This is a genomic window from Streptomyces sp. NPDC058469 (genome assembly GCF_042721125.1).
Lineage (GTDB): Bacteria > Actinomycetota > Actinomycetes > Streptomycetales > Streptomycetaceae > Streptomyces.
This window is the reverse complement of sequence record NZ_JBHXME010000004.1, coordinates 1-53537: the sequence shown is the minus strand read 5'-3', so window position 1 is coordinate 53537 and position 53537 is coordinate 1. Positions and strand designations below refer to the sequence as shown.

Below are 53537 nucleotides of genomic sequence, written 5' to 3'. Positions count from 1 at the left end.
CTGTGAGCGGGGTGAAGTCACGAATCTGCCGGGCGCTGGTGTCGTACAGACGAATGGTCACGGTACAAGGGTAGTGGGCGGCACGGGGTGCGCGGGACCGTATATCAGGTGCAGGCCGGTGGGGGCTGGTCGCGCAGTTCCCCGCGCCCCTTGAGTGGGACCACTTACCGGTGTTTGACCACCAGCGCAGTCGCCACAGCCATCAAGCCCTCACCCCTGCCCGGGAAACCCAGACCGTCCGTTGTCGCCCCCGACACCGAGACCGGAGCCCCCACCGCCTCCGACAACAGCTTCTGGGCTTCGTCCCTTCGTTTGCCGATCTTCGGACGCGGCCCTACGACCTGGACCGCCACGTTGCCGATCGTGAAGCCGGACTCGCGGACGATACGAGCCGCCTCCCTCAACAACGTGACCCCGGACGCGCCCGACCACTCGGGGCGGCCGGTGCCGAAGTGTTGGCCGAGGTCACCCAGCCCGGCTGCCGAGAAGAGGGCGTTGCAGGCCGCGTGGGCGACGACGTCCGCGTCGGAGTGGCCGGCGAGGCCCGGGCCCTCGTTCTCCCACTTCAGGCCGGCGCACCAGAGGTCGCGGCCCTCCTCGAAGGCGTGGATGTCGGTGCCGATGCCTACCTGGGGCAGGGGGTACGGCATCGGGTGGGTCTCAGAAGCCATCGTTCAGCCTCCTGCGGGCGAGGACCGCCTCCGCGAGGACCAGGTCCAGGGGGCGGGTCACCTTGAAGGCCTCCTCGTGGCCGGGGACGGCCACGACCGTGAGGCCGAGCTGCTCGACCATGCTCGCGTCGTCGGTGACGTTGTCGGTGACCGTTTCGTGGGCGTGGACGAGGGTGGCGCGGTCGAAGCCCTGCGGTGTCTGTACGGCGCGGAGGCGGGCCCGCTCGGGGGTGGCGACGACCGGCTCCGGCGCGCCCGGCGTCCCGGCCGGCTCGACCTCCTTGACGGTGTCGGCGAGGGGCAGGGCCGGTACGACGGCGGGCACTCCGTCCCGTACGGCCTCGATGACCGCGTCGACCGTGTCGACCGGGACGAGCGGGCGGGCCGCGTCGTGGACGAGGACGATGTCGTAGCCGGGCGGCAGCGCGTCCAGGCCGAGCTTCACGGACTCCTGACGGGAGTCGCCGCCGGGGACGACCAGGAAGTCGGTCCGCTCGGGCAGCGCGTGGGCGTCGAGGAGGGTCTTGACCTCGGCGGCGCCGTCGGGCGGGGCCACGACGACGACCAGGGAGACGGCGCGGGACGCGGCCAGGGCGCGGATCGCGTGGATGAGCATGGGGGTGCCGTTCAGCGTGCGGAGCGCTTTGGGGGCGCCCGGTCCGAGGCGTACGCCCCGTCCGGCGGCCGGAATCACGGCGGCGACGGAGGACTGCGCCTGGGAAGAGCGCGAATCGTCAGACATCGGTTCCTGTCAGGTTTGTGTGCTCGACCTACGTGGGTATGGCCTCAGGAGTGCCGGGCGCGACGCCTTGACCGGACCCTTCCGTGACACCGGTCGAGCCAGCTGCCCGGGCCCGGCACACCATTATCGGGGGATGTTTCTCCGGTATCGGGGGATCTTTATCCGGCCGTTCGACGAAGGCGGAGTCGGGGTCGGAAAATTCCTCCGAGACATGCCGAAGCGCCCGGCGACAAGGGAGCTGTCATCGGGCACCACGGCATTATCAGTGTGCTGAGCAGGGCGTACCAGTCGCCTGCGTCAGGACGCGAGAACCTCGTCGAGCAGGGCCTCGGCCTTGTCCTCGTTCGTGTTCTCCGCGAGCGCGAGCTCACTCACCAGGATCTGGCGAGCCTTGGCGAGCATGCGCTTCTCACCTGCGGAGAGTCCGCGCTCGCGCTCACGACGCCACAGGTCACGGACGACTTCCGCGACCTTGATGACATCGCCGGAGGCGAGCTTCTCCAGATTTGCCTTGTAACGACGCGACCAGTTCGTGGGCTCCTCGGCATACGGAGCGCGCAGCACCTCGAAGACCCGGTCCAGCCCGTCCTGACCGACCACATCACGTACGCCGACGAACTCCGCATTGTCCGCTGGCACACGCACCGTCAGGTCACCCTGAGCGACCTTCAGCACCAAATAGGTCTTGTCCACGCCTTTGATCTGGCGAGTTTCGATAGCCTCGATCAGCGCGGCCCCGTGATGGGGATAGACCACGGTGTCGCCAACCTTGAACGTCATGTGACAGGTACCCCTTCCGTGGCTATCCAGGGTAACACGGAAACTGCGGGTTCTGAATGGCGTTTTCGCAGGTCAGGGCACATCTCGGGGCTTGACAACAGCAACAGGAACGTGCTGCGGAGGCCGAGCGGAAGAGGGTATTCGCAGGTCGGAGCAGCTCTCCGGGTGAGGTGAAACGCGTACGTTACACACATCCGGAGGCACCTCCAACCGGATGAACGTCCCTAAATGTCTGGTTCCAAGTGCTCGACTTCCGCTACTCCGTTCGGATGGTGGAGCCCGGTGCGAGGCGAATCCGGAATTGATCACCGGGGCCCGTCGAGATGCCGGTGATCAATTCTCCGAGGTGCCGTGCATTCTTCACGGAAAATCCGCCGACAGACGTCTGAGCTGCTTATGTGAATGCCGGACGAGTGCCGGGCACAAGTGACCCGTGAGTCACTTGTGGGACGTGGGTGGCCCCGGTCCGAACGAAGACAGGTGAGGTTGGGGGAGGGTCGGGTGCGGTGGTGCGGGAACGGCTCGGTAACCTAAGGCCGCTGACAGACACTTAGGGCGGCTTTATTCGAGAGTCGCCCTGCTCCGCCCACGTTCAAGGAGTAGCCGCCGCCGTGAGCAGCAGCCTTCGACGCGGCGCCCTCGCCGCCGCCGCCATCGCGTTCTCGATCGCCTCGCTCGCCGCGTGCGGTGCCGGCAACGACGCCCAGACGCTGGAGGTCAAGCCGGACAACGCGGCCGTCTCCGTCGGCGTCATCAAGGTGCAGAACGCGCTCGTCATCACCCAGCCCCTCACCGAGTCCGGCACCGAGGCCGCGGGTCCGGCGGTCATCTCCGCGACCGTGTTCAACACCGGCACCACGAACCAGACCCTGGACTCCGTCAGCGTCGACGGCGCGGGCGCGGTCACGCTCACCCCGGCCAAGGGCAAGGGCAAGCTGGTCGTCCCGGCCGGCGGCTCGCTCGTCCTGGGCGGCAAGGGCAACGCCTCCGCCGCGCTGGCCAGCCCCGGCGGCAGCCTCCAGGACGGCAACGCCCAGAAGGTCACCTTCACCCTCAGCACGACCGGTGGCGTGAGCCTGAGCGCGTTCGTCGTCCCGGCCGACAGCTACTTCACCAAGTGGGGCCCGACCTCGATCCCCACGGCGGCCCCGGGCGCCTCCGCGACCACCTCCGGCTCTCCGAAGCCGGGCAAGAGCACGTCGGCCACGCCGACCGACTCGGCCTCCGCGAGCGCGACGGCCACGGAGTCGGCCACCACGACCGGCTGAGCGGCCGTAGTACGCGTACGACGAGGGGCGGGACCTCTGTGTGAGGTCCCGCCCTTCGTCGTACGCAGTGCCTAAGGCCTGGTAGTCGGTTTACGGCTCGAACTTGTAGCCCAGGCCGCGGACCGTCACCAGGTAGCGCGGCGCGCCCGGGTCCGGCTCGATCTTGGCGCGGAGGCGCTTGACGTGGACGTCGAGCGTCTTGGTGTCGCCCACGTAGTCGGCGCCCCAGACGCGGTCGATGAGCTGCATGCGGGTCAGTACGCGGCCCGCGTTGCGCAGGAGCATCTCCAGCAGGTCGAACTCCTTGAGGGGCAGGTCGACCTTGGAGCCGGAGACCGTGACCACGTGGCGATCCACGTCCATGCGGACCGGACCTGCCTCGAGGGCGGCGGGGGTGACTTCCTCGGGCTCGCCGCGGCGGCGCAGGACGGCCCGGATACGGGCGACGAGCTCGCGGGACGAGAAGGGCTTGGTGACGTAGTCATCGGCTCCTATTTCCAGGCCGACGACCTTGTCGATCTCACTGTCCTTGGCGGTGACCATGATCACCGGAACGTTGGAGCGGCCGCGCAGCTGGCGGCAGACCTCCGTGCCGGGAAGCCCCGGCAGCATCAGGTCGAGCAGGACGAGGTCGGCGCCGTTGCGCTCGAACTCGTCGAGTCCGTCGGGCCCGGTGGTCGCGATGGCGACCTCGAAGCCCTCCTTGCGGAGCATGTACGACAGGGCGTCGGAGAAGGACTCCTCGTCCTCGACGACAAGCACTCGGGTCACGGAAGGACCTCCGGGGCGGGAAGCGGTTCGTACGGGGATGGTTCAGGGGACGCCTCGACCTCGTCGTCGAGGTCGGGGTGCTGGTGGGCACGGTCGCGGGCCGCACCCGCCTCCGGCAGCCTCAGGGTGAACGTGGAGCCCTGTCCCTCGGAGCTCCACACCGTGACCTCCCCGCCGTGCGAGGCGGCCACGTGCTTGACGATCGCCAGTCCGAGACCCGTACCGCCGGTGGCCCGCGAGCGGGCCGGGTCGACACGGTAGAAGCGCTCGAACACGCGCTCCTTGTCCTTCTCGGAGATGCCGATGCCCTGGTCGGTCACGGCGACCTCGATGTGGTCGCCGCCGCCCGCGGCCACCCGGCGTGCGGCTATGCCGACGCGGGTGCGGGCGGGCGAGTAGTTGACGGCGTTCTCGACCAGGTTTCCGAGGGCCGCGGCCAGCTGGCCCCGGTTCCCGTAGACGTGCAGGTCGGCGGTGCCGCCGGCGGCCATGGTGATCTGCTTGGTGCCGGCCTGGTGCCGGCAGCGGTCGATGGCCTCGGCGACGAGTTCGTCGACGCGGACGGGTTCGGCGTCTTCGAGGGGGTCGTCGTTCTGGACCCGCGACAGGTCGATGAGCTCCTGCACGAGATTGGTCAGGCGCGTGGCCTCGATCTGCATCCGGCCGGCGAAACGCTCCACCGCCTCAGGATCGTCGGAGGCGTCCATGACCGCCTCCGAGAGGAGGGAGAGCGCGCCGACGGGGGTCTTCAGTTCGTGGCTGACATTCGCCACGAAGTCACGTCGTACGGCCTCGATACGGCGGGCCTCGGTGAGGTCCTCCACGAGGAGCAGGACGAGCCGGGAGCCGAGCGGCGCCACCCGGGCGGAGACCGCGAGGGCCTCCCCGCGGCCGGTGCCGCGCCGGGGCAGATCCAGCTCGACCTGGCGTATCTCGCCGTCGCGCCGGGTGTCCCGGGCCATCTGGAGCATCGGGTCGACAGAGAGTTTTCCGCCGCGGACCAGTCCGAGGGCGTACGCCGCCGAGCTGGCCTTGACCACGGCGTCCGCCTCGTCGAGGACGACGGCCGAGGAGCGGAGCACCGAGAGCACGGTGTCCACACCCGGCGGAAGCACCGGGTCCGTATGCAGGGAGGTCCTGGTCGGTCGCTTCTGGTCGCGTTCGCTCCAGCGGAACGCCAGCATGGCGATGACACCGGTGAGCACCCCGGCGATCGCTGCCGCTGCGGCGACCGCCGCGTTCACGTCCATGCCCCCAGGTTAGGCATGGGATACCTCCTGGCCACAGCCATCGGAGTGCGACCTCGAACACTCGTCGCCCAGAGTTCACCTTGGAGCCAGTATTGGTTCATTTGGGTTGGCGGAAACCGTCGCGTAGGAGAGGGAACGTGGGAGCGTGGGGTGGAAGGGCCGGTTTTTAGTCACGGGCCCAGGCCCCCTGAGCCCCTTGACCCCCGAAGCAAACGTAGGAGAGGGAACCCTGATGCGGGACGCGTACCACGAGGAACTTGACTCGATCGGTGACGGTCTGGTGGAGATGGCCCGGCTGACCGGGTCGGCGATCGGACGCGCCACGACGGCCATCCTGGACTCCGACCTGAAGCTGGCCGAGAGCGTCATCGAGGCCGACAAGAAGGTCGACGACCTCCAGCACGACCTCGAAGCCCGGGCCATAGCCCTGCTGGCCCGGCAGCAGCCGGTGGCGACGGACCTGCGCATCGTCGTCACGTCGCTGCGCATGTCGGCCGACCTGGAGCGCTCCGGCGACCTCGCCCAGCACGTGGCGAAGCTCGCCCGGCTCCGTTTCCCGGAGCGCGCGGTGCCGCACGACCTGCACGCGACCATCCTGGAGATGGGCCAGCTCGCCCAGCGCCTGATGGCCAAGGCGGCCGAGGTCATCATCACGAAGGACGTCGACCTCGCGCTCCAGCTGGAGCAGGACGACGACGCGATGGACCTTCTGCACCGCACGCTCTTCCAGCACCTGCTGGACGACAAGTGGAAGCACGGCATCGAGACCGCGGTCGACGTGACCCTGCTCGGCCGCTACTACGAGCGCTTCGCCGACCACGCGGTCTCGGTCGCGAAGCGTGTGGTGTTCCTGGTGACGGGTGAGCACGCGGACGAGCTGCAGCCGGACATCCAGCCGGTCACGGGGGCGGAGGGGGCGTAGGTCTCCACCCGCTCCACCCGCTCTGTCCGCTCCGCCCCGAAGGCCCGGGCTCGCCGTACCGAGCGGGGGGTCGCTGGAAGCCGGGGGCGAATCTAACCACTGTCCTGGTATCTGACTGGTTAGGAATGACCCCAGCCTGCAGAGAGGGCCGGGTGCGGGGCGAGGAGGCGTGGGCCTCCGGCCCGGGGGGCTTGCGGGGGAAGCCTCAATGCGCCGTTGATGCGCCCGGCGAAGCGGGCATCCAATGGGCACAGGCACCAGCCTCTAGGAGGACCCATGGCCGAATCCCCCGCCACGACGCCGGACCCGACGCAGGAGCGCGAGACGCAACAGCCCGCCGAGATCAAGAGCCTCCCGCTCTTCGGCGCCTGCGGCTGCGGCTCGGGCTGCGGCTGCGGCTGCCAGTCCGGCAATCCGTGCCAGTGCGGCTGACCGACGTACAGAACCTCTGATCCCGGCGAAGGGGCCCGGGTGCTTCACGGCACCGGGCCCCTTCGCCGTGGCCGGGACGGTGTCGTATCGATCGTTCCGCACGGTCGCCGGGGACGCCGTACGGGCGCAGCATGGAGGGGGGAAGTCGGAAGGGAAGGAGGTGCGCGACCATGGCTCAGTACATGGACGTACACCACGGAATGAAGGGCATCACGGCCGACCAGTTGATGGAGGCCCACAAGGCGGATCTCGCCGTGGAGAAGGACGAGGGCGTCCACTTCGAGCGGGCCTGGGCGGACCCGGAGAGCGGAACCGTCTACTGCTTGTCGGAGGCCCCGTCGCCCGACGCGGTCCAGCGTGTCCACGAACGCGCGGGGCACCGGGCGGACGAGGTGCACGCGGTGCCGTACTCGATCTGACGACCGGCGCCCCACCGGATCGGGGTACGGCCAGCCCCACCCTCCATCGGGTGGGGCGCTCCATGGTTCCTGCGGGTGGGCGAAGGCATCGTAGAAGTCAGCCGGTTCGCAGCCGGTCGCCAAGGTCCCCCGCCCCTCGGGTCCCTCGTCCGGAAGGAACGTCCCATGGAATCACCGCAGTTCACGAACGCAGGCTCCACCACGGTCCCCGGCGAGAACGCCCTCGCGCCGCTGCTGGCCGCGTGGGACCAGGCGCACCCCGCCGCGGGCGACCCCGAGTGGCGGCACCTGCTGGACGAGATCGCGCACCCCGGCACGACGGAGGCGTTCCGGCGGCTGGCCGGATCCGCGGCCTGAGCCGCCACATGTGAGCCGCCACATGTGAGTCGCTGCATCTGAGCCGGTTCAACCGAGTCAACAGGTCGGATCGGCAGGGGCGTTCGAGCCTTTGGTGCTGTTTGGGCAAAGGGTTCGGCATCGACAGTCCAACAGTCTTGTCCTGTGCATGTCTCACTCGATGAGATGCGCGGAGACTACTTCGTCCGGCTGACGGCCGGGCGAACTCCGCAGCACTCAGGGGGGATTCATGCACATAGCCCGCACCCGGCCCAGTCGGCGTGGCATCGCCGCTTCCACGGCCGCCACCGCCACCCTCGCCGTCGCCGCGCTGGCGACCGCGCCGCTGGCCGGCGTCACCAGCGCCGCGCCCGCCGCCGTACCGCAGACGAAGGCGATCCCGGCCATCGCCGGACACACCCTCGCGCGCGACGTGCCCACCCCGCTCTCCAGCGCGGAGTGCGAGGCCAAGTGGCAGATCGCCTGCTACAACCCGCTGCAGTACCGCACCGCGTACAACCTCAACTCCCTGTACCGGAAGGGCATTACGGGCAAGGGGCGCACGATCGTCATCGTCGACTCGTTCGGTTCGCCGACGATCCAGCACGATCTCGACACGTACAGCAAGCAGTTCGGCATGCACAGCGCCAAGGTGAATGTCGTCAAGTGGGGCAAGGTCCCGGTCTTCGACCCGACGAACGCGGACATGACCGGCTGGGCGGGCGAGACGACCCTGGACGTCGAGATGGCCCACGCGGTCGCGCCCGACGCGAAGATCGTGCTGGTGGAGACGGCGGTCGCCGAGACCGAGGGCGTCACCGGTCTGCCGGAGATGATGAACGCCGAGAAGTACCTGATCGACCACGGCGTCGGCGACGTCATCACGCAGAGCTTCGGCGCGACCGAGAACACCTTCCCCGGCTTCGACCAGGGCGACTTCTCCAGCATCAAGAAGCTGCGCTACGCCTTCGAGGACGCCAACCGCAAGCACGTGACCGTCCTCGCCTCCTCCGGCGACGGCGGCGCGACCGACTACAACGCGGACGGCTCGGCCTTCTACGACAAGCCCGTCAACTCCTGGCCTTCTTCGGACCCGTTGGTCACGTCGATCGGCGGCACGCAGCTCCACCTGAACGACAAGGGCGACCGCGTCACGCCGGACAGCGTCTACAACGACTACGGCGCGGGCGGCGGCGGCCAGTCCCACGTGTTCGCCCGCCCGTCGTTCCAGAACGGCGTGAAGAGCATCGTGGGCGCCCAACGCGCCACCCCCGACGTCTCGATGGCCGCCGCGGTCAACGGCGGCGCGTGGACGTACTCCAGCTTCGACCCGACGGCCGTCGGCTGGGACGTCTACGGCGGCACGAGCGAGGCCAGCCCGCTCTTCTCGGGCATCGTCGCCCTCGCGGACCAGGCGGCGGGGCACCGGGTCGGCAACATCAACTCGGCGCTGTACACGCTGGCGAAGCACGGCGCCAAGGGCAACGGCATCGTCGACGTGAACGACGGCACGAACAACACGTATGCGGGCGTGACCGGTTACACGGCGGTCAACGGCTACGACATGGCGACGGGCGTGGGCACGGTGGACGCGCTGCGGTTCGTACCGGCGCTGGCGCGGGCGAGCCGGCGCTGAGGCCACGCTGACGCATCCGGAGACGGCCCAGGTACACCACCTGGGCCGTCTTCCTGTTCACGCGGTTCACACGGTTCACACGCTGATGGACTGGGCGTACGTGACCTGGTTGAGCACGTGGACGACCTGGTCGCGGGACTGCACGGGGATCATCGTGGAGTGGTGCCGGCCGCCGCTGTTGACGCTGACCTGCACGAAGCCGGTGGTGACGCGTTCCTTCATCAGGAGGAACAGCAGCCCGATGAAACAGAGCAGGAAGAACAGGATCGCCAGCACGATCGCATGCGGCGGAATCCTCTCCTCCGTACGGGACATGTCGGTGGCCGTCCACACCGCGCCTCTGAGCGGCATCGGCCCGGCCGGGCTCACGATGGTGTCACCGTTGACCGCGATGTCACCGAGGGTCAACACCGGTGTCGCGAAGGGGGTTTGGGGCTGCTGTTGTGAGTACGGCTGCGGCTGCGGTACGGCTTGCGGGTAGCCGTAGGTGGGGGCTGTGGGATAGCCGTAGGCGCCCTCGGCGTAGGGACCACCGGGCGGGGCGGCGTAGGGGTTCTGACCGGGTTGTCCGGGCGGCTGCTCCGGCGGTGGTCCGGGGTACTGGTTCGCCATGGGTGCTCTTCCCCCCGAGAGTGCGTGTGGACGGCGACGGCAACAGGCTCACAGGGCGAGCGAGTTGCGCCGCGCGTTCATCCTCCCGCTCGGTCACATCCCGTATCTACGTAATGACAAGAAATAACCGGGCACCGTCATGCGAGTCACTCAAGGGTGCGAAGACCCCGCCCCCGAAAGAAGCGGCGCCCGGCCCGGAGAACGAGGACCAGCGTCGTGACCGCCATGACGAGGTTGAGGGTGTCCACGACCATGACGACGGCGTGGGACGCGTACAGCAGGCGCGGCAGGTCGGCGCCGATCATCTCCAGGCCGACGAGGAGGGGAAACCACGCCCAGGAGGGCCGCGCACCCTGATCACCGTCGGCACCGGCTCCCCTACGAACCCTGGCCCGCTCCCACCACCGGCCACCGAGCCACGCGAGGACCAGCGCACACCCCACCGCGACTACGGACCAGCCCATGAACCGCAGCGTCACAGTTCTCTCAATTCACGCAATTCATGCACGGTCAGCCGGAGTTGGGGTGGCCGCTGCGGCACTCCGCCGCTTCGCATGCCGGGCGAACCGGCGCCCGACCACGTAGAGGCTGATCAGGAGCAGTACCGATCCCGCGATGGGCCAGCCGATGGAGCCCCCGTCGCGGTAGATCTGGATCTCCATCACCAGCAGCAGGACGCTGACCGGCGGACCCACCAGGTCGGAGGAGACGTCCACCCACCGCGTGACTCTCGAAAGGTCGTCCACGGCTTGATCGTGACAGGGGGACGGGTTCTTTGCCAAGGACCTGTTGGACGTCGTGCGGGTTCAACACCGCCCTGCCCCCGCACAGTTGAGGACCCGGAGAGCGGACGCGGCTCAGCCCAACCGCTCCGCCTCGTCGTACTCCGCCGCCCTGAAAGTGGGCCAGTGAGTGATCTGGGGTCGGGAGCGTTCGATCATCGCCAGGAGAACCTCGCCGTGCAGGACGCGTACGCCGATCTCGATTCCATCCAGGCCTGCGAGGTTGTCCACCACGTAGAGGTGGAAGCGCTCGGGATTCGCCTTGGCGGCCACGACTTGCCGGTGTTCCAGCGGCAGCGTCTCGCTGCGCGCCGAGCGGCTGAACGCCTTCACCTCGATCATGCGGGGCACGCTGTCGACGTCGTATGGAAGGCCCGATGTACGCACGTCCCTCGGATCGCGCCCGGCGGCCCGTTCCAAGGCCAACACATGTGTGATCGCGGCCTGTTCGGTCTCTCTGTTCCCCACGGCACCCCCTGAGTTCCTGCGACGTCATCGTGCCGTGCGGGCCTGTGAGTTGGGAAGCTGAAGCCATGGATCCCGCGGAGAGAAGCGATGGTGACCGAGCACACCGAGTACGCCGAGTACGCCGAGTACGCCGAGTACCTCGAGTACTTCGAGTTGGTCTGCGACGGCGTACCGCAGGCAGACGCCGAGACAGCGGTCGTGGCGCTCCGCGAGGCGGGGGCGCGGGCCGAGACGGGGGAACGGCAGCCGCCGAGCTCCTGAAGCCTTGAGAACGCCCCGTCGTCCCTGAGAACGGCCCACTCGGCAACCCGCGCCCCCGACCGACACAGCAACGAACCCCCCATCCGCGAAGAACTCGCAGGCAGGGGGCCGAAGGCGTGCAATGGGCAGCGTGCTGCTTACTTCTTCTTGCCCTGGGTCTGGCGGGCCCGTTTTCCGGCCCTGGTCAGAGGGGGGTGCACCCCAACTGACCTGCGGTCGGGCGGTCGTTGGTCGTTGTTATCTGTCGTCGTTGGTCGTCCTTGGAGGGCCCAGAGAGGGCCCGGCGGTATCGCCCCGGACCCTCGCTCACGAAGAGGAGCAGCCCGCACCCGCCGTCCCGCCTCCGTACCCGTCATGGGGACCAACCGCCAGGAGGTCATGCGGCAAGGTGACCTCACCCGCCGGACGTTGGGCAAGCCATCCCGACCGCCTATGGGACGGCTCCTCGGTGCGTACGTGCTTGAATCCCAACCGTTCGTAGTAGGCGTGAAGTCCCGTATTGGTGCGCCACGTGTCGATACGCACCCATCTTCGACCTTCAAGCGCTGCAAGGCGGGACATCCAGTCGATGACCCGTGTGCCGAGGTGCCGGCCGGACGCTTCGCGCGCCACCATCAGCTTGTACAGATACAGCCCTGACTCGGGGCGGTCGACATCCGTCCAGAAGTCACGGTCAACGGGGCCGCGACTGACAGTCGCGAGCACGCTGCCCTGCTCGCCAACGACGACCCATGCACGCCCTTCATCTATGCTGGCGCGCCATTTGGCAATGGCCCGTTCACCTGTCTCTGGGTCGCTCCACTGGTCCGTGCCTTTGGTGCGCAACCACCCTTCTGCCTCCTCTCGAAGGGCCAAGAGGGCGGGTACATCCTCCGCCGCTGCAGGGCGGAGGTACTCAGTCCGTGCTGACTTCATAGAGGATCTTGTGCCTGTCTCCGGGAAGGATGGTGACCATGCAGCGGAGGGGGCGATCCTCCGCGTCATAGCCCGTTCGGGTGTGCTCAGCGATTGGTGTTGCCGCAGGTAGAGCAAGTAGTTCAGCCTCCGGTCGAGTCGGCATGCGCACTGAGATTTCGTCCACGTATTTGGCTTGGACGAGTCCCACGGAGGCCAGGATGCCGCCGGGTGCGGAGACGTCTCGGGGCTCCATCAAAGGCGTGCCGATCACGAGTTCCTGAGGGAAGTACGAGTCAGCGAGCGCGTAAGGCCGGTTGTCTATGTACCGGATGCGCTTGCGCGCCACGGCCAAGCCGTCGGCGGGTAGTTCGAGGCGCTCGCGTACATGAGACGGAGGCTCGACGATCGACACAGTGATGTCCTGACGAGGGGCGTTCCCGCCCTCCTCAATCACGCTCGCCCACTGGTCACCGGCGGTCCGCCCTTCGACCGCGTTAGCGTGGCGGCTCCGGCTCTCCAGCGTCGTCCAGTTCCACACCACGGGCGGGTAGTCCTCGCGGACATACTTCCCTTGCCCCTGTCCCGTGACGACCAGACCTTCCTCAATCAAGAGGCGTACGCCGGAGCGGATGGTTTCGCGGCTGTAGCCGTACTCGCTCATCATCTTGGATTCGCTGGGGAGCGTCTCACCCCCGCTCAGCGCCCCGGACAGGATCTGTTCCCGCAGGTCGTAGGCGATTTCCTGGGCCTTCGTCATACCGCGTCGCACTGACAAGACTTCCCCTCTGCTCCGACTCCTCCGTACAAGTTAGACCAGGGGGCTTGACTCTCCAAGTCCGAGTCGTGCAGTCTTCTGTCACGGCACTCCTCCAGACAAGCCAGACGGGGTGTCACGTACAGCCTTACCGTAGGACTGCCCAGAGGAAAGCCCCACAGGGGTGAGTACGAAGGAAGCGGCCGTTACTTGAGAACTCAACAGAGTGCCGATCCAGCCGCCTGCACACGGGCGGTCGATGGGTCGATGTGAGCCCAAGTGCTCACAGCCCCGGCATCCACGCCGCGAGGGCGCGGGACCGAATCCCGCCCGGGGCACTCCGACCGCCGCTCAGCGGTCACGCCGCGCGCCTCGCGCGGCTCTTCCCCCAACGGCGCGCACCCCCGGAGCTGGCACTCCGGGGGTGCTGTTCGGGCCGTTCACCCTTCGAGAGGAACCACGACCCAATGAGCAACATCGTCACTGTTCAAGAGGCTGTTACCGCGTTCGCCCCGTGGCTTGAGCCCACCAACGCGGAATTGGACGCGATCGACGCCGAGATGCCCGTCATCCTGGCGGACGTCGGCCTGATCGACGCGCAGATCATCACCCTGGACCGCACCCCGAGTGAGCTGGACTCGCAGCGTATCCGCCGTGCCTGGCGCCGGCTGCTCACCGCCCAGCGCGAGCAGGCCAACCGCAGCACTGGCGGGATGCTTCCGGAGGTGGGCGCATGACCACCACCGACCAGAATCTGACCGCCGCGCACGCTGAGGTGAAGGCGGAGATCGCGCGGACCGACAACAAGACCGGGCTACTGCTGGCGTTCGTCGGCGCGGTCCTCGCCGGCGCCTGGACCATCGCCAGTTCCCTCCCGCTCACCCCGCCCGCCGTGGTGGTCGGTGCGCTCGGCATGGGGCTGCTGGTCGGCGCGGCGGGGCTGCTGCTGCGGTCGACGCGTCCCAACCTGAGCGGCCGGCACGGCTTCCCGCTGTGGGCCACCCTCACCCCCGAGGAGATCGCCGACGCGGTGTCCGATGACCTTGCTGCCGACATCGCGGGCCTGTCCCGCCTGGCGGTCGCCAAGTTCACCTGCCTGCGCCGCGCGGTCGACCTGACCCTCACCGGCGGTGCCCTGCTCATCCTCGCCCTGCTGATCACGGCGGGAGGTGCGTGGTGAACCGCTTCGGGAAGGGACTGCTCATCACTGCGCTGGTCGTGGTGGTCGGGATGGCGTTCCGGGTGTCCTGGAACGCGCTGCGGGACATCGCCAACGCGATCGGCGCGGACCACACCGCCGCCACCCTGTACCCGTTCGTGGTCGACGGCCTGATGGCCCTCGCCCTCGTCGCCACCCTCGTACTCGCCGGCAACGACCGGAAGTTCGCGCTGCGGGTGCTGGGCACCTACACCGGCGCCTCCCTGGTCCTCAACTACGTCCACGGCCTCGTTCCCGCGCTGCACGGCGCCACGGTCGACTGGGGACGCCTCGCCGAATGGGACCCCGCCAACTGGGCTCTGGTCCTGCTGGCGACGTCGCTTCCGGTCGGGTCGATCTACTTCGGTTCCGATCTCGTCGCGAAGGTGCTGCACCACCAACCCGCCCCGATTCCCACCCCGATCGCAAATATGGAGAAATCTACCGAGACCGCAATCAAACGGTCTATGGCTGACCTGCCCGAATCGACCCCGGAACCGATCACCCCGCCCCTCGCGGTGAACCCGATCCGGCTGGCCGATCCGGTGCCGGTCGGGTTCCTGAAGTCGGCTCTCCCCCTGAAGCCCGTACCCGCGATCGAGTCAGGTCCGGTCAAGCCGATCGGGTCGACTCCGAAGCGCACGGTCGCGGCGGCATCGACTCCCGCCCGCCGGGCGACGGGTCGACTGCCGGAGGTTGCCCGGTCGGCCCAGCCCAAGCGCACACAGGCGCAGTTGCTCGATGAGGCCCGTGCCGCGATGGCTGGTCTGCCGGACGCGAAGGTGACCGCTGAGGGCATCCGCCGTGCGATCCGCACGTCGCCGGCCAACGCCCGGATGCTGCGGGACACGATCCTTGCCGAGCGCGCCACGACCGTCCCTGAGCTGGGAACGGGGGCCGTCTGATGGGCATGTGGCGGGACAAGACCCCGCGCAAGGACGACGAGATCACCCGCCCGGACCCCGGTCCGATCAACCCCGCCGGCAAGTCGCCGGGCATGTGGGGGCGCGCAGGGGTCCGGCCCGGCGACTCCCCCACGGGCCCGATGGCCACCCCCAACCGCCGCCGCAAGCCGAAAGCGAGCTGACGCCGTCATGTCCGCTGCCTACGGCAAGTGCTTCGACCCGAGCGGTGCCCGCTACGGCGTCCCCACCTTCCCCTGGAAGTACGCCCCCAGTGACGAGCAGTACGCCACCCGCCGCCAGTTGAGGGCGCGTGGCCTGCGTCCGGGGGGTCAGCCGATAGCGGCGCAGGTCATGCGCATCAACCGCCGTTCCGGCACGGTCCGCGTCGCTTACCTGTACCGCATCGATCTGGCGAAGCCCGTGCGGCCGATGACGTCGCGGAAGTGGGGCGCGCTCGCGCTGGCCATGCTCGCTCGCCGCACGTGTCCCGAGTGCCAGGTCATCTACAGCTACTGCATGCCGCGCTCGCTCGGCATGTGCGTGCTGTGCGCCTACCCCACCAACACCCCTGCTCCGGACGGGAGTTGACCGTGTCGAAGTCCGAGATCCGCCGCCTGGACCGCGAGATCCAGAAGACCGCGAACAAGCTGGAAGCGGTCCGTAAGGGCGAGTGGTGGCCGCTGAACGGCTCGGAGCGCCGGGCCATGGCGCGCGCCATCGCCGGCGGTTCCTACCAGGTCGTACGCGGCAAGAACCCCGGCCGCGCGGAACAGCAGATCGAGACCACCGGCTCCGCCGCCGAGATGCGGCTGAACGCCGAACTGACCGCCCTGCACGGCGAGAAGCTGCGCCTGATCACCGAAGCCGCCCGCGAGAAGGCCGCGAAGAAGGCATCGGGGTGGTGGTGACCATGGCCGCCACGGAAACGCCGCCCGGTGAGTGCCCGCAGTGCTGGCAGCACGCCAACGACAAGCGCATACACCGCCACCTGCGCCCCCGCCAGGACTGCCCGCAGTGCGTGAACCACATGAACAACGGCTGCCCGTACATCGTGCCCAAGAAGAAGTCGAGTTGGTGGTGAGCATGGACCGCCGTTGCCCCGCCGCCCACCCGGAAGACCCCACCCCCTGCGACGGGCCGCCCGCCGTGACCGTGCTGGACACGGCGGGCGCCGGCGCGGACGGATGCGAGCACCACGGCGCCCGCATCCTCGCCTCCCTGGAAGGGGGCCGCGTCTACGCCCTGCCCGACGCCCCGGAGGGTGCGGCGATCCGCGTGTTCAAGGCCGCCGACACGATCCGCCCGTTCTGCTGGTTCGACGGTCCGCGACTGGACCCGTCCCAGCTCAGCCGCGCCGAGAACCGCACCCGGCACCAGCGCTGACCCCTGCGCCTTTCCTCGAACTCCCGCCCCTCACAGGGCAGTCAGGAGCAGTTCCCGCATGTCCGAGAACGTCGTACGCCTCGTCAAAACCCCGCCCACCGGCCCCGAGCCGGACGGGACGCCCACGGTGCTGACCGTGGTTCCCGACGCCCCGCCGGCGCCCCTGGTCCCGTTGTGGGTGCGCTCCGGCCATGCCGTGAAGACAGCGGTCACCCACGAGAACACCCGCAGCGCCGCCCGCGCGGTCGCCCGGCACAGCCTCTACACGTTCAACGGCGGGCGGATCGTGGCCCGCCGCACCTGGGACGGCAAGACCGGGGCCCGCTACGAGCGCATGATCCGCGCGGCGGAAGCCGCGGGGAACCTGGAGCTGGCGGAGGAGTGGGAGGAGCGGTTGCAGCGCTTCCGCGCCGCCCGCCACCACCGCCGCATGGACCTGCTCCACTCGCCGGTAGAGGCCGCGAAGGGTCTCGCGGTCGGGACCGGGGTGAGCGTCGGGGTGCTGGTCGCGCTGGGGGTCGTGATGGCCATCAACACCCACGATGTCACCGATGTCATCACGCCGTTGAAGGCGACGATCGACTTCATCGCGACCCTGATCCGGATCGTGCAGATCATCTGGCCCACTGCCGTTGTCCTCGGTCCGCTGTTCGCGCTGCTCGCCCTGTGGAGCGTGGGCAGCAAGCAGCAGGCCGCACCCCAGTGGGCGCTCCCCGCCAACGTCCGCTCCGGCGAGGGTGAGCCGATCACTCCGTCCATCGTCGTCAAGGCCCTGCGCGACCTCGGGGTGCCCGCGCTGCGCAACGCCATCAAGGAGATGGGCGACGCCGGCGCGGCGATGCTCGGACCGATCCGGATCGCCGGATGCGGCGTGGAAGTCGACGTCACCCTGCCGTCAGGGGTGTCGACCAACGAGGTGCAGAACAAGCGGCGCAAGCTGGCGGAGAACCTCACCCGGCACGAGCACGAGGTGTTTATCACCATCCCGCAGGCCGCCCGCACGGTCCGCCTGTGGGTCGCGGACTCGGGGGCGCTGGACGAACCGATCGGGCCGTCTCCGCTGGTCACCGACGAGACGATGACCGCCGACTACACCAAGGGCAAGGCCCCGTGGGGGCAGGACCTGCGCGGGGACGCTGCCGCGCTGAGCGTGTATCAGCGCCACCTGCTCATCACCGGTCTGTCCAACCAGGGCAAGACCGTCGCCCTGCGCTCCCTGGCCCTGTGGCTCGCGCTCGACAAGTCGGTGCAGTTCCTCATGGGCGACCTCAAGGGCATCGGTGACTGGAAGATGTTCGACGGCGTGGCCACCACCTTGATCCAGGGGCCGACCGACGAGCACGTCATCCAAGTCACCGAGATGGTCGAAGGCGCCGTCGACGAGATGAACCGCCGTCTGATGGCCGCGCCCGGCACCGTGTTCCCCGCCCTGATCGTGCTGGTCGACGAGGCGCAGGTCGCGTTCATGTGCCCGCTCAAGGACGAAGAGGGCCGCTTCTACGGCGGCTCCAAGGCCACCTCCCGCTACTTCATGGCCGTCCGCAAGATCCACAACCAGGGCCGTGCCGTGAACGTGCTGATGTGGCAGGGCACCCAGGACCCCACCGACCAGAACCTCCCCAAGCTCGTCCGCGAAGGCGCGCACACCCGTGCCTCGCTCGCCCTGGGCACGGAGTCCCAGGCGCGGATGGCGCTGGGGGACAAGGCCGTCGACGGCGGGGCCGCACCGAACCTGCTGCGCCCCGGCCTGGATCAGGGAACCCTCGTCGTCGCCTCGTCGGGCATCGACATCCCGAAGGGTCAGTCGTCGATCACGGTGCGCACGCACTACGTCGACGACGACGCGGCCGAGGCCATCATCGAGCGCGCCAAGGCCCTGCGCGACGGAGTCACCACGCTCACCGTCATCGAGCGGGGCGAGGACCGCGACCCGCTCGCGGACATCGCCTCCGTGGTCGGCGACGCCTCCCGGGTGCTCACCCAAGACGTCCTCAAGCGGCTCGCCGCGCTGAACGCGGACGCCTACGGGAAGTGGTCGTTCATCGACCTCAAGCGCGTCCTGGACGGCACCGGAGCCGAGCCGTACAAGTCGGACGGCCGCATGGTCGTCGGCCGTGACCGCGTCCTGCGCGCCCTCGCCAACCGCGACGCCTACATCGCCACCGAGGGTTCCGCTTCCGCCGACGGATGACAGGGAGCCGACCCCGGGCGGGTCAGGGAGGCAGGGAGAAGTCCCTCAACGCCTCCCTGACCCGCCTCCCTTCCCCTGACCTGCACGAATGATCGTTCAGGGAGGCAGGGAGGACCCGCAGGCCAGCCCCCGAAAACCCCCTCCACGCGCCCCCAGTAAGGGGGTGTGTCTGCCTCCCTGACCCATGTTCGGAAGGGATTCCGCATGTACCCCGAACCCACCCGCCACGCGCCCGCCGAACGGGCCGTGGAAGTCCACTACCCGGCCCCCATCGCCCCCGCCGCCATGGCGTCGGCACCGCTCGTTCCCGTCCAGCCGGGCAGCATCCCGTCCGTGGCGAGCATCGTCCTGCCGGACGGCCGCGTCGTCACCGGCTACGCCATCAACCCCGTGCAGCCCGAACCGTTCGTCGCCAAGCCGCCCGTCTCCCGCGCGGCAGTGAACATCGCGCTCGGGGGCGTCGGGTTCCTCGCCGTGTGCGGCGGGCTGCTCATGCTGACCGCGTTCATCACGGCGTTGACCGCGCTGATCACTCAGCTCATCACCCTCGCGGCCGTGATCTTCGGTGGGTGGATCGCCGTGCAGGTTTTCAGCACACGCGGCCACCAGGGCGGGAGCACGGTCAACATCCGCAAAGCGATCTTCAAGCGCAACCACTTCCACAGCTAGCTACGCCAAGGGCGACCCCTCCATCTCGCCAAAGAAGCGGGGTCGCCCTTGCCCAACCCGTCCTCAACAGACCTGTTGGAGGTCACCCAGCATGACGCAACCGATCGACATTCGGCGAGAGCGCGCTCGCCGCCCTCACCCCCGCGTGGGAGATGGCTGCATGACCGCCGTCACGCCCCTGCTGGGCACCGCGCTCGATCTCGCGGCGGCTGACGTCCCGGTGCTGCCCCTGCGGGCGGGAAAGGTCCCGTTCGGCAACTGCCGCACCTGCGCGAAGAACACGTGCGGCGGCCGGCCGAACATGAAAGCCCCCGGCCCCTGCCAGTGCCCCGCTCCCTGCCACGCGTGGGCCGCCGCCACCACCGACCCGCACATCCTCAACTCCCCCCAGTGGGCGGCGGCATGGCGGCAGGCGGCAGCGGTCGCCTACCACCCCGGCGGCGCCGGCCTGACCGTCGTCGACCTCGACAACGCGGCGGCCATCGCATGGGCCCGCGAGGCGCTGCCCGCCACGAGGACCGTGCCGACGACCCGGGGTGAGCACTGGATCTACCGGGGCGTCATGCCCTCCCGCAACAACGCCCGGCCCGGGGTCGACGTCAAGTCCCTTATGGCGTACGCCCGTTGGCTCGGATGGGGCACCGGCGCCATGGCCGCTCTCCCGGGCTCTGTGCGCGCTCTGGCACTAACGGACCCCCCGGCGGCCCGCCGGGCGCCACAGACCCTCTCAGCACCCCTGGGAGGCCAAGGCGGAGAGTGCCGCCACCGCACGCCCGTCTTTCTGGACCGTGGGATCGCCATGGCGGAGCAGCGCATCACTGGCGCCCGTGAGGCGGTGCACGCCACCGTGTACCGGACGTTCCTCGCGGTGCTGTCCACTCACGGGCGGTGCGGCTGCCTCACCGACACGCACGTCGCCCGGCTGTTCACCGCCGCGCAGGCCAAGGGCGAATCGGTCCGGCACTGCACCGACGCGTGGACCAACGCCCTGACCACGTTGGGACTGTGACCATGTCCGAGGACGAGAAGAACCCCGCGCGCGAGATCATCGCGGACTACGCGCAATCCCACTTCCGCTACTTCCGCACCGCTGACGGGACCGTGTACGCGCAGCGCAACGGCCACCCCGTGGCCCGCCCGATGCGCTCCCAGGGCACCACCGGAAGCCACCGACAGGAACTCATCGTCGGCATGTACCGGGACGGGGTCGGCGTGTTCAACGGCACCGCGCTCAAAGAGGCATTGGACCTGATCGAAGCACTCGCGCTGTACGAGGACACGCACGCCGTGAACATCCGCGTCGCCCCCGGATACGACGGGGCGACCTGGTTGGACCTGGGACGTGATGACGGGCAGTCGGTGCGTATCCACCCCACCGGGTGGGAGATCACCGTGCCCGACCCGCAGGAAGTGTGCTGGCGGCGCACTCAGCTCACCGGCGAACTCCCCCTGCCCGTCAAGGACACCAACGGCAAGGGCATCGACCTGCTGATGCGGCTGTGCAACTTCGCCAACGCGGAGACCGAGTGCCTGGCCATCGCGTGGCTGATCGGCTGCCTCGGACCGTCCGTGCCCGTCCCCGCCCCGTTCCTCACCGGCCCCCAAGGCGCCGGGAAGTCCACGGGCGGGCGGATGCTGGTCCGGATCATCGAGGGCATGAGCGGGGACCTGCGCCGGGCCCCGAAGGATGAAGAGAACCTGATCGCGGCCGTGGCTGCGGGATGGGTCACCGCCCTGGACAACCTCTCCCACGTGACCCCGGATCTGTCGGACGCGATGTGCTGCATCGTGACCGGTGCCGAGAGCGTCAAGCGGGCCCTGTTCACCGACGGGGACGTCTTCCGCGTCGGCTACCGCCGCCCCCTGCTCCTGACCGGGATCGACGTCGGTGTCATCCGCCCCGACCTCGCGGACCGGCTCCTACCCCTGCGGTTGGAACGACCCAAGGTCCGGCGCACCGAAGCCGAACTGTGGAGGGACTACGCGGAGGTTCTCCCCGTCGTTCTCGGCTCGCTCCTGGACCTCACGGTCAAGGTGCGCGCCATGGAGGCGGAGACCCCTACCGACCTGCGCATGGCGGACTTTGCGCACCTGTGCGCGCAGTTCGACGCCGCGACCGGACTCGGAGCGCTCCCCGCCTACCGGGCGAGTCTGGACGACTTGAACGACGACGTGATCGAGGGTGATCTCCTCGCGCAGACCGTTCTCCTGCATGCCGAGACCATCGAGCCGGGCGAGGCGCAGCAGATGACGTCCACGGAGTGGCTTGCGTGCCTCAGCCTCCGCTATAGCGGCGACGACTGCCGTCCCCTGCCCAAGGGGTGGCCGACCACCGGCAAAGTCCTCTCCGACCGTCTCAAGCGCCTCCAACCCACCCTCGCCGCCCGGGGTGTGCTGGTCGACGCGGGCCGCACGAAGGCGGGCCGCTACCTCGAAATGACCCGCGCACTCCCTCCAGTACCGCACGAGCAGACGCGGGCGTTCTGACCGCGACCTGCACGTTCAGACGAACAGCAAGAGGAGCACCCGGGCGGCGTGCTCCTCTTGCTGTTCGGCGCAGCCGCCCCAAGGTCGTGCCGCGAAGCGGCTCCTTCTTCGCTCTGTAAGGGGCACCCAAGTACTACAGGCAGCCCCTTCTTTGTCCTAAGTAGGAAGACCCTGCGTCACCCGCGTCACCCGAGCCGGAAAACGGCCGCTGACCTGCACGAACAGCGATGACGCAGACGGCCAACTCTGCGTCATCCTGCGTCACCTGCGTCACCCGATGACGCAGACGATGACGCACGGGTGACGCAGAGTCGATCCGCCACGTCACCCAAAACCGCAGGTCAGACCCCCCAATGACGCTGATGGCGCGGGTGACGCAGCAATCCGTACCTCGGACAGGTACAGGGTCCGAGAACCCTCAAAGCCGGCGCGACACCCCCCGAGGAACCCATGAACCGAATCCCCTCCGCTCAACCCGACCCCCGCGCGATCCTCCGCAGCGGCCTCCCGGACCAGTACCTCACCCCTGACGACATCGCCACCCTGTTCAAGGTCCCCAAAGAGACCGTTTACCAGTGGCGCAGGAAGCACACCGGCCCGCCCAGCTTCCGCATCGGCAAGCACGTGCGCTACGACCCCACCATCGTCCACGCCTACATCGCCCAGCGCATGGCCGCCGACCAGACCGCCGCCTGACACAACCCCAACAACACAGCTCAACACCCCAGGGAGGGCCACACCGTGGCCCTCCCTTTCCACGCACAGATGGGAACGCCCCGCATGGCAGGCAGCATCCAAGACCGCTGGTACAGGACCGAGACCGACACCAACGGCAAGACCACCCGCGTCAAAACAGAGCGCTACGGGACCGGCATGCGCTACCGGGCCCGTTACTTCGCCCCCGACGGCAAGCGCAAGGGCAAGTCCTTCCCCGACGGACAGAAGCGGCTGGCTGAGCAGTGGCTGAGTAAAATCACTGCGGACGTGGCTCGCGGCGACTACATCGACCCGAACGCGTCCAAGACCTCGTTTCAGGAGTTCGCGGAAGGGTGGCTCGCGAGCCAGAGCGGAGACCCGAACACCCGCGCCTCAATGCAGTCCCAACTCAAGCTGCACGCCTTCCCGCGCATCGGGTCACGAGCGCTCGGGTCGTTCCAGCCCAGCCACATCCGCGAGTTCGTGACGCAGCTCGAAGCGTCCGGCATGTCCGGCGCGTACGCCCGCGTGATCTTCTCCAACGTCCGGGCCGTGCTCTCCGCAGCCGTAGAGGACGGCTACCTTCGCCGGAACCCCTGCAACTCGCGCACGGTGGCGCTCCCCGAGATGGGCACGCGCCGCGTCGTGCCGTGGCAGCCGGACCGTGTCATCGCCATGCGGGCCGCCATGGTCGAACGCTTCCGGCCCATGGTGGACATGGGCGCCGGCTGCGGACTACGCCAAGGCGAGATCCTCGGACTGTGCGTCGACGAGGTGGACTTCGACAATGGCACCCTGCACGTGGTGCAGCAGCTCAAACTGAGCCTGAGCAAGGCCGTGTTCGCGCCCCCGAAGGGCGGCAAGCTCCGTGACGTGCCTCTGCCCGATCCCGTGGCGGAAGCACTCAAGGAACACATCAAGCGCTTCCCGCCCGTGGAGATCACGTTGCCGTGGATGCGAGCGAACGGCCAGCCCGTGACGAAGCGTCTGATCTTCAGCGGGCCCAACGGTGGGCACGTCTGGCGTACATCGCTGAACGAAGACCACTGGAAGCCCGCTCTCGCCAAGGCGGGCGTCATCCCGAAGGCCAAGAGCCGCGAGCACGCTGCCGCGCGGGAGCACGGCATGCACGCCCTGAGGCACTTCTACGCGTCCGTTCTGCTGGACGCGGGAGAGAGCATCAAGGCCGTCAGTGAGTACCTCGGGCACTCCGACCCGGGTCTGACGCTGAAGGTGTACGCGCACCTCATGCCGAGCAGTCGGGACCGCGCCCGGAAGGCTCTCGCTCAGGCACTCCGACCGACGTAAGAGCCCCCGCGCTGAGGTCCCACAGAGGGCCCAGGCCGTGAAAATGCCCCCGATCCGCGCCGTATGCGCAGGTCGGGGGCATGATCACAAAACCTACTTCTTCTTGCCCTGGTTCTTGACCGCCTCGATCGCGGCCGCAGCCGCATCCGGGTCGAGATACGTCCCGCCCGGCTTGACCGGCTTGAAGGACGCGTCCAGTTCGTACGCCAGCGGGATGCCCGTCGGGATGTTCAGGCCCGCGATGTCGGCGTCGGAGATGCCGTCGAGGTGCTTGACCAGGGCGCGGAGCGAGTTCCCGTGGGCCGCGACCAGGACCGTGCGGCCCGCGAGGAGGTCGGGGACGATGCCGTCGTACCAGTACGGGAGCATGCGGACGACGACGTCCTTCAGGCACTCCGTGCGGGGGCGCAGCTCCGGGGGGATCGTCGCGTAGCGCGGGTCGTCCGACTGGGAGAACTCCGTGCCGTCCTCAAGGGGCGGGGGCGGGGTGTCGTAGGAACGGCGCCAGAGCATGAACTGCTCCTCGCCGAACTCCGCGAGGGTCTGGGCCTTGTCCTTGCCCTGGAGGGCGCCGTAGTGGCGCTCGTTCAGGCGCCAGCTGCGGTGGACCGGGATCCAGTGGCGGTCCGCGGACTCCAGCGACAGCTGGGCCGTGCGGATCGCGCGCTTCTGGAGGGACGTGTGGACCACGTCGGGGAGGAGGTCGGCGTCCTTCAGGAGTTCGCCACCGCGGACCGCCTCCTTCTCGCCCTTCTCGTTCAGGTTGACGTCCACCCAGCCGGTGAACAGGTTCTTCGCGTTCCACTCGCTCTCGCCGTGGCGGAGGAGGATCAGCTTGTACGGTGCGTCGGCCATGCCTCAGAGCGTAATCCACGCATTCGGGCCACCGCCTGGCGCCCGCCCCCCAGCCCCACAGTTGACGGCTTCTGTTAATTGAGTGGTCCCCCGGGCCGCCCCGTTCGTAAGTTGTGCTCAGCGCATGAGCCACTTACGCGCCACGTACACACCTGTCCGACCGTGGGGGATCGATCCATGTCACTCGCCGCCCTGAGACGTGCCGCCAGGGAAACCGTCTCCGGTCTGCCCCGCGAGTTCTGGTGGCTGTGGACCAGCACCCTCGTCAACCGGCTCGGGGCGTTCGTCTCGACCTTCATGGCCCTGTACCTGACCCTCGACCGCGGCTACTCCGCCACCTACGCCGGTCTCGTAGCCTCGCTCTACGGCCTCGGCGGGGTCGTCTCCTCCATCGGCTCGGGCGTGCTGACCGACCGGATCGGCCGCCGTCCCACCCTCCTCGTCGCGCAGTCGTCGACCGCCGCGTCCGTGGCGCTGCTCGGCTTCATGCACGACCCGGTCGCCATCGCCGCCGTAGCGTGCCTCGTCGGGGCGGCGAGCAACGCGTCCCGCCCGGCGGTGCAGGCGATGATGGCCGACATCGTGCGCCCCGAGGACCGGGTCCGCGCGTTCTCGCTCAACTACTGGGCCATCAACCTCGGCTTCGCCATATCCTCCATGGCCGCCGGGTTCATCGCCGAGGTCAGCTACCGCGCCGGGTTCCTGCTGGAGGCGGGGATGACGGCGGTCTGCGCGGTCGTCGTGTTCCTACGGCTGCCCGAGTCCCGGCCCACCGCCCCGACGACAGCCGACGGCAAGGAACCCACCGAAGCGGTCGGACTGCGGACCGTACTGCGCGACAGGCGGTTCATGAGCGTCGTAGGACTGTCCTTCCTCGTCGCGCTCGTCTTCCAGCAGGGCTCGGTCGGACTGCCGGTCGCGATGGGCGAGGCCGGGTTCACGCCCGCCGACTACGGCACCGCGATCGCCGTCAACGGCTTCCTCATCGTCGCCCTCCAGATCCCGGTCACCCGCCTCATCGAACACCGCGACGCCAAGCGCCTGTTGGTCGTCTCCTCGATCCTCGCGGGCTACGGCTTCGGGCTCACCGCGTTCGCCGGCTCGGTCGGCGTCTTCGCCCTCACGGTGTGCGTGTGGACCCTGGGCGAGATGATCAACGCCCCGACCCAGACGGGCCTCGTGGTCCGCCTCTCCCCGGTCCAGGGACGCGGCCGCTACCAGGGCATGTACATCCTGTCCTGGGCGGTCGCCGCGCTCGTCGCACCGCTGATGTCCGGTTTCGTCATCGACCACTTCGGCGCGGAGTGGCTGTGGGGGATGTGCGCGGTCGTGGGGACGGGGGCGGCGGTGGGGTACGGGGCGCTGATGCGGGGGCTTCCCGCGAGTGGGGCGATGGGCGTGGAAACACCGGCCGCGGCCGAGCCCGAGGTCAGCGCGGCCTGAGGCCACCGCCCACCCGCGGGCCTCTCACGGATGCATCCGTGCGCCCTTGATCACCTTGTCCACCCCGTTCTTCGGCCCGTACACAGCCAGCCCCACCACATCCAGCTCGGCGGTGGCGACGGCTCGTACCGCCGCCCGGTTGTCCCGGTCGTTGCCGGTGCCGAACAGGTCGGACGTGAAGACCGCACGGGGCAGGGCGCGGGACAGAACCCGCGCGTGGGCCGCCGTCAGCGTCTCCTTCGTGGCCTCGAAGACCAGCACCGGCTGCCGGAACATCGGCAGGTACCTGACCCCGTCCGCGTCCTCGTACGGCTCCCCGATCACCTCGGGAACCTGCGTCCCCAGCCCGCTGACCAGGAAGGACGTGACATTCAGCCGCTGCCAGGGCTCAAGGTCCTCCCGCAGCAGGACGGCGATCTTGGTGTCGAAGCGCATCGGTTCAGCGATCGTGTCAGTGCTCATGCACTGAGACTGCCGAGCACCCTACGACCCCGTCTTGTACGTTCTTTGCATGGCCCCGCAGCGCCCCCAGCAGGAAGTCTCCGCGTGGCGGCCCCGCATCCCCGGTGTCGTCGAGGTCTTCCACGCCCACTTCACCGAGTACGCGTACCCGATGCACGTGCACGACGCGTGGACGCTGCTGATCGTGGACGACGGAGCCGTACGGTACGACCTCGACCGGCACGAGCACGGCACCCCGCACGACACCGTGTCCCTGCTGCCCCCGCACGTCCCGCACAACGGCTCCCCCGCCACCCCGCACGGCTTCCGCAAGCGCGTCCTCTATCTCGACGGCACGCACCTCCCGGACACCCTCATCGGTTCCGCCGTCGACCAGCCGGACCTCCGTGATCCCGAACTCCGGCTGCGCGTGGGCCAGTTGCACACCGCACTCGACCACCCCGGCGACGAGCTGGAGGCCGAGAGCCGCCTGAGCCTCATCGCCGAACGACTGCACACCCACCTACGGCCGTCCGCCGCCACCCCCTCCCCTGCCCCCGGCCCCATCCTCGCCCGCACCCTCCGCGAACTCCTCGACGAACGCGTCACCGAAGGCATCACCCTCGACGAGGCCGCGCGGCTCGTGCACGCCCATCCCGCCCATCTGGTACGGGCGTTCAGCGGGGCGTACGGCATCGCGCCGCACCAGTACCTGATGTCCCGCCGCGTCGACCGCGCCCGCCGGCTCCTCCTCGACGGCCGCCCGCCGGGCGAGGTGGCGACGGTGACCGGGTTCTACGACCAGTCCCATCTCACCCGCCATTTCCGGAAGTTGGTGGGCGTGACACCGGGCCGATATCCACGCGACGAACATCAACTGCGCGGCTAGCCTCGCCCCATGGAATCGCGCATGGACTGGCACGAGTGGCACGACGCCTACGACTCCCCCGACTCCTACCTCAGCCGCCGACTGGCCGGCATCCAAGAACGCCTGCGCCTCGCCCTCGACACCGCCCCGCCGGGCCCGCTCACCGCGATCAGCCTCTGCGCCGGACAGGGCCGCGACCTGATCGGCGTACTGGCCGACCACCCCCGCGGCCCCGAAGTCCGCGCCCGGCTGGTCGAGTTGGACGAACGGAACGTGGACGCCGCGACCCGGGCGGCCCGCGCCGCCGGCCTCCCCGGTGTCGAAGTCGTCGCCGGAGACGCCTCGTCGACGGACCAGTACGCCGATCTCGCCCCCGCCGACCTCGTCCTCGCGTGCGGCCTCCTCGGCAACATCTCCGACGCCGACGTCGAACGCGTCCTCGACCACTGCACCGCCCTGTGCCGGACGGGCGGCACGCTCGTCTGGACGCGCAGCCGCGACATCGCCCCCGACCTCGTCCCCCAGGTCTGCGCCTGGCTGGAGGAACGCGGCTTCGAGCGCCTGTGGGTGTCGGACCCCTCGATCCCCCAGTCCGTCGGCGCCCACCGCTTCACCGGCGAGCCCCGCCAACTCCCCACCGGCACCCGCATGTTCGACTTCATCGGCTACGACGTCCTCCGGCGCGCGTGAGTCACAACTCCCGCCGCACCCCGCACAGTTACCTCCTCACCCCCTACAACTCCCGCTGCGCCTCGTACAGATTCCGCGGCCGTACGACATCCGTCGTGCCGTAGAGCTCCAGCCGTGCGTGCAGGTCGCCGGTGAAGTCGGGGACGTCGATCTGGTCGAACTCGGTGACCGTGTTGAGGCCCACCGTGGCGCTGTACGGCGCCAGTTGGTCGATCTTCATCAGGCCGGCGCGGCCGTTCGTGACGCGGATGTTCCAGTGCGTGAAGCGGGCGCCGAAGAGCGGGCCGGCGCTCGCGTCACCGCCGTGGCGGCCGTCGTTGTTCACGGTGATGTCGGTGCGGACGTTGGCGAAGGGCAGGCCGCGATGGCTGTCGAAGGTGCCCATGCGCATGTCGCCGCGCGACCAGACGTTGTACGACGACAGGCCCTCGACGTTGATGCCGTGGAGCTGGGTGTTGGCCGGGGCCGGGACCGTGCGTTCCTCGATGGTGAAGTCCTCGATGAGGTTGTCGTGCGAGCCCTCGCGGCAGAAGTAGGGGTGATGGGAGCCGCGGCCCGCCACCGTCGTACCGCGCAGCGTGCACGCCGACGCCGCCACCAGGCCGAAGCCGTTGTCCACATGACGGACCGTCACGTCGTCGAGCCAGCAGTCGTAGGCGCATTGGAGGACGACGCCGTTGTAGCCCTTGTCGAGGAGGTGCGGTTGCTGTGGGGTCTCCACCGCCTCCAGGGTGAGGCCTTCCACTCCCGAACCCGTCAACTCCGGTATGTGGGTGGTGAATTGGGGGTTCCACTCGGGGCGGATGTCGAGGGGCAGCGGGCGTTCGAGAGTCACCTTCCGGCCGCGGACGTGCGCGACGCGGACGGGCCATTCATAGGGGACGTACGACAGGAGCTTCGTCTTGTCGTCCCAGTAGTACGCCTCGGGGCCGGGGCCGCCGCCCGCCATGTGCTCCAGGAGGGTGTGCGCGGTGTCGTCGGCGAGGCGGAGCAACACCAGTTCGCCCGGCTTCAGTTGGGAGGCGTCCGCGACTGTCACCGTCCACGCGCCCTGCCGCGCGGGCTCGACCGCCGTCAACTGCCGCCATTCGTCACGCTTGTTGCCGGTCCAGCCCTCGAAGGGCCAGGCCTTCGCCCTGATCGCGGCGACCAGTGAGTCCCAACGGGCCGTCGGGGCAAGCCATATGAGGCCGCCGGCCCAGGACCAGGACGACTTGTCGCCGCCGTAGCGGGAGCCGTAGACACCGATCAGTTCGGTGAGGTTCCTGGTCGCGTAGAGCTTCGTACGGTCGCTGCCGGCACCCCTGACCACCACGTTCGAGTGGCCGACGCGGATCACGTCGTCGATGCGGAAGGTGCCGGGCGGGATGAGCACCGTGCCACCGCCGGCCCGGCCGGCAGCGGCGATGGCACGGTTGATCGCGGGGGCGGAGTCGGTCGTACCGTCCGCGACGGCGCCGTAGCGACGGACGTCGAGGACGAGCGGGCGCCGGGGGTGGCGCCGCGCGCCCGCCCTGCCGATGTACGGGATCTGCGGGTGGGTGAAGGGGGTGCGGGTGAACTCCCGCCAGAGGGACGGGACTTCGGCGCCGGACGCCGGGAGACCCTGTTTCGGGAGGGGGACCGCGAGGGCCAGCGAACTCCCGAGCAGGGCACGTCTGGTCAAGTGGGGGTTGCTCACGTCCGTACGTCCTTCCATGCGACTGCGGCTTTTCATGGATGTGAACGACGTTCATATCTGCGTCAGCCGCGAGCATGCCACGAGCCCAGGAAGCTACGGAAGGGGTCGAACGGAGGTCAGATCAAGGTCAGTCGGTCGGCCGCTGGGTCAGATGCGTGAACGCGTCCAGATTCCGCGTCGACTCCCCGCGCGACACCCGCCACGCGTACTCCTTGCGGATCGCGGAGGCGAAGCCCAGCTCCAGCAGGGTGTTGAAACTGCCGTCGGCGGCTTCCAGGACCTGGCCGAGGAGGCGGTCGATCTCGGCCTCGGTGACGGCGGACAGCGGCAGCCGGCCGGTGACGTAGACGTCACCGAGCTGGTCGACCGCGTAACTCACGCCGTACAGCTTGAGGTTGCGCTCCAGGAGCCAGCGGTGGACGCCGGTCTCGTTCCCGTCGGGGTGGCGGATGACGAAGGCGTTGAGCGAGAGGGAGTGGCGGCCGACGATGAGGGAGAGGGTCGTCGACAGCTTGCGGGTGCCGGGGAGTTTGACGACGAACGTGCCCGACTCCGGGCTCTCCCAGCCGAGTTCGGCGCCCTTGAGGAAACCCTCGATGACCTGCGCCGCCCGGTCCTGGTCCGCTGTCTCACCCATGATGCGAGCGTACGTGACGGCGGTGGGCCTGCGCCGCGGCCGTGTAGACGTCCGCCGTGGCGGCGGCCGCGGTGTCCCAGCCGAAGCACTGGGCGTGCCGGGCGGCGGCCTCACCCATGCGGGGCGCGAGGTGCGGGTCGTCGGCGAGAACGCGCAGCACGCGCGCGTAGGCGGCGGGATCGTGGCCCTGGACGAGGAAGCCGGTCTCCCCGTCGCGCACGGCGACCGGGAGGCCGCCGACCGAGGCCGCGAGCACCGGCGTACCGGCCGCCTGCGCCTCTATGGCGACCAGCCCGAAGGACTCGCTGTACGACGGCATCACCAGCACGGACGCGGCCCGGAACCAGTCCGCGAGCTGCTCCTGTCCGACCGGCGGCCTGAACCGCACGACGTCCGCGATGCCCAGCCGCGCGGCCAGTTTCTGCAGGCCCTCCGGCTTGGCGAGGCCGCTGCCGCTGGGGCCGCCGACGACGGGCACGACGATGTTCGAGCGCAGCTCGGGCCGCTCGTCGAGCAGCACCGCCACGGCCCGAAGCAGTACGTCCGGGGCCTTCAGGGGCTGGATGCGGCCCGCGAAGAGCGGGATCAGGGCGTCCTGGGGCAGGCCGAGGCGGGCGCGGGCGGCGGCGCGGCCGTCGGCGGGGCGGAAGCGTTCGAGGTTCACGCCCGGGTGGACCACGGCGACCTTGGCGGGGTCGGCGGAGTAGTGCCGTACGAGTTCGTCGGCCTCCTCCGCCGTGTTGGCGATGAGGCGGTCGGCGGCGGCGACGATCTGGGTCTCGCCGATGACGCGGGCGGCGGGTTCGGGGGTGTCGCCGTCGGCCAGGTTGGCGTTCTTGACCTTGGCCATGGTGTGCATGGCGTGCACGAGGGGCACGCCCCAGCGCTGGGCGGCGAGCCAGCCGACGTGGCCGGATAGCCAGTAGTGCGAGTGGACGAGGTCGTAGTACCCGGGGCGGTGACCGGCCCACGCCTGCATCACGCCGTGCGTGAACGCGCAGAGCTGGGCGGGGAGTTCCTCCTTGGCGAGACCTTCGTACGGCCCCGCGTCCACGTGCCGGACGAGCACGCCGGGCGCCAGCTCCACCGTCGGGGGGAGGGCGGCGGTGGTCGCGCGCGTGAAGATCTCCACCTCGATGTTGATCGCGGCGAGGCGCTGCGCGAGCTCCACGATGTAGACGTTCATGCCGCCGGCGTCGCCCGTGCCGGGCTGGTGCAGCGGTGACGTGTGCACGGAGAGCATGGCGACCCGGCGGGGTTTGCGGTGCAGTCGCAGCCGGGCCGACGAGGCCGGGGAGCGCCGCCCGAGCCTGCTGCCGTACTGGCTCACGTGGCGTTCCTCCTCGCTGCGGGCATGCCTGAGGGAGGGTGTGGGGTTCCCTCCAAGGGGGCCAACAGCGGGAGGCCGGATTCTCATTCCGGCGCATGAGGATTTTACCCAGCCATTGCCGGGAGTCGCTCAACCGTTCGAGGTGGAGGTGCGTTGCGAGTGACGGGTACCGGGTGCTCGCTCGCATCGGTCGGCCGTGTCCGTGTCCGTCCAGGCGGTCAGCCCACAGGCGACGTGGCGAAGGCGTGCCAGTACGCGGCCGCGCCGCCGGTCCGCTTGAGCAGCCGGGCCGGTTCGGGCGCGGCGGGCCAGATCTGCAGGAGATACCGGTCCTCGCTCGGCGGTTCGTCGTCCTCCCGGACGCTCTTGCTCCGGCCCGCGTCCATGCCGATGGCGGAGTACCGCACGCGGTAGTCGCACTCCTCCAGCCCCAGCTCCCACCGGTTCTTCCCGTTCCACTGCCGCAGCACCGTCTCCTCCGACACCGGCCGGAACGGGACCTCGACGATCTCCTCCCACGTCTCGTCCGGCGCGGGCCTGCTCTCATGCAGCTCGGCGGTGAACTCGACGCCGCCGATACGCAGACCGGTCAGGAGCAACAGCGCCCCGCCCGTCCCGCCCCCGCAGAGCCCGACACCCTCCTGCCCGGCGAAGGCATCGTGCAGGTCGCAGTCGTCCCCGCCGCTCTCCACGAATATCTGACCGTAGTCAACATGCACCTCGCCGCTGACAAGCACCTTCATTGGTCCCGCCCCCACCTCGGCCGACTTGATCTCCGATCCTGCCAGGCGGCACTGACAACAGGCCGGACGGAGACGACGGACCGGGCTGAGACAAGCGGAGACAAAGGGACGGGCAGCGACAACGTCGGCCGGTGCCCGTGCGGCGCCCCTCGTCCCGCGCCGCCTACCCTCGTACGTATGGCAGCCCGCGCGACGACCCCCCGCCCCGTGGGAACGGTGACGCGCGGCACGACCAACCCCAACCGGCTGCGCCGTATGGACCGCTGGATCGCGGCGACGCACGGCGCCGAGCTGCGGCGGGCCGTCGATCCCGTCGCCGTCGACCTCGGGTACGGCGCCGCGCCCTGGACGGCCGTAGAACTGCTGGAGCGCCTCCGTACCGTCGCCCCGCACGCGCGCGTGGTCGGTGTCGAGATCGAACCGGCGCGGGTGGCGGCGGCGAAACCGTACGAGCGGGAGGGGCTCGCCTTCCGGCACGGCGGGTTCGAGATCCCCGTCCCGCAACGGCCGTTGCTCATCCGCGCGGCGAACGTCCTGCGGCAGTACGACGAGGCGCAGGTCGCCGACGTCTGGGCGCGGCTGTGCGGACGGCTCGCGCCGGCGACCGGGGGCTCCCGGGGAGGACTGCTCGTCGAGGGAACCTGTGACGAGATCGGGCGGCGGCACGTGTGGGTCGCGCTCGGACCGGAGGGGCCGCGCACGGTCACCTTCGCGACGCGGCTCGGTTCCCTGGAGCGGCCGTCCGACCTCGCCGAGCGCCTCCCGAAGGCCCTCATCCACCGCAATGTGCCCGGCGAACCGGTACACGCCTTCCTCCGCGACTTCGACCGCGCGTGGGCCGCCGCCGCGCCCTACGCCTCCTACGGCGCCCGCCAGCGCTGGATGCGCGCGGTGCGGGACCTCACGGCCGACTGGCCGGTGACGGACGGCCCGGTGCGGTGGCGGCAGGGCGAAGTGACCGTGGCCTGGGGGGCGTTGGCGCCACGCGGGTGAATCCGGGTGCGGGTGTGGTGCGTGGGGAACGATCCCCGGCGACCGTTCGTCACACGGACGGGGAGATCGTCATGCCAGGTCGTGACAGCCCATGACCTGGAAGGAAAGGAGAGAAGTACGGGAAGTACTACCTCTGTCGTTTTCTGTAGGGACATGGCACGATCCCCCAGGCATCCGTAAGTTACTGACGGGCAATCAGATACCGATACGGCACATGTTGGGGGCAGGGGTATGGGAACGGGCAGGCGAGCCCTGATTACGGCGGCCATCACGGTCGTCTGCGCGGTCACCGTACTCGCGGCACCCGGCACCGCGTTCGCGAGCCCGGCACCGACGCCGACATCGACCCCTTCGGCGACCCCGTCCACGACCGCGTCCCCAACTCCCGTGACCAACAAGGACCTTGAGGCCGTACGCGAGAAGCTCGACGCGCTGTACCACGACGCCTCCGTCGCCACGGACGCCTACAACGCGGCCGAGGAACAGACCCAGAAGCAGTCCGCGGAGATCGTCGAGCTGGCCAAGAAGATCGTCAAGGGCCGGGAGAAGCTGGACGAGTTGAAGGACCGCGCCGGTGCCGCGGCCCGCTCCCAGTACCGCACGGGCGGACTCCCGGACGAGGCGCAGCTGCTGCTGAGCGACAACCCGCAGGCGTTCCTGGACGGCACCGGCCGAATCCTTCAGGGCCAGCGCGCCACCAAGGGCCTGATCGCCGAACTGACCCGCACCCAGCAGGACTTGAAGCAGTACACCGCCGACGCCTCCGCCCAGTGGCAGCAGTTGGAGAAGAACCGCCAGGCCAAGGCCGCCGCCAAGAAGAAGGTCACGACCCAGATCGCGGCGGCCGAGAAGCTGGAGTCCCAGCTGGAGAAGCAGGAGAAGGAGCGCCTGGCCAAGCTGGAGCAGCAGGCCGCGCTGAAGGCGCAGACCGCCTGGCTCGACTCCGGCGCCCTCAAGGACGCCGGCGGCAAGACGTCCGCCGAGGGCAAGGCGGCGGTGGCCTACGCGACGGCCCAGCTCGGCAAGCCGTACGAATGGGGCGCCGAGGGCCCGTCGACGTACGACTGCTCGGGGCTGACCTCACAGGCCTGGGCGAGCGCCGGCGACCCGATCCCGCGCACCTCGCAGGAGCAGTGGAAGCAGCTCCCGCACGTCGCCGTGAAGGACATGCGCCCCGGCGACCTCATCATCTACTTCGACGACGCCAGCCATGTCGCCATGTACATCGGCGACGGCGCGATCATCCACGCCCCGCGGCCGGGGCGGACGGTGACGGTCGCGGGGGCGGGTTCGATGCCGATATTGGGTGTTGTGCGACCGGATGCGTGATACGTCCGGCTGGTGAGCGGGGTTCGGCCGGTGACCCGGGCCACGTGACCTGGCGCACGCACCCTCCGCGCCAAACAGCCGCCCGGCGTGACCTTCGTCATCTCCGGGTAAGAGCCACCCTGCCCAACTGCCGTACAGATCACGGCATATGACAGTGGCTGCCTGCCAGGCGACCTGACTCACACCATTCCTTTACGGCGCCCACTACCGCTATGGTCCCCGTCGGTGGGTCGAGGTCCCTCGCCCCGCCGTGCCCTCGGGGGGAGGGAAGGAACCAGGACGATGCCCGCACCCATACCGCGGCAGAGAGCGATCCCGGCCGCGGAAAGTGGTCAGGCGCAGGCCGAGCCCGCGATCGGCGGCCCCTCCGGAGACAGTTCCGGAGGCATCACCGGCGACAGCTCCGCAGCCGTCTCCACAGCCGTCTCCGGAGCCACGGAGGCCCCGCACACGCAGGACACGGCCGACGACGACACGGCCGCCTCCACCGACAGGGCCGGCGCCAAGGCCGACGACGGCAAAGCCGACGACCGTCCGGCCGAGGCCACGCCCCGCGCTGCCCACACCCACGGCACCCCGACCGGTCACCTCACCCTGCTGATGATCGAGGACGACCCCGGCGGCTCGCCGGTCGTGCCCGAGCTGCTCGACCCGGCCGGCAAGCCGATCCGGGTCCGCACCGCCCGCAACCTCACCGAGGCCGAGCGGCTGCTCACCGACGACGTCCACTGCATCCTGCTCGACCTCGCGCTGCCCGCCCCCGCCCGGACCGCGGACGGCACCGACGACGAGCTGGCCGTGCTCAAGCACGTGCTGAGGATCGCGCCGCACCACGCCGTCCTCGCCCTCACCGCGTCCGGCGACACCGAGCGCGGCGCCGAGGCGGTCCGTGTGGGCGCCCAGGACTATCTCTTCCGCGACGAGCTGGACGGCCGGCTGCTGAGCCGCGCGATCCGCTACGCGGTGGAGCGGAAACGTTCCGACCGGGCGGAGCGCAAGCTCACCGAGTCCAAGCTGCGCGCCCAGGAGAACGCCCGCCTCGAACGCGGCCTCCTGCCGACCCCCCTCCTGGAGGGTTCCCCGCTGCGCTTCGCCGCCCGCTACCGCCCCGGCCGCTCCCGCGCGCTGCTCGGCGGCGACTTCTACGACACCGTGCGCACCCCCGACGGCACCGTGCACGCGATGATCGGCGACGTCTGCGGCCACGGCCCCGACGAGGCCGCGCTCGGCGTGGAGCTGCGCATCGCCTGGCGCGCGCTCACCCTGGCGGGCCTCTGCGGCGACCAGCTGCTCGGCACGCTGCAACAGGTCCTGGAGCACGAGCGCTCCGACGACGAGATCTTCGCGACGCTCTGCACGGTCGACATCGCCCCCGACGGCCGCCGCGCCGGCCTCTGCCTGGCCGGCCATCCGTCCCCACTGCTCGCCTGCCCCGGCCGCCCGGCCGAACTCCTCCCCTACGACAACAACGGCCCCGCCCTCGGCCTGCTCCCAGGCGCCCGCTGGCCGCGGATGCAGGTGGAACTGGGCGCCGAGTGGAGCCTGATGCTCTACACCGACGGCCTGATCGAGGGCCGGATCGGCGAGGGCCGCCGCGAACGACTCGGCCAGGACGGCATGGTGGCCATGGTCCGCCGGCAACTGGCCGAGGGCCTGCAGGGCGAGGAACTGCTCCAGGCGGCGGTGAACGAGGTCCGCGACCTCAACGGTGGCGAGCTCACGGACGACGTGGCGGTACTGCTGCTGGACCGGGCGCCGTAGCGGAAGTCGGGAACGCGGGGCGCGGCAGTCGTCGTAGGACCGGGACGCCGCAGTCGTCGTAGGACAGGGGCGCCGCAGTCGTCGTACAACGGGGGCGCCCCGCCTGTCGTACGAGGTCAGCGGCCGCCGTTGTACGGGCCGTACGGGCCGTCGCTGCTGGAGCCGCCTCTGCGGCGGCGGCCGCCGCCGGGGAGGCCGCGGAGGGCCGGGCGTACGTCGACCATGTACACGATGGTCGCGACGAGGCCGATGATCGGCAGGAACGACAGGATGTTGAAGATCAGGTTCACCACGAAGGCGATCCCGAGGACGATCAGCCAGAACGGCTTGGTCTTCTTGTCCGCCGCGCGATAGGCGTCCTCGCGGCGCGTGGCGGCGTCGACCAGCGCGAAGCCACTGAAAATGATCAGGGCGGTACTCAACAGCCACATGAACCCTGTGAAGCCCTGCATCAGCACTACGTCCACCACCCGACTCGACTCGTCCGTACGCGGTCACCGTACCCGCAACCGGATTCCCGCTACCCGAAGAACGGGCCGGGCACTCGTGGAGTGCCCGACCCGTTACCGATCACCCGTCCGTGTTACTTCGCGGGCGGGGTGGTCTTCTTCGCGGTGGTGGTCTTGCGGGCCGGAGCCTTCTTCGCGGCCGGCTTCTTCGCCGGGGCGGGCGCGGCGGCGGCCGGGGCCTCGGTCTTCACCACGACGGGCTCGGACACGGGCGCGGGGTCGGGCTCGACGGCGACGGCGAGCTCCTCGATCTCGTCGGCGGCCTCGCCGCGCCAGGTCTTCACGGCCTGCTCGCCGTGCTCGGCGACCTTCTCGTACGTCTCGCGGGCCTTGACGGCGTACTCGGCGGCGACGCCGACACCGCGCAGCGCGAAGTCCTGGGCGGACTCGCCGAACTTCTTCAGGTCGGCGTCGAACGTGCTGCCGAGCTTCTTGAGGTCGCCGTCGAGGCTGGTGATGAAGTCGTTGACCTTGGTCTGGAAGGTCTCCTGCGCCTCCTTGGCCTTGGCACTTGCCTCCTTGGCACGGGCGGCGGCCTTCTCCTGCACGGCCTTCGGGTCGGTGCCGCGCACGGCGTCGATCCGGGCCGGCGCCTCGGCACGCAGCTGCTCGACCAGGCCGGGAACCTTCTTGGCCTGCTGGAGCGCGAGGTCGGCGGTGCCGGCGGCGAAGTAGAGGGGGGTGGGGTCGCTCAGGGTCTTACGCAGGTCATCGGTGATGGCCATGGTGATGGTCCTCCCGGTTGCTATCAGCTGAGGGTTTGTGTTGTACGTCCGCGGGTCAGCCGGCCGTCTTGTGCGGCTCGGTGTGGTCTCCACCGTCGCCGCCGTCGCCCTGACCGTCCGTCCGCTCCTGCGGTTCGGCACCGCTGCCGTCGGCCATACCGAGGCCACCGCCCTCGCCCCCGTCGGCGATCTCGAACCCGTTCTCCTTGCGGAAGGACTCGTAGATCTGAAGCAGCACCTGCTTCTGCCGTTCGGTGAGCGTGGGATCGGCGAGGATGACGGCACGCGTCTCGACCTCGTCCCGGTCCCGCTCGGCGTCGAGGATGCCGGCTCGCACGTACAGCGTCTCGGCGGAGATCCGCAGCGCCTTGGCGACCTGCTGCAACACCTCCGCGCTCGGCTTGCGCAGCCCGCGCTCGATCTGGCTCAGATACGGATTCGACACCCCGGCGGCATCGGCGAGCTGCCGCAGAGACAGCTGCGCGTTGCGCCGCTGCTCACGCAGATACTCCCCGAGATTGCCGACGTTGAGCGTTGCCATGCCTCCACCTTGCACCACCCCCGCTAACTATTGCAAGCACCTGCTTGCAAAAGTGCGCCATGCCACTCGTAGGGGTGGTGTGACTGAGCAAGATAGTTGTCACTTGAGCAGGACAACTGTCACCCCTCGGCTTGGCGGACTCCCGTGCAGGCGAGGACTGCGCCGGCGTCGTCGGCGAGGAAGAGCATGAAGGCCCACGTCCGGTCCGGTGAGAAGATGCAGCCGATCCTGACCTGAGTGGCTTCGAGCCGGGTGAGGATGTCGACGGTGGACGGCAGGGCGAGCGTCTCAGTACCTCGCTTCCTCGCCCGGCGGAGGCGAGCCGCGTAGATGCCGGCAAGCTGCTGACTGGGAACACTGCCATCCCATACGACGAAGTCGCCTCCGTCGAGAAGCGCCGCTCTGGCGGGTTCGCAGGCCGTCGTCTGGTCGCCCAGCATCTCGGCGAGTTCCGCCCGGTCCATCTGTCGCCCTTTCGCGTGCGGTCCCGTTGTCCGCTCAGTCGTCAAACTGGAGCTCAGGTCGGGTCCAGAGGGTGAGGTCACTACTGGTGGCGACCGCCAGGGTCAGGCCGGAGGGAGAGAACCCGGCTGCGCGGAGTTCCGAGTACTCGGAGTGGAAGATGTGCCACCACGTCCCTCCCGCCGGGCCTTTGTGGGACCCGCCGTCGGCGGAGAGGATGACGCGGTCGTGGGGCCACTCAGGGCTGACGACATCCAGGGTCCAATCGTCCGGTGTGGTGCTGTGAAGTTCGCCGCCGAAGAGCCCGGCGATGCGCACCGGGGCGCCTGCGATCGGGCCGAGCCCCGGGCAGGCGAGGTCCGGGTGGGCGTCGGGGGTGCTCGTGTCGGGGTCAGGATCCTTGTCGCGGGCGATCTTCTCGCCGGTGACCGCATCGAAGAGTCCATGGCCGTCGCTGGACACGACCATGACGAGGTCGTGACCGTTGTCAGGATGGACGGCGAATCCGATACCGAGGAGGCCCCCGATGGGCGTCCTGCGGTCCAACACCGGCTGCCACGGCTCCGGGGCCGGCAGGACGGGGGCGGCGAGGTAGCGCTCGCGCAACTTCTGCTGGTACTCCGTGATCAACTCGTCTCCTCGGTGCGATTCGCGTCGAGGGTCTCTCGCGCAGCGGCCCACGTCGACTCGAATTCTGGGCGGGTGATCTCGGCAACGCCGTCCGCTTCTCGCCAGCCGCGCAGGGTGCCTTCCGCGAGGACGCCGTACTGCCGCTCGTAGGCGGCCATGGCTGCGAGGTCACCGCGGTCACGGATCTCGATGACCTCCGCCTGCGAGGATGCGGTCACGGGCTGGCGCTGAGGTCCTTGCAGTTCGACGTGCCGCAGCGCCCATTCCTCGTCGTCGAGCTCGAAGTACGACCAGACGTCGCTCTCGCCGTCGTAGGCGCGGATCCACAGCGTCACAGCCCTGTACTCCCGAAGCTGCGGCGAAGTGACAAGTAGCTGAGAGTGAGGCTCTAGGTACCGCTCCCCTTGTCGTCCGGATCGGACCGCTCGCAGCTACGGTAGACGCCCATGAACGCCTACGACCGAGCCGTGCAACGCGCCCTCGCCACCACCGGCCACACCCACCTCACCACCCGTCAGCTCGCCGCGCTCCTCGACCGCACCGAAGAAGCCATCCCGCACGCACAACACCTCCAACGCCTTCACCCCGGGCACGCCACCACCCGCGACCGCCTGCACGCCGCCGGCATGACCTGCGCACGGATTGGTCTCCACGAGGACGGCGACCCGGAGTTCCTTGACGCGCTGCTGCAGGAACTCGCCCACACATAAGCCTGGCAACAGCCCACCGTGGCCCGGTACTCCCGACAGGAAGGAGACGTGTCCGGTAGGTGTTGGGTCGGCCGCATCCCGTCTGCTCTCTTGGATCACGGCATGCGACTCGGTCCAAGATGACTACGAGACGCCCGGTGGTAGCCCTTCGGGGTCGGCGTCGAAGGAGGGCGTCCTCGAACCCGTGCATCACGAAGTCCCGCCGTCGCCGTGCCCGTAGCCGTCGCCATACCCATTCCACGCCCGCAACTTGTCCGGATTGACCACCAACCACAGATCGGTGATCAGCCCACCCCCCACCCCCACCGCAAGCACAGCGAACGTGGTCCCGCCGATCCGTACCGCCACCCCGGGCGTCCCGTTCACGTCGTCCTCGACAAGCTCCACCTCGGGTTCCCGCCGCATGAGCCCCAGAAAGAGGCGAGCCACCTTGTCCCGGCCGACGACCGGACGCAGAGCCGCCCGCACCTTGCCACCCCCGTCGCTGCGCGACTCGACCGCCGGGTCGAGCAGCGCGACCAGCGCATCGAGGTCCCCGGTCTCGCACGCCTCGCGGAACGCGGAGACGACGCGCCCGTGTTCCTCCGCCGTAGCGCTGCCGGGCGGCCGGTGGGCCAGGCGGCGGCGGGCGGAGGAGGCGAGTTGGCGGCAGGCGGCCGGCGTACGGCCGACCGTCTCGGCGATCTCGGTGAACGGCAGGCCGAAGACGTCGTGGAGGACGAAGGCGACGCGCTCCGCGGGAGTTATCGAGTCGAGCACCACTAGCATCCCCATGCTGACCGACTCGTCGAGGGTGATCCGGTCGGCGGGATCGTCCGCGCCCGCACCCCCCGTACTGGCCCACCCGGCCCCGTGCCGCACCGGTTCCGGCAGCCACTCACCGGTGTACCGCTCACGCCGGGCCCGCGCCGACCCCAACTGGTCCAGGCAGATCCGCGACGCGACCCGGGTCAGCCACGCCATCGGCACGTCGATCGTCCGCTGCCCCTCCTCGGACAGCGCGTACCAACGGGCGTACGTCTCCTGTACGACGTCCTCGGCATCCTGCACCGAACCGAGCATGCGGTAACCGAGGTTGAGCAGTCGGCGACGCTCGGCCATGAGGGACCCGAGGGTCGGGTCCGGGGACGATCCGGGTGAAGTGGACACAGCGGCGATCATCCTCCCCGTACGGACTGCACACCCCGCACCACGTGTTGCGCGAGCCATTCGTCGAAGGCCTGCCGCCCCCGCGGCCCGGCGTCGCCGGCCGGCAACTGCCCGTCCCCCGTCATAGCCGCCCCCACCGCACCCGGCATCCGCACCGGCACCACCAACCGCCGCTCCCCCCGAGCCCGCAGCAACCGCCGCACCATGTCGACGAGTTGCTCGACGCGCGGCCCGGCGAGATCCGGGGCCATACCTTGCGCAGGCCCCGTCGCGAGCTTCACCAGGTGCTGCGCGACCTCCCGCGCGGCGATCGGCTGGGTCCGCATCCGCGGTACCACCGCGAGCGGCTTCGGCACCCGTTCGAGGGTCTGCTCCGCGAACTCGTGGAACTGCGTCGCGCGCAGCACCGACCACGGCACCGGGCCGCCCTGCACCACGTCCTCCTGGCGGAGCTTGCCCTGGTAGTAGCCGAGCCCGACCCGGTCGATGCCGACGATCGACAGCACCACGTGGTGCCGTACGCCGGCCCGCTCCCCCGCGTCCAGCAGATTGCGCCCGACGGCCTCGAAGAACGCGACCGACTTCCGCGCGCTCGTGGTCGTCACGTTGCTCACGTCGACGACGGCGTCCACACCGTCAAGGGCCGCATCGAGCCCCGCGCCACCCGAGACGAGGTCCACGCCCCGCGACCGGCTCAGCACCACCGGTTCCTGCCCGGCCGCGGTCAACTCCTCGACCACGTACCGCCCGACCAGCCCCGTACCGCCCGCCACCGCCACCCGCATGCCGATCCTCGCCTTCATCGGTTGTCACCCTGCCGCTCGGAACGCGCCGGCACCGGCACCAGCAGCACCACCGCCAGCAGCACAAGCACGCCCAGGAACACCACGTTCAGCACCTGGTCACGCGTCCCGTACATGTCGAGGTGCTGTACGTGATAGCTGAAGTGCAGCACGTTGAAAACCAGCCAGACCGCACCCGTCGTCTGCACCAGCCGGGTGTTCCGCACCTGGCGCAGCGCGATGACCGTCAGGCAGGCCAGCGCGAGGAACATCGCCCCCGCGTCCTTGACGAGGTGTTCGTTGTAGGGGCCCAGCTGGGGCAGCCAACTCAGTCCGAGCCCGGGGAAGTTCGCGTACCATCCCGTCGGCGAGAAGTAGGCCCACACACCTGTGTACAGGCTGACCACGGCCAGCAGGCCGAGGCTGACGTACCGGATTCTTGTGTTCATACCCGTACGACGACACAGCCCCCGCGAATGTCAGGTCAGGACACGCCGGACGCCAAAGGCGCAGGTCAGGCGGCCGCTTCTCGCTCTCCGCGCACCATGAACACATCCACCGGGTCCTCCGCCTCGACGACGAACCCGTACCGCTCGTACAACCGCCGAGCCGGACTCCCTTGCAGCACATTCAGCCGTACGACGCCGACCCCGCCCCGATCACACCGCTCCAGCAGCTCCCCCAGCACCCCGGAACCGATCCCGCGCCCCTGGTGTTGCACGCCCACATAGAAATGCTCCAGCCAGTGGCAACGGGCGCCCGCGTCCGGCCGTAGCGCCACGCACCCGGCGAACGCCCCGCCCACCTCGATCACCCAGGTGCACCCCGGCTCGAACCCGTCTCGCAACCGCTGCCGCACGCGCCGCGCGTCGTACCGCCCCAGCCGTTCGAGATCACCGCGCAGTACGACGGCACGCAGTTCGGCGATCGCCTCGACGTCGGCCGCCGACGCGGGCCGTAGCTCCCAATCCGCCATGATCGGCACGCTACCGCGCGGAAATCGATGGAACCTGGGCGGCCCCGCTGCTGGAATGACGCGATGCACGGCGACTACGACGACAACGGCGACGACACATCGACGGTCATGGACCGAGGTCAGCACGAGGACGCCAAGACGCCCTGGGATCAGGGGACTTGGCGGAACGAAGCCCTCGGCTGGGCCGGCCGGGAACTCGCGGCGAGGGGACTGCGCGAGAGCGGGACAGCCCGACGGGGCGTACGCCTCCGCCCCTGGTCCGTCCTGGTCCGCATCCCCGTCGAAGGCGCCGGCCCCACCACCGCCGTCGCCACAACTGCCGTATGGCTGAAGGCCAATCCCCCCGCCAGTGCCTTCGAGGCTCCCCTCACCGCCGCACTCGCCCGCTGGGTCCCGGAGTACGTCCTGGAACCCCTCGCCGTCGACGCCGACCGCGGCTGGTCCCTGCTCCCCGACGGCGGCGAACTCTTCTGGCAGGTCCTCGACCGCACCCCCACCGACCCCCGCGCCTGGGAAGAACCGCTGCGCCAGTACGCGACGATGCAGGGCGCCCTCGTCCCGCACACCAAGGACCTGGAACAACTCGGCGTCCCCAGCGCCCGAACAACGGCGCTCCCCCAAGTCTTCGACGAGACAGTGGAGTTCATCCGGTCGGTCACGCAGAAAACAGCGGCGCCGCTACGACAACTACGGCCGCGCCTGCTCAACTGGTGTGCAGAACTGGCCGACTTGGGCATCCCCGACTCCCTCGACCACTCCGACCTGCACGACGGCCAGTTGTTCAACCCGGAGCCCGGCCGCTTCACCTTCTTCGACTGGGGCGACGCGGCCGTATCGCACCCGTTCTGCAGTTTCCTGGTCCCCGCAGGGCGCGTCACCGAACGCTACGGCCCCGAGGCGCTGCCCCGCCTGCGCGACGCCTACCTGGAACCCTGGACGCGAACTGGCCGTACCAGCAAGGAACTTCGCCGCGCTCTCACCCTGGCGGGACGGCTGGGCGTCATCGGCCGCGCGGTCTCCTGGGGCCGGCACTTCCCCGGCGCGTCCGACGAGACGCGGGTGGCGGGCGCGGCGGAAAGCGCGAGGTGGCTTCGACAACTGGCGTCCTACGAGCCCCCGTTCTGACGGTTCGCCCTCCTCTGGTCGTCAACCACCCACCCCCCGCTACAGGTTGACCGCCAACCACGCCTCCATGGCATCGAAGTCCGCGCCCGTGATCCCGTACCGATGGTCGACGCGTTGCAACAGCGCCCGTCCGGGATGGTGGGCGGTGACCCAGTCGCGGTCGGCGTCCCGGATCTCGTCGTCCACCCAGACAAAAGACCGCCCGGCGGCCCAGGCGACAAGCGACCGGGTCTTCCAGTGCAGGCCGCCGACCGCACTCTCACCCTCACTCCCCTCGGCCGGGTCGAGCCAGTCCACCAGGGGGAGTTGGGGCAACCCGAGCCAGGGCGCGACGCACACGTTCGCGTCGTCCATCCAGGTCGTAGCCCACACCAGTTCGCACCGCAGCGCGGCGAGCCGCGGCCCGAGCGAGGGGTCGATCCGGGTCAGCAGCGGAGGAGCGGTGGCCGCCGGCGGCGCGAAGCCCGGCTCGTACACCGGGTAGGGCCGCGACGCACCGAAGGGGAGCAGCGTCCCGTCGACATCGAGGAAAAGGAGCATCGCCAACAGGATCGGACACATTCCTCTCCGACGCCACGCACGTCAGCCATTACTCCCCTACGCCACGCACGTCACCCCTCGAACCCACCGACGCGCAGCAGCTCGTCGACCCGGGCCCGATGCGCCGCCTCCCACTCATCCAGGCTCTCGGCGCCCTCCTGAGCCAACCGCGCCAACGCCCCCGCGAGCACCTCGTCCCGCCGCGCACCCGGCACGACCACGACCCCGTCCTCATCCGCCACCACAACATCCCCGGCGTCGACGGCGACGCCCCCGCACCGCACCCGCTCGTTCAACGGCAGTACGGCCTTCTTGACCCCCGGGATCGGCACGGCCCCCCGCCCGAACACGGGGAACCCGGCCTCCCGCACCTCCCCCACGTCACGGATCACCCCGTCGACGACGAACCCGGCGACACCGCGCCGCTGCGCGATGGCGCACACATTCCCGCCGGCGAGCGCGTACTCCACGTCCCCGGACTCCACAACGATGACCGAACCGGGCTCGGCACGGTAGATGGCCGCGTGCAGCATGAGGTTGTCACCGGGCGGACACCGCACGGTGAAGGCCGGCCCGGCGAGACGCGGCATCGGCCCCCACAACGCCCGGACACCGAGGTCCACCACCTGCTCGTGGCCGAGCAGATCGGCGAGGGTGGTCGTGGGGACGTCCTGGAATTCGGTGGCATCAGTCATACGCCGGACGCTACCGTCCCCCTCATGACTGCCGGGTCGGCCTTGTGCCGTGAGCGAGTCGGGTACCCGGCCTCCGAGTGAGGCCGAGGCGGGCGAGAGGCCCGCCGTCTGTCACTGCGTCCAAGTCGAAGTCAATTCGAGTCACCACATCAGCGCGCAGCGACAGAGAGAAGAGATCACCACCGCATGCCCAACGACTTCAACCAGCCGGTCATCGACGAGTTCCGCGCCAACCGGGGCCGCATGAGCGGCTACTTCGAAGGCGCCCGCCTGCTCCTCCTCACCACCACCGGCGCCCGCACCGGCACCCCGCACACCACCCCCGTCGGTTACCTCCCCGACGGCGACCGAGTCCTCGTCATCGCCTCGGCGGCCGGCTCCGCCCGGCACCCGGACTGGTTCCACAACCTCGTCGCCCACCCCCAAGTCACCGTCGAGAGCGGCGTGTTCACCTACGAGGCGCGAGCCGACGTCCTCACCGGCGAGGAACGCGACCAGCTCTTCGCCCGAGCCGTGGAGGCGGAGCCGGGCTGGGCGACGTACCAGGAGAAGACCACCCGGGTGATCCCGGTCGTAGCCCTCCACAGCCTGGCGCAGGGCGGCCCTGGAACCATCAACGCGACATCCTTCGGCGAGGCCATCAGGGTCGTCCACGACGCGTTCCGCCGCGAACTCTCCCTGATCCGCGAGGAGTTGGCCCCGGGTGCAAGCACGACAACCCTCGGCGCCCAACTCCGCATCAACTGCCTGACGTTCTGCCAGGGCCTCCACAACCACCACACCGGCGAGGACACCGTCCTCTTCCCTCTCGTCGCCGAACGCCACCCCGCCACCACCCCGGCCCTGACCCGCCTGCGCGAGGAACACGAACGGATCGCGGCGCTGGTGGAGGAGTTGCGCGAGACACTCACGACGACCAGGGACCCGGCGACGGTCCGCGCGGAGGTGGACCGGCTGACGACGGCGCTGGAGGCGCATCTGACGTACGAGGAACAGGAGTTGATCCCGCTCTTCGACGCCTAACCGAGCGCGCGCGTCAGATGCGGGGTGGCCATCCGGCTGGCCGGCAGACCGAGGCAGCCGGTGGCCATCGCCAGGGTCACGTCGTAGGAGTCGACCGCTCTGCGCACGTTGGGGGCGTCCAGGCTCACGCCGGTGACCAGGCGGTCGAGGTCGATGTAGGCCGAGCGGATGATCTCCAGTGAGCGGTAGACGTGCCAGTCCTTCTGCCAGTCCTTGGTATAGACGGCCCCGAGGGCGCCTGCCCAGCGGCGGAACATGCGCTTGCGGATCTCCGGCTGGGTCGGGGTGAGGTGCATGTGCCGGACGAGGTCGTAGAGCGGGTCGCCGACCACGGCCATCTCCCAGTCGATGAGAGTGAGCGCGTGGGCGTCACCGCGGCGCACCAGGTTCCAGGGGTTGAGGTCGCCGTGCAGGAGGGCGGGGCTGCGCTCGGTCACCTCGTGGCGGGCCAGCATCTCGTGGAGCCGCTCTGCGTCCGGGAGCCCCAGCAGCCGGGCCGCCCGCTTGGATTCATGTGGCAAGTCACCGACCAGTTCGGCGAGTTGCTCGCTCAGCCAGGCGTAGAAGCGTCCTTCTCCGATCGCCGGGGCGATCGGCCCGTAGTCGACCTCGGTCAGGGCGCAGAGCTGGTCGACGAGCCCGTCCGCCTCGTTCGGCCGCAGGCCGTGCACGGGGTGGTCGGGCCGTCGGCCGGTGTCCTTCGGTCCTTCGTACGTGTGGATGGCGAACCGTTCGCCCTGATAGCTGGTGCCCAGGGCGAGGATCCGCGGCGCCGCCACCTCGACGGGCGCCTGCTCGATGGCCCGGAGCACCTTGTGTTCGGCGAGGAAGCTCTGCTCCCGCCGGCAGAGCTGCGCCGCCATACGCCGTACCACCACGAGACGGTCGCGGTCCTCCACCCGCACCCGTACCACCGAGTTGAGGTGGGCCGTGCCCTTGAAGACCAGGCCACCCGGTGCCGCCCCCTCGGCGACGAGGGCGTCACTGACCGCCCAGAAAGGGAACTCACCACGCTCCGGAACGCTCTCGGCAGGCGTCCATCCCGTGCCGACGACGAGTCGGCCACCGCTCGCCGTGTGGCGCCGGGAGTCCTGCCAGCGGTACAGCACCCGCTCGATCTCGGTGTCACCCGGCACATTGCGCAACCGCAACGGCCGGGCCGCCGACTCCAGGGCCCTGAGCACCGACACGGTCGCCGCCCGCAGGCTGCCCTCGTCGAACGTCTCCTCCAGCGACTTCGCCGCCCGCATCACGTCCGGATAGACGGACTGCGCCTGCTCGAATTCGACGTAGTGCCGCAGGTCCTTGGCCAGCCCGTTGACGGCGGTCGGCCGGACGCGGCGCATGGCGTCCGCCCACGCGTCGATCACGTCGCCCGTTTGGTGGACCGGGTAGCGCATGCGGACCAGATGGGTCGCCAGGTCGTGCAGGGGGTCGCCGTAGGTCGCCAGTTCCCAGTCGACACAGATGAGGGGCGGCGCCCCGCCGTGCGTCACGATCAGGTTGTCGCGGTGCAGATCCGTGTGGAGCAGGCTGTACGGACGTCTCGCCATGGCCGGCACCCGGTCCGCCAGCCGGTCCAGCGCGTCGTCCGGAATTCCCAGGGCGGTGAACAGGCCGCCGAAGTCGGACCAGTTGGGCCGCCGGATCTGCTCGTCGGTAAGGCGCACCAGCGTGCGCAGGAAGCCCTGACTGTCTTTGTCGTTGCTGGGCCAGGCAACCGGCAACCGGGGCAGCGAATCCCGGCGCACGTGGGCCATCCCTGCAAGCAGCCCCGCCAGTTGCCGGATCCTCGATGGGGCGACGACTTCGCCGTAGCCGCACGTGGCGGAGAGCGGCTCTCCTTCCACATAGCTGTGGATGGCGAAGCCGTCCCCTTCGAAGAGGCACTCAGGGGTGTTCGGCAGCACGGCACCGAGGGCGCCGAGGATGTCCGCCTCTTTCTCCCAGGTCCTGAGCACCACGGGCAGCGCCTCGCGGCGCCGCATCCGCACGGTGACGGCCGTCCCGGGCTCGCGCCCGACCCGTTCGGCCATGGGCTCCGTCAGCAGCAGTACGAAGTTCTCGTTGTGGTAGCCATGAATCGCGCGGCCCTGCCGGGTGGCGTGCTGCAGAAACGCCGCGGAGACGGCGTCCGGCAGGTCTCTCGTGGCGCGTTCCCCGCCGAGAAGAGGAGGACGGGGAACGGGTGGTGCGCCCACTGGCCGCTCCCGGTTGTTCGCACAGGACGTGGAAGGTACGCAAAACGTTAATCGCGAGTTGTACTCCGCACGACCAGAGTGCCGCTCCAGTGGCCACAACGGGTGGTTTGCCACTCTTCTGCGTGAGGTCGTTCGGATGCGCATGTCGGTTGGCGTGTTCGCCCATCCATACGCACGATCGGGAGCGGTTGCTCACCGGGTGGCCGCATGTTATCCAACCCTCCGGACAACCTGGTTGCGCTGGCGTTACGACATCACGCCCGCCCTCGGAGCTGTCGCAGGATCGGTTCCAGGGAGCCGACGACGGCCTCGGCCCCCGCCGCACGCAGCAACATTTCCTTCTTGGCGTTACGCGCGTAGCCGAGGAACGGAATGCCGGCCCGTCCCGCCGCCTCGCAGTCCGCCGGGGCGTCGCCGATCATCAGGGAGTCGGCGGGTGCGCCGCCCATGGCGCGCAGGGCCCGGTTCAGGCAGTCGGGGTTCGGCTTCATCAGATCGAGGTCTCTCGTGCGGCCGTAGACGTGCGAGTCGAAGCAGTCGAGCAGGTCCCGGCCGCCGAGATAGTCCTTCACCGTGCGCGGCGAGTTGTTGGTGGCCACGGCGAGCCGGCAGCCCACGGCTCGCCAGGTGCGGATCAACGGGTCGGCGTACGCGGTGGGTTGCGCGGAGCCGACCGCTTTGAGCTCCTGCTGGGTGAGTCTCTCTTCCAGTTCGACCACCAGATCGCTGCGCGGATGCCGTTCGTTGACCGCTTTCAGGACGACATGCGGATCCGAATCGTCCCGCTCGCTGTCCGTCAGCAGGGCCCGAAGCCCATGGCACTCCAGCCAGGTCACCAGATCCTTCGCCACGTCGTCGGCCGAGTGTCCCGCGAACAGTTGGCAGATCGGCCCGTCGAAGTCGAAGAGCACGAAACGGGCGTTCGTGATCAGTTCACGCACCTTGTCCGCCCCTGCTTCCGCCATTCCGGTCTGCGTCGCATCAGAAGTCACTAGGAGAGTGTCAGGTCCGTCGTGATGGTTTCCCAGAGGGCGTCGAACCACAGCTGCGATTGATCCACGAAGGCCGCGTCCCGCTCGCCGGTCTGACGGAGGAAGGAGAAGAGGAGGGACTGGGATCCGAGGACGTCATACATGTCCAGGGTCTGGCTGCCGTACTCCTCCTCCCGTCTGGTGAGCATGTAGTAACCGAGCAGCGCTTCCTGCCCGTTGAGGAGGTACAGCTTCACCGGCGGAGTGAAGGGGAGTGCCCGGAACGTGACCTTGACGTCCATGCCGTGGGTGGCTCTCAGGGACAGCAGGTTGTGCTGGAGTACCTGGCCCTGGGCGTTGCGCATCGACAGCCAGCGCTGGTGGACCGGGCTGTCCTCGCCGCTGCCGTCGACCGGGACCGGGAACGCGAGGGCGATCTCCCGGGAGGGCACCAGGATGCGGACCGCGATCGACTCGGGGCGCAGACGGCCCTCGTGGATCTGGCGGAGGGGTTCGCCGATGGCCACCATCAGGGTCTCGGCGGTGTGGCACACGACATCTATATGGACGTTCGGCGCCGAGAAGGCTTCCGTCAGGCGCGGTGCCAACCCGACCATCGTCGGCTGGGGTTCGCCCCGCAGCGGCGTCGGCGGCTCCGCGATCCGCGGCGGGCTCCCCTTGCTCACGTTCGTCAGGAGGCCCGCCTCCTGGAGGAGGCGCAGCGCCTGGCGTACGGCGCCCCGTTCGACCCCGAATTCTTCCGCCAGGTCGGCCTGGGTGGGCAGGCGGTCTCCTGCCTTGAGGTCGCCGGTGCGGATGCGGTCGCGTAGGGCGTCGGCGATCTCCTGGGGCGAGAAGCTTCTGCTGCCGTTCACTGCCACGTTCTCCTGGGTCACGACCAAACGGTATAACTCTGCCCCATCTAAGGGGAGTTGTTTGGAACCTGATTGTAAGTAGGTGTGAGTAGGTGCCAATCGGGAACAACTTAAGCAGAGTTGGCTGCCAACTTCTCCAAGTTGGTGGAAGTTTTGCTTCCACAGCCCGAAGGGGGAACCACCGTGCCTGCCATCGCCCTCCTCTCCGCCGTCTTCGTCGTCGGCTTCGAGCAGATCGTCCAGTGGAAGTACGGCGCCACCGGGATCATCGGCCTGCTGTTGCTCTCCATCGGCATCAAGGCCAAGAGCCCGGCCATCAGCTCCATCGGGGCCGTCGTCCTGGCTCTGCTGCTCACCGGACCGGCTCTGTGATCGGCCCGTCCTCCAGGTCAGCCACTGCGGGAGGCGATCAGCTCGTGGGTGTCAGCGTGAGCTCCGAACTGATCGTCTCCCACAGTGCGTTGAACCACAGGTGCGACTGTTCCACGAACGTCGTGTCCCGCAGCCCCGCGCTCTGGTCGAAGGCGAACAGCATCGACTGGGTGCCCTCCGCGTCGTACATCTCCACCTGCTCGTGGCCGATCTCCGCCTCGCGCTGGGTCAGCGTGTAGTAGGCGAAGAGCGCCTCCGACCCGTTGAGCAGGTACAGCTTCACGGGCGGGGTGAAGGGCAGCGCGCGGAACGTGATGTGCACGTCGATACCGTGCGTCGCGCGTAACGCGAGCAGGTTGTGCTTCAGCACCTGGCCCTGGGCGTTGCGTTGGGCGAGCCAGCGGCGTTGCAGCCGGCCGTCGGCCGGGGCGTTCACGCGGGAGGGGAAGGCGAGTTCGATGTCGCTGCTCGGCAGCAGCACCCGGACGTCGACCTTGGCCGGTTTCAGACGTCCGGCGTGGATCTGGCGCAGCGATTCGCCGATGGCCAGCGTGAGCGAGACCGCCGTGAGACACAACGCCTCTACCTCCACGTGCGGCTGAGCGAAGGCCTCCGCTATGCGCGGTCCCAGGCCCACCATCGTGGGCTGCGGCGGGGCTCCCGGCCCGGTCAGGGCCAGGCCGAGGTCGGGGGCCACGGTCGCCGGGCTGCCCTTGGACATGTTGGTGAGCAGACGCTCGGACTGCAGGATGCGCAGTGCCTGTCGTACGGCTCCGCGCTCGACGCCGAACTCGTCCGCCAGCTTGGCCTGGGTGGGCATGCGCTGGCCGGGCCGCAGTACACCGGACCTGATCCGGGTGCGCAGCTCGTCGGCCAGCTCGCGGTGTGACCACTGTGGCCGTGGTGACCTCGTCCGTCCATTGACGGTGGCGTGTTCAGGGTCCACAACCAAACACTACAACTTCCCGCCATCTTTGGGCAGTTCAAGGAAAGGTGGTTATGAGACGTACCCAAGAGGAGATAACTAGAAGAGAGTTGGTCGCCAACTTGGCCGACTTGGCCGCCTGGGTCTCTCTCCTGGAGGGGAGCCGAGAGCCCGGCGGCCGGCACCACCCCACAACTGAACAGCTACGGATGAGTCCAGTCCATCAACCGGCACCAGTGGAAAGGTCGTTCAGGATCAGAAGATGTCCGGGCACCATGGACGCCTGGACGTACGCAGCAGGGCGTCGGCCACACGGGCGGCGCCCGCTCGTTCTTCCCGCACCCGCCCGAGCGCGGCAAGCCGTACCGCCGACTCGTCACCCAGCCACAACGTCCCCAACTCCCGTACATCCAGCGTGAGTTCGGCACTCTCTGCGGTCGGCGTGCAGGACGCACCCTGCCCAGACGCCTCCAACCGGTAACGCCCGCCTGCCAGTCCGGCCCGGTCGACCACCTCGAACACCACCGCACCCTCCCCCTCGTACGACCGCGCCTCCATGGCCCGTACGACGTCCAGGACCCGCACCCACAACCAGTCCGCCTGTGTCGTGATCGTCGCCGCGCGCGGGTCCGGCAGGAGGAGGGGCAGCAGGTCGTCGGGGGCACGCCAGCCCGACTTCACCTTCGCCACCCAGTCGATCGAGCAGAGGTGGTGCCACAGGGCGCGTTCGGCGGCCGGCGTGGTCGCGATCAGCCCCTGCACCGTGGCCGTGTCGAGCGGCTGCTTGGCGTCGGTCCACGTGTCGTCGCAGACGTACGCCACCAAGCCCTGCACCTCGCCGTCCGCCGCGCGGTGGACGGCGTAGAACGGCTCGGTCCACGGCGCGCGTGTCAGACGTACGACGCCCGTGCCGACCTGCCACCAGCGGTCGTCGCGGGTGACCGCGCCGGGCTGGGTGCGGCGCAGTCGCTCGTGCAGTTCGGGACCGAGTTTGCGTACGTCCTCGCCGTCCACCAGGTCGATACGGCCGCCGTCCTCCGGGGCCGACCAGCGGGGGTCCAGGCCTGCCCTCGTGACGTCGATCTCCCACTGGGTCGCCGAGGTCGCGGGGCCGAAGCCGTAGCGGCCGTAGATCTGGTACTCGGCGGCGATGAGCGTGGCTACGACGTCGCCGCGTTCCTTCGCTGCGGCGAGGTCCTGGGTCATCATGCGGGTCAGGAGGCCTCGGCGGCGGTGGGTGACCGTGACGGTGACGTTGGAGATGGCGTCGGCTTGGACGGGTCTGCCGCCTACCGCCGTGAGCTCCTGGGGGAAGGAGCGGAAGGTCGCCACGCAGCGGGGGCCGTCGAAGGCGCCGAGGGTGCGGGACGGGTCGATGTAACTGCTGCGGTCGGCGATCTCTTCGTCCGAGACGTACGGGGTGCGCAGGAAACCGGTGTTCAGGGCGCGGATCCAGTCGGGGATCTCGGGGGGTGTGATGGGGCGTACGGCGAGGTCGTCCTGGCGGCGGCTGGTCATGGGATCACGGTAGGTCGGTGGGGGTGGGTGACGCCGGGATTTTTTTCGCCCCCGCCGCCCCTACCCGTCCCATCACTGGGGGCTGCGCCCCCAGACCCCCCTTCGGCCTGAACGGCCTCGTCCTCAAACGCCGGACAGGCTGATTGGTGCCGGCGCAGCTCAAACGCTGGACGGGCTGATGGGCTGGATGATGCCGGGG

66 protein-coding genes (1 of these 66 running past the window's edge) are annotated in these 53537 nt (G+C 69.4%); 31 read left to right on the top strand and 35 right to left on the bottom strand.

The features are described from left to right. From cysS to ACFWP5_RS03855, 4 genes are all read right to left on the bottom strand, one after another. Positions 1–61, bottom strand: the 5' portion of a protein-coding gene (gene cysS / locus ACFWP5_RS03870; RefSeq protein WP_384149709.1) for a cysteine--tRNA ligase. It extends 1343 nt beyond the left edge of the window; only the first 61 of its 1404 coding nucleotides appear in the window; it begins with the start codon at positions 59–61; its stop codon lies beyond the left edge, outside the window. A 103-nt stretch (positions 62–164) separates the two neighbouring features. Continuing rightward, complete coding sequence (gene ispF, locus ACFWP5_RS03865; RefSeq protein WP_384149706.1) at positions 165–671, bottom strand: 2-C-methyl-D-erythritol 2,4-cyclodiphosphate synthase; 507 nt, start codon at positions 669–671, stop codon at positions 165–167. Then, positions 661–1413, bottom strand: a complete 753-nt coding sequence (ispD, locus tag ACFWP5_RS03860; protein ID WP_384149703.1) for a 2-C-methyl-D-erythritol 4-phosphate cytidylyltransferase — start codon at positions 1411–1413, stop codon at positions 661–663. Before ispD ends, ispF begins: the two co-directional genes overlap by 11 nt. Before the next feature lie 297 nt (positions 1414–1710). Next, complete coding sequence (locus tag ACFWP5_RS03855) at positions 1711–2193, bottom strand: CarD family transcriptional regulator (protein WP_003953493.1); 483 nt, start codon at positions 2191–2193, stop codon at positions 1711–1713. A 611-nt stretch (positions 2194–2804) separates the two neighbouring features. Here ACFWP5_RS03855 and ACFWP5_RS03850 point away from each other — a divergent pair. Next, a complete protein-coding gene (locus tag ACFWP5_RS03850; RefSeq protein WP_384149700.1) occupies positions 2805–3461 on the top strand; it encodes a DUF461 domain-containing protein in 657 nt (218 codons plus the stop codon). Between the two features lie 90 nt (positions 3462–3551). On the opposite strand, the gene ACFWP5_RS03845 is transcribed toward ACFWP5_RS03850, so the two are convergent. Both ACFWP5_RS03845 and ACFWP5_RS03840 read right to left on the bottom strand, forming a co-directional pair. Further along, positions 3552–4232, bottom strand: a complete 681-nt coding sequence (locus ACFWP5_RS03845; protein ID WP_009340348.1) for a response regulator transcription factor — start codon at positions 4230–4232, stop codon at positions 3552–3554. After that, positions 4229–5482 (bottom strand): sensor histidine kinase, encoded by a 1254-nt coding sequence (locus ACFWP5_RS03840; protein ID WP_384149697.1) that lies wholly within the window; start codon positions 5480–5482, stop codon positions 4229–4231. Before ACFWP5_RS03840 ends, ACFWP5_RS03845 begins: the two co-directional genes overlap by 4 nt. Before the next feature lie 232 nt (positions 5483–5714). On the opposite strand from ACFWP5_RS03840, the gene phoU reads away from it, so the two are divergent. The 5 genes from phoU to ACFWP5_RS03815 all read left to right on the top strand — a co-directional run bounded on the left by phoU (position 5715) and on the right by ACFWP5_RS03815 (position 9227). Continuing rightward, positions 5715–6404 carry a phosphate signaling complex protein PhoU gene (phoU, locus tag ACFWP5_RS03835; RefSeq protein WP_266858549.1) on the top strand — a complete coding sequence of 230 codons (690 nt, stop codon included), beginning with the start codon at positions 5715–5717 and terminating at the stop codon, positions 6402–6404. A 276-nt stretch (positions 6405–6680) separates the two neighbouring features. Continuing rightward, a complete protein-coding gene (locus tag ACFWP5_RS03830; RefSeq protein WP_019062518.1) occupies positions 6681–6836 on the top strand; it encodes a hypothetical protein in 156 nt (51 codons plus the stop codon). A 170-nt stretch (positions 6837–7006) separates the two neighbouring features. Then, positions 7007–7255: an SCO4226 family nickel-binding protein gene (locus ACFWP5_RS03825; RefSeq protein ID WP_384149692.1), complete on the top strand. Its 249-nt coding sequence runs from the start codon at positions 7007–7009 to the stop codon at positions 7253–7255. Positions 7256–7420: 165 nt separating this feature from the next. After that, positions 7421–7612: a hypothetical protein gene (locus ACFWP5_RS03820; protein ID WP_384149689.1), complete on the top strand. Its 192-nt coding sequence runs from the start codon at positions 7421–7423 to the stop codon at positions 7610–7612. A 229-nt stretch (positions 7613–7841) separates the two neighbouring features. Beyond that, the gene (locus ACFWP5_RS03815) at positions 7842–9227 is read left to right on the top strand and encodes a S8 family serine peptidase (protein WP_384149686.1); all 1386 of its coding nucleotides are present in this window, start codon (positions 7842–7844) and stop codon (positions 9225–9227) included. Between the two features lie 75 nt (positions 9228–9302). Here the strand turns inward: ACFWP5_RS03815 and ACFWP5_RS03810 are convergent, their stop codons facing one another. The 4 genes from ACFWP5_RS03810 to ACFWP5_RS03795 all read right to left on the bottom strand — a co-directional run bounded on the left by ACFWP5_RS03810 (position 9303) and on the right by ACFWP5_RS03795 (position 11089). After that, positions 9303–9839 carry a hypothetical protein gene (locus tag ACFWP5_RS03810; protein WP_384149683.1) on the bottom strand — a complete coding sequence of 179 codons (537 nt, stop codon included), beginning with the start codon at positions 9837–9839 and terminating at the stop codon, positions 9303–9305. A gap of 146 nt (positions 9840–9985) precedes the next feature. Further along, positions 9986–10303 carry a hypothetical protein gene (locus tag ACFWP5_RS03805; protein ID WP_384149680.1) on the bottom strand — a complete coding sequence of 106 codons (318 nt, stop codon included), beginning with the start codon at positions 10301–10303 and terminating at the stop codon, positions 9986–9988. A 36-nt stretch (positions 10304–10339) separates the two neighbouring features. Next, on the bottom strand, positions 10340–10585 hold the full coding sequence (locus ACFWP5_RS03800) for a hypothetical protein (RefSeq protein ID WP_384149677.1): 246 nt from the start codon (positions 10583–10585) through the stop codon (positions 10340–10342). A 111-nt stretch (positions 10586–10696) separates the two neighbouring features. Then, complete coding sequence (locus tag ACFWP5_RS03795; RefSeq protein WP_384149675.1) at positions 10697–11089, bottom strand: DUF3883 domain-containing protein; 393 nt, start codon at positions 11087–11089, stop codon at positions 10697–10699. 87 nt (positions 11090–11176) lie between these two features. Here ACFWP5_RS03795 and ACFWP5_RS03790 point away from each other — a divergent pair, with 87 nt between their 5' ends. Further along, positions 11177–11350 (top strand): hypothetical protein, encoded by a 174-nt coding sequence (locus tag ACFWP5_RS03790; RefSeq protein WP_384149672.1) that lies wholly within the window; start codon positions 11177–11179, stop codon positions 11348–11350. 306 nt (positions 11351–11656) lie between these two features. Here the strand turns inward: ACFWP5_RS03790 and ACFWP5_RS03785 are convergent, their stop codons facing one another. Both ACFWP5_RS03785 and ACFWP5_RS03780 read right to left on the bottom strand, forming a co-directional pair. After that, positions 11657–12265, bottom strand: coding sequence for a GNAT family N-acetyltransferase (locus ACFWP5_RS03785; RefSeq protein WP_384149669.1), 609 nt, complete (start codon positions 12263–12265; stop codon positions 11657–11659). After that, positions 12246–13004, bottom strand: coding sequence for a GntR family transcriptional regulator (locus ACFWP5_RS03780; RefSeq protein ID WP_384149666.1), 759 nt, complete (start codon positions 13002–13004; stop codon positions 12246–12248). Before ACFWP5_RS03780 ends, ACFWP5_RS03785 begins: the two co-directional genes overlap by 20 nt. A 464-nt stretch (positions 13005–13468) precedes the next feature. Between ACFWP5_RS03780 and ACFWP5_RS03775 the strand changes: the two genes are divergently transcribed. From ACFWP5_RS03775 to ACFWP5_RS03710, 14 genes are all read left to right on the top strand, one after another. Continuing rightward, positions 13469–13738, top strand: a complete 270-nt coding sequence (locus tag ACFWP5_RS03775) for a DUF6284 family protein (protein ID WP_384149663.1) — start codon at positions 13469–13471, stop codon at positions 13736–13738. After that, complete coding sequence (locus ACFWP5_RS03770) at positions 13735–14181, top strand: Pycsar system effector family protein (RefSeq protein ID WP_384149660.1); 447 nt, start codon at positions 13735–13737, stop codon at positions 14179–14181. The genes ACFWP5_RS03775 and ACFWP5_RS03770 overlap by 4 nt, the downstream gene beginning before the upstream one ends. Further along, a complete protein-coding gene (locus ACFWP5_RS03765) occupies positions 14178–15104 on the top strand; it encodes a DUF2637 domain-containing protein (RefSeq protein WP_384149657.1) in 927 nt (308 codons plus the stop codon). Before ACFWP5_RS03770 ends, ACFWP5_RS03765 begins: the two co-directional genes overlap by 4 nt. Further along, on the top strand, positions 15104–15286 hold the full coding sequence (locus tag ACFWP5_RS03760) for a hypothetical protein (protein WP_384149654.1): 183 nt from the start codon (positions 15104–15106) through the stop codon (positions 15284–15286). Before ACFWP5_RS03765 ends, ACFWP5_RS03760 begins: the two co-directional genes overlap by 1 nt. Positions 15287–15293: 7 nt before the next feature. Then, positions 15294–15692 (top strand): RRQRL motif-containing zinc-binding protein, encoded by a 399-nt coding sequence (locus tag ACFWP5_RS03755; RefSeq protein WP_384149651.1) that lies wholly within the window; start codon positions 15294–15296, stop codon positions 15690–15692. 2 nt (positions 15693–15694) lie between these two features. Next, positions 15695–16012: a hypothetical protein gene (locus ACFWP5_RS03750; RefSeq protein WP_384149648.1), complete on the top strand. Its 318-nt coding sequence runs from the start codon at positions 15695–15697 to the stop codon at positions 16010–16012. A 2-nt stretch (positions 16013–16014) separates the two neighbouring features. Beyond that, complete coding sequence (locus ACFWP5_RS03745; protein WP_384149645.1) at positions 16015–16185, top strand: pRL2-8; 171 nt, start codon at positions 16015–16017, stop codon at positions 16183–16185. After that, positions 16182–16487: a hypothetical protein gene (locus ACFWP5_RS03740; protein ID WP_384149642.1), complete on the top strand. Its 306-nt coding sequence runs from the start codon at positions 16182–16184 to the stop codon at positions 16485–16487. The genes ACFWP5_RS03745 and ACFWP5_RS03740 overlap by 4 nt, the downstream gene beginning before the upstream one ends. A gap of 58 nt (positions 16488–16545) precedes the next feature. Continuing rightward, on the top strand, positions 16546–18678 hold the full coding sequence (locus ACFWP5_RS03735; protein ID WP_384149639.1) for an FtsK/SpoIIIE domain-containing protein: 2133 nt from the start codon (positions 16546–16548) through the stop codon (positions 18676–18678). Positions 18679–18882: 204 nt separating this feature from the next. Continuing rightward, positions 18883–19347, top strand: a complete 465-nt coding sequence (locus ACFWP5_RS03730) for a hypothetical protein (protein WP_384149636.1) — start codon at positions 18883–18885, stop codon at positions 19345–19347. 91 nt (positions 19348–19438) lie between these two features. Next, positions 19439–20356, top strand: coding sequence for a bifunctional DNA primase/polymerase (locus ACFWP5_RS03725; protein ID WP_384149633.1), 918 nt, complete (start codon positions 19439–19441; stop codon positions 20354–20356). 2 nt (positions 20357–20358) lie between these two features. After that, on the top strand, positions 20359–21834 hold the full coding sequence (locus ACFWP5_RS03720; protein WP_384150061.1) for an ATP-binding protein: 1476 nt from the start codon (positions 20359–20361) through the stop codon (positions 21832–21834). A 450-nt stretch (positions 21835–22284) separates the two neighbouring features. After that, complete coding sequence (locus ACFWP5_RS03715; protein WP_384149630.1) at positions 22285–22530, top strand: helix-turn-helix domain-containing protein; 246 nt, start codon at positions 22285–22287, stop codon at positions 22528–22530. An 84-nt stretch (positions 22531–22614) separates the two neighbouring features. Next, a complete protein-coding gene (locus ACFWP5_RS03710; protein WP_384149627.1) occupies positions 22615–23838 on the top strand; it encodes a tyrosine-type recombinase/integrase in 1224 nt (407 codons plus the stop codon). A 93-nt stretch (positions 23839–23931) separates the two neighbouring features. On the opposite strand, the gene ACFWP5_RS03705 is transcribed toward ACFWP5_RS03710, so the two are convergent. Further along, the gene (locus ACFWP5_RS03705; protein ID WP_327403101.1) at positions 23932–24693 is read right to left on the bottom strand and encodes a phosphoglyceromutase; all 762 of its coding nucleotides are present in this window, start codon (positions 24691–24693) and stop codon (positions 23932–23934) included. 177 nt (positions 24694–24870) lie between these two features. Here ACFWP5_RS03705 and ACFWP5_RS03700 point away from each other — a divergent pair, with 177 nt between their 5' ends. Further along, entirely contained in the window at positions 24871–26136 is a 1266-nt protein-coding gene (locus tag ACFWP5_RS03700; RefSeq protein WP_384149623.1) for an MDR family MFS transporter, read from the top strand. A gap of 24 nt (positions 26137–26160) precedes the next feature. On the opposite strand, the gene ACFWP5_RS03695 is transcribed toward ACFWP5_RS03700, so the two are convergent. Next, positions 26161–26598: a DUF2000 family protein gene (locus ACFWP5_RS03695; protein ID WP_384149620.1), complete on the bottom strand. Its 438-nt coding sequence runs from the start codon at positions 26596–26598 to the stop codon at positions 26161–26163. Between the two features lie 49 nt (positions 26599–26647). Between ACFWP5_RS03695 and ACFWP5_RS03690 the strand changes: the two genes are divergently transcribed. Both ACFWP5_RS03690 and ACFWP5_RS03685 read left to right on the top strand, forming a co-directional pair. Beyond that, positions 26648–27466 carry an AraC family transcriptional regulator gene (locus ACFWP5_RS03690; protein ID WP_384149617.1) on the top strand — a complete coding sequence of 273 codons (819 nt, stop codon included), beginning with the start codon at positions 26648–26650 and terminating at the stop codon, positions 27464–27466. A gap of 21 nt (positions 27467–27487) precedes the next feature. Beyond that, positions 27488–28135, top strand: a complete 648-nt coding sequence (locus ACFWP5_RS03685; protein WP_384150058.1) for a methyltransferase domain-containing protein — start codon at positions 27488–27490, stop codon at positions 28133–28135. A 43-nt stretch (positions 28136–28178) separates the two neighbouring features. Here ACFWP5_RS03685 and ACFWP5_RS03680 read toward each other — a convergent pair whose 3' ends face one another. From ACFWP5_RS03680 to ACFWP5_RS03665, 4 genes are all read right to left on the bottom strand, one after another. Beyond that, positions 28179–29834 (bottom strand): glycosyl hydrolase family 28-related protein, encoded by a 1656-nt coding sequence (locus ACFWP5_RS03680; RefSeq protein ID WP_384150055.1) that lies wholly within the window; start codon positions 29832–29834, stop codon positions 28179–28181. Between the two features lie 109 nt (positions 29835–29943). Beyond that, on the bottom strand, positions 29944–30453 hold the full coding sequence (locus ACFWP5_RS03675) for a YbjN domain-containing protein (protein WP_384149614.1): 510 nt from the start codon (positions 30451–30453) through the stop codon (positions 29944–29946). Next, positions 30446–31783 (bottom strand): D-inositol-3-phosphate glycosyltransferase, encoded by a 1338-nt coding sequence (gene mshA / locus ACFWP5_RS03670; protein WP_384149611.1) that lies wholly within the window; start codon positions 31781–31783, stop codon positions 30446–30448. Before mshA ends, ACFWP5_RS03675 begins: the two co-directional genes overlap by 8 nt. A gap of 218 nt (positions 31784–32001) precedes the next feature. Beyond that, entirely contained in the window at positions 32002–32526 is a 525-nt protein-coding gene (locus ACFWP5_RS03665; RefSeq protein WP_384149608.1) for a hypothetical protein, read from the bottom strand. 177 nt (positions 32527–32703) lie between these two features. Between ACFWP5_RS03665 and ACFWP5_RS03660 the strand changes: the two genes are divergently transcribed. From ACFWP5_RS03660 to ACFWP5_RS03650, 3 genes are all read left to right on the top strand, one after another. Continuing rightward, positions 32704–33519 (top strand): class I SAM-dependent methyltransferase, encoded by an 816-nt coding sequence (locus tag ACFWP5_RS03660; RefSeq protein ID WP_384149605.1) that lies wholly within the window; start codon positions 32704–32706, stop codon positions 33517–33519. A gap of 231 nt (positions 33520–33750) precedes the next feature. Next, positions 33751–34848, top strand: a complete 1098-nt coding sequence (locus tag ACFWP5_RS03655; RefSeq protein ID WP_384149602.1) for an NlpC/P60 family protein — start codon at positions 33751–33753, stop codon at positions 34846–34848. Between the two features lie 282 nt (positions 34849–35130). Then, a complete protein-coding gene (locus tag ACFWP5_RS03650) occupies positions 35131–36609 on the top strand; it encodes a PP2C family protein-serine/threonine phosphatase (protein ID WP_384149599.1) in 1479 nt (492 codons plus the stop codon). 116 nt (positions 36610–36725) lie between these two features. On the opposite strand, the gene ACFWP5_RS03645 is transcribed toward ACFWP5_RS03650, so the two are convergent. The 6 genes from ACFWP5_RS03645 to ACFWP5_RS03620 all read right to left on the bottom strand — a co-directional run bounded on the left by ACFWP5_RS03645 (position 36726) and on the right by ACFWP5_RS03620 (position 39811). Continuing rightward, positions 36726–37061 carry a DUF2516 family protein gene (locus tag ACFWP5_RS03645; RefSeq protein WP_384150052.1) on the bottom strand — a complete coding sequence of 112 codons (336 nt, stop codon included), beginning with the start codon at positions 37059–37061 and terminating at the stop codon, positions 36726–36728. A 131-nt stretch (positions 37062–37192) separates the two neighbouring features. Next, positions 37193–37843: a hypothetical protein gene (locus ACFWP5_RS03640; protein WP_384149596.1), complete on the bottom strand. Its 651-nt coding sequence runs from the start codon at positions 37841–37843 to the stop codon at positions 37193–37195. 55 nt (positions 37844–37898) lie between these two features. After that, positions 37899–38384 (bottom strand): helix-turn-helix domain-containing protein, encoded by a 486-nt coding sequence (locus ACFWP5_RS03635; protein WP_384149593.1) that lies wholly within the window; start codon positions 38382–38384, stop codon positions 37899–37901. A 119-nt stretch (positions 38385–38503) separates the two neighbouring features. Beyond that, on the bottom strand, positions 38504–38848 hold the full coding sequence (locus tag ACFWP5_RS03630) for a hypothetical protein (RefSeq protein ID WP_384149591.1): 345 nt from the start codon (positions 38846–38848) through the stop codon (positions 38504–38506). Positions 38849–38882: 34 nt separating this feature from the next. After that, entirely contained in the window at positions 38883–39476 is a 594-nt protein-coding gene (locus ACFWP5_RS03625) for a hypothetical protein (RefSeq protein WP_384149588.1), read from the bottom strand. Beyond that, positions 39473–39811 (bottom strand): hypothetical protein, encoded by a 339-nt coding sequence (locus ACFWP5_RS03620; RefSeq protein ID WP_384149585.1) that lies wholly within the window; start codon positions 39809–39811, stop codon positions 39473–39475. The genes ACFWP5_RS03625 and ACFWP5_RS03620 overlap by 4 nt, the downstream gene beginning before the upstream one ends. A gap of 111 nt (positions 39812–39922) precedes the next feature. On the opposite strand from ACFWP5_RS03620, the gene ACFWP5_RS03615 reads away from it, so the two are divergent. Then, positions 39923–40186, top strand: coding sequence for a hypothetical protein (locus ACFWP5_RS03615; RefSeq protein ID WP_319696500.1), 264 nt, complete (start codon positions 39923–39925; stop codon positions 40184–40186). 189 nt (positions 40187–40375) lie between these two features. Here ACFWP5_RS03615 and sigJ read toward each other — a convergent pair whose 3' ends face one another. The 4 genes from sigJ to ACFWP5_RS03595 all read right to left on the bottom strand — a co-directional run bounded on the left by sigJ (position 40376) and on the right by ACFWP5_RS03595 (position 43093). Beyond that, positions 40376–41347 carry an RNA polymerase sigma factor SigJ gene (gene sigJ / locus ACFWP5_RS03610; protein ID WP_384149582.1) on the bottom strand — a complete coding sequence of 324 codons (972 nt, stop codon included), beginning with the start codon at positions 41345–41347 and terminating at the stop codon, positions 40376–40378. Continuing rightward, on the bottom strand, positions 41344–42138 hold the full coding sequence (locus tag ACFWP5_RS03605) for an SDR family oxidoreductase (protein WP_384149579.1): 795 nt from the start codon (positions 42136–42138) through the stop codon (positions 41344–41346). Before ACFWP5_RS03605 ends, sigJ begins: the two co-directional genes overlap by 4 nt. Further along, on the bottom strand, positions 42135–42566 hold the full coding sequence (locus tag ACFWP5_RS03600; protein ID WP_384149576.1) for a hypothetical protein: 432 nt from the start codon (positions 42564–42566) through the stop codon (positions 42135–42137). Before ACFWP5_RS03600 ends, ACFWP5_RS03605 begins: the two co-directional genes overlap by 4 nt. Before the next feature lie 65 nt (positions 42567–42631). Next, on the bottom strand, positions 42632–43093 hold the full coding sequence (locus ACFWP5_RS03595) for a GNAT family N-acetyltransferase (protein ID WP_384149573.1): 462 nt from the start codon (positions 43091–43093) through the stop codon (positions 42632–42634). Between the two features lie 63 nt (positions 43094–43156). On the opposite strand from ACFWP5_RS03595, the gene ACFWP5_RS03590 reads away from it, so the two are divergent. Continuing rightward, positions 43157–44218, top strand: a complete 1062-nt coding sequence (locus ACFWP5_RS03590; protein ID WP_384149569.1) for a phosphotransferase — start codon at positions 43157–43159, stop codon at positions 44216–44218. A 39-nt stretch (positions 44219–44257) separates the two neighbouring features. Here the strand turns inward: ACFWP5_RS03590 and ACFWP5_RS03585 are convergent, their stop codons facing one another. Together ACFWP5_RS03585 and ACFWP5_RS03580 are read right to left on the bottom strand one after the other, a co-directional pair. After that, a complete protein-coding gene (locus ACFWP5_RS03585; RefSeq protein ID WP_384149565.1) occupies positions 44258–44758 on the bottom strand; it encodes an HAD domain-containing protein in 501 nt (166 codons plus the stop codon). Between the two features lie 71 nt (positions 44759–44829). Next, a complete protein-coding gene (locus ACFWP5_RS03580) occupies positions 44830–45453 on the bottom strand; it encodes an RraA family protein (protein WP_384149563.1) in 624 nt (207 codons plus the stop codon). A 186-nt stretch (positions 45454–45639) separates the two neighbouring features. Here ACFWP5_RS03580 and ACFWP5_RS03575 point away from each other — a divergent pair, with 186 nt between their 5' ends. Continuing rightward, on the top strand, positions 45640–46476 hold the full coding sequence (locus ACFWP5_RS03575; RefSeq protein WP_384149560.1) for a nitroreductase/quinone reductase family protein: 837 nt from the start codon (positions 45640–45642) through the stop codon (positions 46474–46476). Here ACFWP5_RS03575 and ACFWP5_RS03570 read toward each other — a convergent pair. From ACFWP5_RS03570 to ACFWP5_RS03560, 3 genes are all read right to left on the bottom strand, one after another. Further along, complete coding sequence (locus ACFWP5_RS03570) at positions 46473–48677, bottom strand: phosphotransferase (RefSeq protein WP_384149557.1); 2205 nt, start codon at positions 48675–48677, stop codon at positions 46473–46475. The two genes, ACFWP5_RS03575 and ACFWP5_RS03570, sit on opposite strands and share 4 nt — an antisense overlap. Before the next feature lie 254 nt (positions 48678–48931). Then, positions 48932–49720 carry an HAD family hydrolase gene (locus ACFWP5_RS03565; RefSeq protein ID WP_384149554.1) on the bottom strand — a complete coding sequence of 263 codons (789 nt, stop codon included), beginning with the start codon at positions 49718–49720 and terminating at the stop codon, positions 48932–48934. Then, entirely contained in the window at positions 49669–50550 is an 882-nt protein-coding gene (locus ACFWP5_RS03560) for a GntR family transcriptional regulator (RefSeq protein WP_384149551.1), read from the bottom strand. Before ACFWP5_RS03560 ends, ACFWP5_RS03565 begins: the two co-directional genes overlap by 52 nt. A gap of 156 nt (positions 50551–50706) precedes the next feature. Here ACFWP5_RS03560 and ACFWP5_RS03555 point away from each other — a divergent pair, with 156 nt between their 5' ends. Next, the gene (locus ACFWP5_RS03555; protein WP_384149548.1) at positions 50707–50895 is read left to right on the top strand and encodes a hypothetical protein; all 189 of its coding nucleotides are present in this window, start codon (positions 50707–50709) and stop codon (positions 50893–50895) included. A 37-nt stretch (positions 50896–50932) separates the two neighbouring features. Here the strand turns inward: ACFWP5_RS03555 and ACFWP5_RS03550 are convergent, their stop codons facing one another. Next, positions 50933–51847, bottom strand: coding sequence for a winged helix-turn-helix domain-containing protein (locus tag ACFWP5_RS03550; protein WP_384149545.1), 915 nt, complete (start codon positions 51845–51847; stop codon positions 50933–50935). Between the two features lie 228 nt (positions 51848–52075). Then, positions 52076–53338 (bottom strand): GNAT family N-acetyltransferase, encoded by a 1263-nt coding sequence (locus ACFWP5_RS03545; protein WP_384149542.1) that lies wholly within the window; start codon positions 53336–53338, stop codon positions 52076–52078. Positions 53339–53537 lie beyond the last annotated feature (199 nt).

Excerpts from the sequence above, each read along its gene's own strand:
- ispF (WP_384149706.1), bottom strand. The coding sequence starts at position 671 with ATGGCTTCTGAGACCCACCCGATGCCGTACCCCCTGCCCCAGGTAGGC.
- ispD (WP_384149703.1), bottom strand. The coding sequence starts at position 1,413 with ATGTCTGACGATTCGCGCTCTTCCCAGGCGCAGTCCTCCGTCGCCGCC.
- ACFWP5_RS03855 (WP_003953493.1), bottom strand. The coding sequence starts at position 2,193 with ATGACGTTCAAGGTTGGCGACACCGTGGTCTATCCCCATCACGGGGCC.
- ACFWP5_RS03840 (WP_384149697.1), bottom strand. The coding sequence starts at position 5,482 with ATGGACGTGAACGCGGCGGTCGCCGCAGCGGCAGCGATCGCCGGGGTG.
- phoU (WP_266858549.1), top strand. The coding sequence starts at position 5,715 with ATGCGGGACGCGTACCACGAGGAACTTGACTCGATCGGTGACGGTCTG.
- ACFWP5_RS03830 (WP_019062518.1), top strand. The coding sequence starts at position 6,681 with ATGGCCGAATCCCCCGCCACGACGCCGGACCCGACGCAGGAGCGCGAG.
- ACFWP5_RS03825 (WP_384149692.1), top strand. The coding sequence starts at position 7,007 with ATGGCTCAGTACATGGACGTACACCACGGAATGAAGGGCATCACGGCC.
- ACFWP5_RS03820 (WP_384149689.1), top strand. The coding sequence starts at position 7,421 with ATGGAATCACCGCAGTTCACGAACGCAGGCTCCACCACGGTCCCCGGC.
- ACFWP5_RS03815 (WP_384149686.1), top strand. The coding sequence starts at position 7,842 with ATGCACATAGCCCGCACCCGGCCCAGTCGGCGTGGCATCGCCGCTTCC.
- ACFWP5_RS03810 (WP_384149683.1), bottom strand. The coding sequence starts at position 9,839 with ATGGCGAACCAGTACCCCGGACCACCGCCGGAGCAGCCGCCCGGACAA.
- ACFWP5_RS03805 (WP_384149680.1), bottom strand. The coding sequence starts at position 10,303 with ATGGGCTGGTCCGTAGTCGCGGTGGGGTGTGCGCTGGTCCTCGCGTGG.
- ACFWP5_RS03790 (WP_384149672.1), top strand. The coding sequence starts at position 11,177 with ATGGTGACCGAGCACACCGAGTACGCCGAGTACGCCGAGTACGCCGAG.
- ACFWP5_RS03785 (WP_384149669.1), bottom strand. The coding sequence starts at position 12,265 with ATGAAGTCAGCACGGACTGAGTACCTCCGCCCTGCAGCGGCGGAGGAT.
- ACFWP5_RS03780 (WP_384149666.1), bottom strand. The coding sequence starts at position 13,004 with ATGACGAAGGCCCAGGAAATCGCCTACGACCTGCGGGAACAGATCCTG.
- ACFWP5_RS03775 (WP_384149663.1), top strand. The coding sequence starts at position 13,469 with ATGAGCAACATCGTCACTGTTCAAGAGGCTGTTACCGCGTTCGCCCCG.
- ACFWP5_RS03770 (WP_384149660.1), top strand. The coding sequence starts at position 13,735 with ATGACCACCACCGACCAGAATCTGACCGCCGCGCACGCTGAGGTGAAG.
- ACFWP5_RS03760 (WP_384149654.1), top strand. The coding sequence starts at position 15,104 with ATGGGCATGTGGCGGGACAAGACCCCGCGCAAGGACGACGAGATCACC.
- ACFWP5_RS03755 (WP_384149651.1), top strand. The coding sequence starts at position 15,294 with ATGTCCGCTGCCTACGGCAAGTGCTTCGACCCGAGCGGTGCCCGCTAC.
- ACFWP5_RS03745 (WP_384149645.1), top strand. The coding sequence starts at position 16,015 with ATGGCCGCCACGGAAACGCCGCCCGGTGAGTGCCCGCAGTGCTGGCAG.
- ACFWP5_RS03735 (WP_384149639.1), top strand. The coding sequence starts at position 16,546 with ATGTCCGAGAACGTCGTACGCCTCGTCAAAACCCCGCCCACCGGCCCC.
- ACFWP5_RS03730 (WP_384149636.1), top strand. The coding sequence starts at position 18,883 with ATGTACCCCGAACCCACCCGCCACGCGCCCGCCGAACGGGCCGTGGAA.
- ACFWP5_RS03725 (WP_384149633.1), top strand. The coding sequence starts at position 19,439 with ATGACGCAACCGATCGACATTCGGCGAGAGCGCGCTCGCCGCCCTCAC.
- ACFWP5_RS03720 (WP_384150061.1), top strand. The coding sequence starts at position 20,359 with ATGTCCGAGGACGAGAAGAACCCCGCGCGCGAGATCATCGCGGACTAC.
- ACFWP5_RS03715 (WP_384149630.1), top strand. The coding sequence starts at position 22,285 with ATGAACCGAATCCCCTCCGCTCAACCCGACCCCCGCGCGATCCTCCGC.
- ACFWP5_RS03710 (WP_384149627.1), top strand. The coding sequence starts at position 22,615 with ATGGCAGGCAGCATCCAAGACCGCTGGTACAGGACCGAGACCGACACC.
- ACFWP5_RS03705 (WP_327403101.1), bottom strand. The coding sequence starts at position 24,693 with ATGGCCGACGCACCGTACAAGCTGATCCTCCTCCGCCACGGCGAGAGC.
- ACFWP5_RS03700 (WP_384149623.1), top strand. The coding sequence starts at position 24,871 with ATGTCACTCGCCGCCCTGAGACGTGCCGCCAGGGAAACCGTCTCCGGT.
- ACFWP5_RS03695 (WP_384149620.1), bottom strand. The coding sequence starts at position 26,598 with ATGAGCACTGACACGATCGCTGAACCGATGCGCTTCGACACCAAGATC.
- ACFWP5_RS03690 (WP_384149617.1), top strand. The coding sequence starts at position 26,648 with ATGGCCCCGCAGCGCCCCCAGCAGGAAGTCTCCGCGTGGCGGCCCCGC.
- ACFWP5_RS03685 (WP_384150058.1), top strand. The coding sequence starts at position 27,488 with ATGGACTGGCACGAGTGGCACGACGCCTACGACTCCCCCGACTCCTAC.
- ACFWP5_RS03680 (WP_384150055.1), bottom strand. The coding sequence starts at position 29,834 with ATGGAAGGACGTACGGACGTGAGCAACCCCCACTTGACCAGACGTGCC.
- ACFWP5_RS03675 (WP_384149614.1), bottom strand. The coding sequence starts at position 30,453 with ATGGGTGAGACAGCGGACCAGGACCGGGCGGCGCAGGTCATCGAGGGT.
- ACFWP5_RS03665 (WP_384149608.1), bottom strand. The coding sequence starts at position 32,526 with ATGAAGGTGCTTGTCAGCGGCGAGGTGCATGTTGACTACGGTCAGATA.
- ACFWP5_RS03660 (WP_384149605.1), top strand. The coding sequence starts at position 32,704 with ATGGCAGCCCGCGCGACGACCCCCCGCCCCGTGGGAACGGTGACGCGC.
- ACFWP5_RS03655 (WP_384149602.1), top strand. The coding sequence starts at position 33,751 with ATGGGAACGGGCAGGCGAGCCCTGATTACGGCGGCCATCACGGTCGTC.
- ACFWP5_RS03650 (WP_384149599.1), top strand. The coding sequence starts at position 35,131 with ATGCCCGCACCCATACCGCGGCAGAGAGCGATCCCGGCCGCGGAAAGT.
- ACFWP5_RS03645 (WP_384150052.1), bottom strand. The coding sequence starts at position 37,061 with ATGCAGGGCTTCACAGGGTTCATGTGGCTGTTGAGTACCGCCCTGATC.
- ACFWP5_RS03640 (WP_384149596.1), bottom strand. The coding sequence starts at position 37,843 with ATGGCCATCACCGATGACCTGCGTAAGACCCTGAGCGACCCCACCCCC.
- ACFWP5_RS03635 (WP_384149593.1), bottom strand. The coding sequence starts at position 38,384 with ATGGCAACGCTCAACGTCGGCAATCTCGGGGAGTATCTGCGTGAGCAG.
- ACFWP5_RS03630 (WP_384149591.1), bottom strand. The coding sequence starts at position 38,848 with ATGGACCGGGCGGAACTCGCCGAGATGCTGGGCGACCAGACGACGGCC.
- ACFWP5_RS03615 (WP_319696500.1), top strand. The coding sequence starts at position 39,923 with ATGAACGCCTACGACCGAGCCGTGCAACGCGCCCTCGCCACCACCGGC.
- sigJ (WP_384149582.1), bottom strand. The coding sequence starts at position 41,347 with ATGATCGCCGCTGTGTCCACTTCACCCGGATCGTCCCCGGACCCGACC.
- ACFWP5_RS03605 (WP_384149579.1), bottom strand. The coding sequence starts at position 42,138 with ATGAAGGCGAGGATCGGCATGCGGGTGGCGGTGGCGGGCGGTACGGGG.
- ACFWP5_RS03600 (WP_384149576.1), bottom strand. The coding sequence starts at position 42,566 with ATGAACACAAGAATCCGGTACGTCAGCCTCGGCCTGCTGGCCGTGGTC.
- ACFWP5_RS03595 (WP_384149573.1), bottom strand. The coding sequence starts at position 43,093 with ATGGCGGATTGGGAGCTACGGCCCGCGTCGGCGGCCGACGTCGAGGCG.
- ACFWP5_RS03590 (WP_384149569.1), top strand. The coding sequence starts at position 43,157 with ATGCACGGCGACTACGACGACAACGGCGACGACACATCGACGGTCATG.
- ACFWP5_RS03585 (WP_384149565.1), bottom strand. The coding sequence starts at position 44,758 with ATGCTCCTTTTCCTCGATGTCGACGGGACGCTGCTCCCCTTCGGTGCG.
- ACFWP5_RS03580 (WP_384149563.1), bottom strand. The coding sequence starts at position 45,453 with ATGACTGATGCCACCGAATTCCAGGACGTCCCCACGACCACCCTCGCC.
- ACFWP5_RS03575 (WP_384149560.1), top strand. The coding sequence starts at position 45,640 with ATGCCCAACGACTTCAACCAGCCGGTCATCGACGAGTTCCGCGCCAAC.
- ACFWP5_RS03545 (WP_384149542.1), bottom strand. The coding sequence starts at position 53,338 with ATGACCAGCCGCCGCCAGGACGACCTCGCCGTACGCCCCATCACACCC.